The 54,325-nt window shown below is 67.3% G+C and carries 56 protein-coding genes (1 of these 56 running past the window's edge); 27 read left to right on the top strand and 29 right to left on the bottom strand.

Features of this window, described 5'->3' with window-relative positions:
* Positions 1-64: 64 nt before the first annotated feature.
* From grpE to ACSQ9A_RS18750, 13 genes are all read right to left on the bottom strand, one after another.
* Positions 65-634: a nucleotide exchange factor GrpE gene (grpE, locus tag ACSQ9A_RS18810; protein ID WP_093103200.1), complete on the bottom strand. Its 570-nt coding sequence runs from the start codon at positions 632-634 to the stop codon at positions 65-67.
* A gap of 130 nt (positions 635-764) precedes the next feature.
* Positions 765-1,115 carry an FKBP-type peptidyl-prolyl cis-trans isomerase gene (locus ACSQ9A_RS18805; protein WP_093103202.1) on the bottom strand — a complete coding sequence of 117 codons (351 nt, stop codon included), beginning with the start codon at positions 1,113-1,115 and terminating at the stop codon, positions 765-767.
* 40 nt (positions 1,116-1,155) lie between these two features.
* The gene (locus tag ACSQ9A_RS18800) at positions 1,156-1,512 is read right to left on the bottom strand and encodes a winged helix-turn-helix transcriptional regulator (protein ID WP_436304725.1); all 357 of its coding nucleotides are present in this window, start codon (positions 1,510-1,512) and stop codon (positions 1,156-1,158) included.
* Between the two features lie 174 nt (positions 1,513-1,686).
* Positions 1,687-2,538, bottom strand: a complete 852-nt coding sequence (gene asd / locus ACSQ9A_RS18795; RefSeq protein ID WP_436304724.1) for an archaetidylserine decarboxylase — start codon at positions 2,536-2,538, stop codon at positions 1,687-1,689.
* Positions 2,539-2,605: 67 nt separating this feature from the next.
* Positions 2,606-3,598 (bottom strand): Bug family tripartite tricarboxylate transporter substrate binding protein, encoded by a 993-nt coding sequence (locus ACSQ9A_RS18790; protein ID WP_436304723.1) that lies wholly within the window; start codon positions 3,596-3,598, stop codon positions 2,606-2,608.
* A 45-nt stretch (positions 3,599-3,643) separates the two neighbouring features.
* A complete protein-coding gene (locus tag ACSQ9A_RS18785) occupies positions 3,644-4,741 on the bottom strand; it encodes a lactonase family protein (RefSeq protein WP_436304722.1) in 1,098 nt (365 codons plus the stop codon).
* 28 nt (positions 4,742-4,769) lie between these two features.
* The gene (locus ACSQ9A_RS18780; protein ID WP_093103209.1) at positions 4,770-5,534 is read right to left on the bottom strand and encodes an SDR family NAD(P)-dependent oxidoreductase; all 765 of its coding nucleotides are present in this window, start codon (positions 5,532-5,534) and stop codon (positions 4,770-4,772) included.
* A gap of 13 nt (positions 5,535-5,547) precedes the next feature.
* On the bottom strand, positions 5,548-7,122 hold the full coding sequence (gene garD, locus ACSQ9A_RS18775; RefSeq protein WP_093103211.1) for a galactarate dehydratase: 1,575 nt from the start codon (positions 7,120-7,122) through the stop codon (positions 5,548-5,550).
* A complete protein-coding gene (locus ACSQ9A_RS18770; protein ID WP_436291048.1) occupies positions 7,119-8,417 on the bottom strand; it encodes a TRAP transporter large permease in 1,299 nt (432 codons plus the stop codon). The genes garD and ACSQ9A_RS18770 overlap by 4 nt, the downstream gene beginning before the upstream one ends.
* On the bottom strand, positions 8,408-8,947 hold the full coding sequence (locus ACSQ9A_RS18765; protein ID WP_436304721.1) for a TRAP transporter small permease: 540 nt from the start codon (positions 8,945-8,947) through the stop codon (positions 8,408-8,410). The genes ACSQ9A_RS18770 and ACSQ9A_RS18765 overlap by 10 nt, the downstream gene beginning before the upstream one ends.
* Complete coding sequence (locus tag ACSQ9A_RS18760) at positions 8,944-9,912, bottom strand: TRAP transporter substrate-binding protein (protein WP_093103214.1); 969 nt, start codon at positions 9,910-9,912, stop codon at positions 8,944-8,946. Before ACSQ9A_RS18760 ends, ACSQ9A_RS18765 begins: the two co-directional genes overlap by 4 nt.
* 42 nt (positions 9,913-9,954) lie before the next feature.
* Complete coding sequence (locus tag ACSQ9A_RS18755) at positions 9,955-10,845, bottom strand: SMP-30/gluconolactonase/LRE family protein (protein ID WP_436304720.1); 891 nt, start codon at positions 10,843-10,845, stop codon at positions 9,955-9,957.
* A gap of 5 nt (positions 10,846-10,850) precedes the next feature.
* A complete protein-coding gene (locus ACSQ9A_RS18750; RefSeq protein ID WP_093103217.1) occupies positions 10,851-11,678 on the bottom strand; it encodes an NAD-dependent epimerase/dehydratase family protein in 828 nt (275 codons plus the stop codon).
* 66 nt (positions 11,679-11,744) lie between these two features.
* On the opposite strand from ACSQ9A_RS18750, the gene ACSQ9A_RS18745 reads away from it, so the two are divergent.
* From ACSQ9A_RS18745 to ACSQ9A_RS18730, 4 genes are all read left to right on the top strand, one after another.
* Positions 11,745-12,569: a FadR/GntR family transcriptional regulator gene (locus ACSQ9A_RS18745; RefSeq protein ID WP_436304719.1), complete on the top strand. Its 825-nt coding sequence runs from the start codon at positions 11,745-11,747 to the stop codon at positions 12,567-12,569.
* A 129-nt stretch (positions 12,570-12,698) separates the two neighbouring features.
* Positions 12,699-13,673: a Bug family tripartite tricarboxylate transporter substrate binding protein gene (locus ACSQ9A_RS18740; RefSeq protein WP_093103220.1), complete on the top strand. Its 975-nt coding sequence runs from the start codon at positions 12,699-12,701 to the stop codon at positions 13,671-13,673.
* A 127-nt stretch (positions 13,674-13,800) separates the two neighbouring features.
* Positions 13,801-14,712 carry a 5-dehydro-4-deoxyglucarate dehydratase gene (kdgD, locus tag ACSQ9A_RS18735; protein ID WP_093103221.1) on the top strand — a complete coding sequence of 304 codons (912 nt, stop codon included), beginning with the start codon at positions 13,801-13,803 and terminating at the stop codon, positions 14,710-14,712.
* 106 nt (positions 14,713-14,818) lie between these two features.
* Positions 14,819-16,255 carry an aldehyde dehydrogenase family protein gene (locus tag ACSQ9A_RS18730; RefSeq protein ID WP_436304718.1) on the top strand — a complete coding sequence of 479 codons (1,437 nt, stop codon included), beginning with the start codon at positions 14,819-14,821 and terminating at the stop codon, positions 16,253-16,255.
* 83 nt (positions 16,256-16,338) lie between these two features.
* Here the strand turns inward: ACSQ9A_RS18730 and ACSQ9A_RS18725 are convergent, their stop codons facing one another.
* The gene (locus ACSQ9A_RS18725) at positions 16,339-17,877 is read right to left on the bottom strand and encodes an ABC transporter permease/substrate-binding protein (protein WP_093103224.1); all 1,539 of its coding nucleotides are present in this window, start codon (positions 17,875-17,877) and stop codon (positions 16,339-16,341) included.
* A 95-nt stretch (positions 17,878-17,972) separates the two neighbouring features.
* Between ACSQ9A_RS18725 and ACSQ9A_RS18720 the strand changes: the two genes are divergently transcribed.
* A complete protein-coding gene (locus ACSQ9A_RS18720; RefSeq protein WP_436304717.1) occupies positions 17,973-18,761 on the top strand; it encodes an alpha/beta fold hydrolase in 789 nt (262 codons plus the stop codon).
* Between the two features lie 18 nt (positions 18,762-18,779).
* On the top strand, positions 18,780-19,850 hold the full coding sequence (locus ACSQ9A_RS18715; RefSeq protein ID WP_436304716.1) for an ROK family protein: 1,071 nt from the start codon (positions 18,780-18,782) through the stop codon (positions 19,848-19,850).
* Here the strand turns inward: ACSQ9A_RS18715 and ACSQ9A_RS18710 are convergent.
* The 3 genes from ACSQ9A_RS18710 to ACSQ9A_RS18700 are packed head-to-tail and all read right to left on the bottom strand — an operon-like array spanning position 19,847 to position 23,048.
* Entirely contained in the window at positions 19,847-21,226 is a 1,380-nt protein-coding gene (locus ACSQ9A_RS18710; protein ID WP_436304715.1) for a phospholipase D-like domain-containing protein, read from the bottom strand. The genes ACSQ9A_RS18715 and ACSQ9A_RS18710 overlap by 4 nt on opposite strands.
* On the bottom strand, positions 21,223-21,888 hold the full coding sequence (locus ACSQ9A_RS18705; protein ID WP_093103229.1) for a glutathione S-transferase family protein: 666 nt from the start codon (positions 21,886-21,888) through the stop codon (positions 21,223-21,225). The genes ACSQ9A_RS18710 and ACSQ9A_RS18705 overlap by 4 nt, the downstream gene beginning before the upstream one ends.
* Before the next feature lie 38 nt (positions 21,889-21,926).
* On the bottom strand, positions 21,927-23,048 hold the full coding sequence (locus tag ACSQ9A_RS18700) for a 5-methyltetrahydropteroyltriglutamate--homocysteine S-methyltransferase (RefSeq protein WP_436304714.1): 1,122 nt from the start codon (positions 23,046-23,048) through the stop codon (positions 21,927-21,929).
* A gap of 149 nt (positions 23,049-23,197) precedes the next feature.
* Between ACSQ9A_RS18700 and ACSQ9A_RS18695 the strand changes: the two genes are divergently transcribed.
* The 11 genes from ACSQ9A_RS18695 (at position 23,198) to ACSQ9A_RS18645 (ending at position 32,619) form a co-directional block, all read left to right on the top strand.
* The gene (locus tag ACSQ9A_RS18695; protein WP_436304713.1) at positions 23,198-24,295 is read left to right on the top strand and encodes an aromatic ring-hydroxylating dioxygenase subunit alpha; all 1,098 of its coding nucleotides are present in this window, start codon (positions 23,198-23,200) and stop codon (positions 24,293-24,295) included.
* Positions 24,292-25,047 (top strand): GntR family transcriptional regulator, encoded by a 756-nt coding sequence (locus ACSQ9A_RS18690; RefSeq protein WP_093103233.1) that lies wholly within the window; start codon positions 24,292-24,294, stop codon positions 25,045-25,047. Before ACSQ9A_RS18695 ends, ACSQ9A_RS18690 begins: the two co-directional genes overlap by 4 nt.
* The gene (locus ACSQ9A_RS18685) at positions 25,047-26,045 is read left to right on the top strand and encodes a PDR/VanB family oxidoreductase (protein ID WP_436304712.1); all 999 of its coding nucleotides are present in this window, start codon (positions 25,047-25,049) and stop codon (positions 26,043-26,045) included. The genes ACSQ9A_RS18690 and ACSQ9A_RS18685 overlap by 1 nt, the downstream gene beginning before the upstream one ends.
* Before the next feature lie 157 nt (positions 26,046-26,202).
* Positions 26,203-27,375, top strand: a complete 1,173-nt coding sequence (locus ACSQ9A_RS18680) for an ABC transporter substrate-binding protein (protein ID WP_436304711.1) — start codon at positions 26,203-26,205, stop codon at positions 27,373-27,375.
* A 111-nt stretch (positions 27,376-27,486) separates the two neighbouring features.
* Positions 27,487-28,359, top strand: coding sequence for a branched-chain amino acid ABC transporter permease (locus ACSQ9A_RS18675; RefSeq protein ID WP_093109898.1), 873 nt, complete (start codon positions 27,487-27,489; stop codon positions 28,357-28,359).
* Positions 28,359-29,330: a branched-chain amino acid ABC transporter permease gene (locus ACSQ9A_RS18670; protein WP_093109897.1), complete on the top strand. Its 972-nt coding sequence runs from the start codon at positions 28,359-28,361 to the stop codon at positions 29,328-29,330. Before ACSQ9A_RS18675 ends, ACSQ9A_RS18670 begins: the two co-directional genes overlap by 1 nt.
* Complete coding sequence (locus ACSQ9A_RS18665; RefSeq protein ID WP_436304710.1) at positions 29,327-30,085, top strand: ABC transporter ATP-binding protein; 759 nt, start codon at positions 29,327-29,329, stop codon at positions 30,083-30,085. The genes ACSQ9A_RS18670 and ACSQ9A_RS18665 overlap by 4 nt, the downstream gene beginning before the upstream one ends.
* Positions 30,078-30,782 carry an ABC transporter ATP-binding protein gene (locus ACSQ9A_RS18660; protein ID WP_436291061.1) on the top strand — a complete coding sequence of 235 codons (705 nt, stop codon included), beginning with the start codon at positions 30,078-30,080 and terminating at the stop codon, positions 30,780-30,782. The genes ACSQ9A_RS18665 and ACSQ9A_RS18660 overlap by 8 nt, the downstream gene beginning before the upstream one ends.
* A gap of 29 nt (positions 30,783-30,811) precedes the next feature.
* Positions 30,812-31,657, top strand: coding sequence for a helix-turn-helix domain-containing protein (locus tag ACSQ9A_RS18655; RefSeq protein WP_436291062.1), 846 nt, complete (start codon positions 30,812-30,814; stop codon positions 31,655-31,657).
* 26 nt (positions 31,658-31,683) lie between these two features.
* Positions 31,684-32,082 (top strand): nuclear transport factor 2 family protein, encoded by a 399-nt coding sequence (locus ACSQ9A_RS18650; protein ID WP_436304709.1) that lies wholly within the window; start codon positions 31,684-31,686, stop codon positions 32,080-32,082.
* Positions 32,083-32,220: 138 nt separating this feature from the next.
* A complete protein-coding gene (locus tag ACSQ9A_RS18645) occupies positions 32,221-32,619 on the top strand; it encodes an SRPBCC family protein (protein ID WP_093109892.1) in 399 nt (132 codons plus the stop codon).
* Positions 32,620-32,728: 109 nt separating this feature from the next.
* Here ACSQ9A_RS18645 and ACSQ9A_RS18640 read toward each other — a convergent pair whose 3' ends face one another.
* From ACSQ9A_RS18640 to ACSQ9A_RS18630, 3 genes are read right to left on the bottom strand one after another with little or no spacing between them, the layout of a single operon-like run.
* Entirely contained in the window at positions 32,729-33,346 is a 618-nt protein-coding gene (locus ACSQ9A_RS18640; protein ID WP_436304708.1) for an NAD(P)-dependent oxidoreductase, read from the bottom strand.
* A 42-nt stretch (positions 33,347-33,388) separates the two neighbouring features.
* Complete coding sequence (locus ACSQ9A_RS18635; protein WP_436304707.1) at positions 33,389-34,045, bottom strand: DsbA family protein; 657 nt, start codon at positions 34,043-34,045, stop codon at positions 33,389-33,391.
* A 55-nt stretch (positions 34,046-34,100) separates the two neighbouring features.
* On the bottom strand, positions 34,101-34,991 hold the full coding sequence (locus ACSQ9A_RS18630) for an MBL fold metallo-hydrolase (protein ID WP_436304706.1): 891 nt from the start codon (positions 34,989-34,991) through the stop codon (positions 34,101-34,103).
* Positions 34,992-35,091: 100 nt separating this feature from the next.
* On the opposite strand from ACSQ9A_RS18630, the gene ACSQ9A_RS18625 reads away from it, so the two are divergent.
* A complete protein-coding gene (locus ACSQ9A_RS18625; RefSeq protein WP_436304705.1) occupies positions 35,092-36,021 on the top strand; it encodes a LysR family transcriptional regulator in 930 nt (309 codons plus the stop codon).
* Here ACSQ9A_RS18625 and ACSQ9A_RS18620 read toward each other — a convergent pair.
* Positions 36,005-36,928 (bottom strand): LysR family transcriptional regulator, encoded by a 924-nt coding sequence (locus ACSQ9A_RS18620; RefSeq protein ID WP_436304704.1) that lies wholly within the window; start codon positions 36,926-36,928, stop codon positions 36,005-36,007. The genes ACSQ9A_RS18625 and ACSQ9A_RS18620 overlap by 17 nt on opposite strands.
* 118 nt (positions 36,929-37,046) lie before the next feature.
* On the opposite strand from ACSQ9A_RS18620, the gene ACSQ9A_RS18615 reads away from it, so the two are divergent.
* The 3 genes from ACSQ9A_RS18615 to ACSQ9A_RS18605 are packed head-to-tail and all read left to right on the top strand — an operon-like array spanning position 37,047 to position 40,173.
* Complete coding sequence (locus tag ACSQ9A_RS18615; protein ID WP_093109886.1) at positions 37,047-37,997, top strand: hydroxymethylglutaryl-CoA lyase; 951 nt, start codon at positions 37,047-37,049, stop codon at positions 37,995-37,997.
* Between the two features lie 13 nt (positions 37,998-38,010).
* Positions 38,011-39,165 (top strand): CaiB/BaiF CoA transferase family protein, encoded by a 1,155-nt coding sequence (locus tag ACSQ9A_RS18610; protein WP_093109885.1) that lies wholly within the window; start codon positions 38,011-38,013, stop codon positions 39,163-39,165.
* Between the two features lie 30 nt (positions 39,166-39,195).
* Positions 39,196-40,173, top strand: coding sequence for a tripartite tricarboxylate transporter substrate binding protein (locus tag ACSQ9A_RS18605; protein WP_436304703.1), 978 nt, complete (start codon positions 39,196-39,198; stop codon positions 40,171-40,173).
* Positions 40,174-40,178: 5 nt separating this feature from the next.
* Here ACSQ9A_RS18605 and ACSQ9A_RS18600 read toward each other — a convergent pair whose 3' ends face one another.
* The 3 genes from ACSQ9A_RS18600 to rpoD form a co-directional block, all read right to left on the bottom strand.
* Entirely contained in the window at positions 40,179-41,309 is a 1,131-nt protein-coding gene (locus ACSQ9A_RS18600) for an HPP family protein (RefSeq protein WP_436304702.1), read from the bottom strand.
* Between the two features lie 5 nt (positions 41,310-41,314).
* Positions 41,315-42,553, bottom strand: a complete 1,239-nt coding sequence (locus ACSQ9A_RS18595; RefSeq protein WP_436304701.1) for a multidrug effflux MFS transporter — start codon at positions 42,551-42,553, stop codon at positions 41,315-41,317.
* Positions 42,554-42,653: 100 nt separating this feature from the next.
* Positions 42,654-44,888, bottom strand: a complete 2,235-nt coding sequence (gene rpoD, locus ACSQ9A_RS18590; protein WP_436306323.1) for an RNA polymerase sigma factor RpoD — start codon at positions 44,886-44,888, stop codon at positions 42,654-42,656.
* Between rpoD and ACSQ9A_RS18585 the strand changes: the two genes are divergently transcribed.
* Entirely contained in the window at positions 44,803-45,129 is a 327-nt protein-coding gene (locus ACSQ9A_RS18585; RefSeq protein WP_436306384.1) for a hypothetical protein, read from the top strand. The genes rpoD and ACSQ9A_RS18585 overlap by 86 nt on opposite strands.
* 114 nt (positions 45,130-45,243) lie before the next feature.
* On the opposite strand, the gene dnaG is transcribed toward ACSQ9A_RS18585, so the two are convergent.
* Positions 45,244-47,133: a DNA primase gene (dnaG, locus tag ACSQ9A_RS18580; protein WP_436304700.1), complete on the bottom strand. Its 1,890-nt coding sequence runs from the start codon at positions 47,131-47,133 to the stop codon at positions 45,244-45,246.
* 90 nt (positions 47,134-47,223) lie between these two features.
* Between dnaG and ACSQ9A_RS18575 the strand changes: the two genes are divergently transcribed.
* Positions 47,224-48,177 (top strand): YihY/virulence factor BrkB family protein, encoded by a 954-nt coding sequence (locus ACSQ9A_RS18575; protein WP_093109880.1) that lies wholly within the window; start codon positions 47,224-47,226, stop codon positions 48,175-48,177.
* On the opposite strand, the gene ACSQ9A_RS18570 is transcribed toward ACSQ9A_RS18575, so the two are convergent.
* On the bottom strand, positions 48,125-48,883 hold the full coding sequence (locus ACSQ9A_RS18570; RefSeq protein WP_436304699.1) for a 3-hydroxyacyl-CoA dehydrogenase: 759 nt from the start codon (positions 48,881-48,883) through the stop codon (positions 48,125-48,127). The genes ACSQ9A_RS18575 and ACSQ9A_RS18570 overlap by 53 nt on opposite strands.
* Positions 48,884-48,988: 105 nt before the next feature.
* Positions 48,989-49,546 carry a phasin family protein gene (locus ACSQ9A_RS18565; protein WP_436304698.1) on the bottom strand — a complete coding sequence of 186 codons (558 nt, stop codon included), beginning with the start codon at positions 49,544-49,546 and terminating at the stop codon, positions 48,989-48,991.
* 185 nt (positions 49,547-49,731) lie between these two features.
* Here ACSQ9A_RS18565 and ACSQ9A_RS18560 point away from each other — a divergent pair, with 185 nt between their 5' ends.
* Positions 49,732-50,673, top strand: coding sequence for a histone deacetylase family protein (locus ACSQ9A_RS18560; protein WP_436304697.1), 942 nt, complete (start codon positions 49,732-49,734; stop codon positions 50,671-50,673).
* The gene (locus ACSQ9A_RS18555) at positions 50,670-51,107 is read left to right on the top strand and encodes an acyl-CoA thioesterase (protein WP_436291077.1); all 438 of its coding nucleotides are present in this window, start codon (positions 50,670-50,672) and stop codon (positions 51,105-51,107) included. Before ACSQ9A_RS18560 ends, ACSQ9A_RS18555 begins: the two co-directional genes overlap by 4 nt.
* Before the next feature lie 60 nt (positions 51,108-51,167).
* On the opposite strand, the gene ACSQ9A_RS18550 is transcribed toward ACSQ9A_RS18555, so the two are convergent.
* Together ACSQ9A_RS18550 and ACSQ9A_RS18545 are read right to left on the bottom strand one after the other, a co-directional pair.
* On the bottom strand, positions 51,168-51,584 hold the full coding sequence (locus ACSQ9A_RS18550) for a hypothetical protein (RefSeq protein ID WP_436304696.1): 417 nt from the start codon (positions 51,582-51,584) through the stop codon (positions 51,168-51,170).
* A 28-nt stretch (positions 51,585-51,612) separates the two neighbouring features.
* Positions 51,613-51,846: a CsbD family protein gene (locus ACSQ9A_RS18545; protein WP_436304695.1), complete on the bottom strand. Its 234-nt coding sequence runs from the start codon at positions 51,844-51,846 to the stop codon at positions 51,613-51,615.
* Positions 51,847-52,032: 186 nt separating this feature from the next.
* Between ACSQ9A_RS18545 and pncB the strand changes: the two genes are divergently transcribed.
* Together pncB and ACSQ9A_RS18535 are read left to right on the top strand one after the other, a co-directional pair.
* The gene (gene pncB / locus ACSQ9A_RS18540) at positions 52,033-53,262 is read left to right on the top strand and encodes a nicotinate phosphoribosyltransferase (protein ID WP_436304694.1); all 1,230 of its coding nucleotides are present in this window, start codon (positions 52,033-52,035) and stop codon (positions 53,260-53,262) included.
* A protein-coding gene (locus tag ACSQ9A_RS18535) for a sodium:proton antiporter (RefSeq protein ID WP_436304693.1) crosses the window boundary here: on the top strand, positions 53,259-54,325 show its 5' portion. It continues 346 nt past the right edge of the window; 1,067 of the gene's 1,413 nt are visible here — the first part of the coding sequence; its start codon is at positions 53,259-53,261; the stop codon falls past the right edge of the window. The genes pncB and ACSQ9A_RS18535 overlap by 4 nt, the downstream gene beginning before the upstream one ends.

The following is a 54,325-nucleotide window of genomic DNA, read 5'->3' as shown; positions in this document are numbered from 1 at the left end:
ACTTGTGGATAACCCGGCTCGATTCAAGGGACGGAGCGGGGATTTCCTGTGGGTTTCGTGTGATTCAGTTAGGGGCGCTGACGGTCACCAGCGCAGGTCGCAGCACGCGGTCGGCGATGGTGTAGCCCTTCTGCAGAACGCCCACGATGGTGTTGGGCTCCTGCCCCTCGACCGGCACGACCGAGATCGCCTGATGCTGGTGCGGATCGAACTTGCTGGCCTGGGCCGGCGCGATCTCGATCACCTTGTTGCGTTCCAGCGCGCTCTTGAGCTGGCGCAGCGTGGCTTCGGCGCCTTCGCGGACCTGCTCGGGCGTGGCGTCCTTGTGGTTCAGGCCGGCTTCGAGGCTGTCCAGCACCGGCAGCAGGCTTTCGGCGAAGGACTCGATGGCGAACTTGCGGCCCTTGCTCACCTCCTCGTCGGCGCGGCGGCGCGCGTTCTGCACGTCGGCCTGCGCGCGCAGGTACTGGTCGGCCAGTTCGGCGTTCTTGGCCCGAAGCTCGGCGATCTCGGCCGTGGCGGCTGCCAGCGCGTCGGCCTCGTTGGCGGCTTGCGCGGCTTCCAGCTCTTCGGGGCTGGGCTCGCCCTGCAGGAAGTTCTCTGGATTCGATTGGGGGTTTTGCGGGTCTGACATGCTCAAAAAGCCGGCGTCCACGCCGGAAAACAAAACAATAGCGGGCCAGATGGGGCTGGGTGCGGGGTTTTCAAGGCAAAAAAATGCGCCCATCCAGGCGCATTTCGCTCGGGGCGGCGGTGCCGCCCGTTCAGTGGGCGTCGAGCAGCTCGACGTCGAACTTCAAGGTTGCATTCGGGGGAATCACGCCGCCGGCGCCGCGTGCGCCGTAGCCGAGGGCGGGCGGGATGATCAGGGTGCGCTGGCCGCCGATCTTCATGCCGGCGACGCCTTCGTCCCAGCCCTTGATGACCTGGCCGGCGCCCAGCGAGAAGGCGAAGGGGTCGTTGCGGTCGCGGCTGGAATCGAACTTGGCGCCCTGCACGCCGTCGTTGTAGAGCCAGCCGGTGTAGTGCACATGCACGTGCTGGCCGGCCTTGGCTTCGGCGCCGTCGCCGACGGTGGTGTCTTCGTACTGCAGGCCGGAGGGAGTGATGGGCATGAGATGCTCCTTTGGGGGATGAAGGAAAAAGGCCCGCAGTTTAACGAGGCGCCGGATTCGGCCCGAGTGCGGGTGCAGGCACGGCAGGCGCCGCCTTCTTGACCTGGTTCACCTGCCACTTCACGGCAAAGGCCTGGAGGTCGGACAGGCGCTTGAGCAAGTCCTGCCCGCTCAACGTGAGGCTGTAGCCCTCGCTGCCGTGGTTCACGATGCCGGCTTCGCGCAGCTCCTTGATGCGGGTGTTGAGGGTGTTGGGCGTGATGTTGCCGACGCTGTCCTGCAGCAGGCGGAAGGTCTGGGCATGGCCGTCACGCAGTGCCCAGAGCACGCGCAGTGCATAGCGGGCTTCCAGCAGCGCAAGCAATTGGTTGACGGCCGCGTTTTCCTTGCTACTCATCGAACAACATCTCCTCGGGGCGGCGGCTGCTGCACGGCGCTGTGGCGCCGCGCGTTTTTTATGTTGGGTGCTGGACCACTCGGATCGGGCCGGCGACTATATCCCAGAAGGCAGCTTGCTACAAGTTTTATAGCTATGCAATGAAGCCGGCTGCGGGTCGCAGCGGCAGCGCCTTCAGGAGGTCGAATGGTTGGCCATGAATTCGCCGAGCCGGATCGCGCCTGCCGGCGCCCATGCCGGGTTGAAGACGAGCGGCGGCGGCGGGAACAGCATCACGACCGTGGATCCGAGCAGGAAGCGGCCCATCTCTTCGCCCTTCTTGAGCACGATCTGGCGGTCGGCGTAGTCCCATTCGCGCACCTCGCCGCCGCGCGGCGGGTTGACCACGCCATGCCACACGGTCGCCATGCTGCCGACGATGGTGGCGCCGACCAGCACCAGCACGAAGGGGCCGCGCGCCGACTCGAAGACGCACACCACGCGCTCGTTGCGCGCGAAGAGGCCGGGCACGCCGCGCGCCGTGGCCGGGTTGACCGAGAACAGCTCGCCCGGCACATAGACCATGCGCAGCAGGCGCCCGTCGCAGGGCATGTGGATGCGGTGATAGTCCTTCGGGCTCAGATAGAGCGTGGCGAAACTGCCGTGCTCGAACTGCGCCGCCAGCACCGCATCGCCGCCGACCAGCGCGGTGATGGTGTAGCTGTGGCCCTTGGCCTGGAAGATCTGGTCGCCCTCGATGGGGCCGAACTGGCTGATCGCGCCGTCGACCGGCGACACCAGGTCGGCTTGCGCGATCGGGCGCGCGCCGGGCTTCAGGGCCCGGGTGAAGAACTCGTTGAAGCTCGGGTAGCTCGCGATGTCGCTGTCCAGCGCCTCGCCCATGTCGACGCCGTACTTGGCGACGAAGCGGCGGATGATCCAGGTCGTGACCGCACCGCGCTCCTTGCCCGCGACCCAGCCGGCAAACGAAGTCAGCGCCTGTTTGGGAAAGAGGTACTGCGGCAGGGCGAAGAGGCGGTCGGACAAGAAGGCGCTTCCAAAAAGGGGAAGGCGATTCTATCGAGCGCCCCGCCTGTCGCCAGCGGGACGGCGGCTACTCCGCCTTGATCGCCGCCGCCTTGATCACTTGCGCCCATTTTTCGACCTCGGCCTTCTGGAAGGCGGCGATCTGCGCGGTCGTCATGTCGGCCGGTTCCATGCCGAAGCCCTTGAGCTTGTCCTGCATCTCGGGCTGGGCGAGGATCTTGCGGATCTCGGTGTGCAGGCGATCGACCACCGGCGCCGGAGTCCCGGCCGGCACGAAGATGGCCTGCCAGGACAGCACCTCGAAGTCCTTCAGGCCCGGCAGGCCCGACTCCGCCACCGTCGGCACGTCCGGCATCGAGGCCAGCCGCTTGGCCGAGCTGACCGCGATCGCGCGCAGCTTGCCGCTCTGGATGTGCGGGCCGGCCACCACGGTGGTGTCGAACATCATGTCGACCTGGCCGCCGATCACGTCCTGGATCGCAGGGCCGCTGCCCTTGTAGGGCACGTGCGTGAACTTGACGCCCGACTTGTACGACAGCAGCTCCAGCGTCAGATGCTGCGAGGTGCCGGTGCCGGCCGAAGCGGACGAGAGCCCGCCCGACTTGGTCTTGCTGGCCTCCAGCACATCCTTCAGCGTCTTGTAGGGGCTCGCCTGGTTGACCACCAGCACCACCGGGTTGGTGCCGATCAGCGTGACCGGCGCAAAGGACTTCTGCGGGTCATAGCCGATCTTGGGGTAGAGGCTCACGTTGATCGCGTGCGAGCTGATGGTGCCGCCCAGCATCGTGTAGCCGTCGGGCGCGGCGCGCGACGCGATCTCCGAACCCACGCTGCCGCCGGCACCGCCCTTGTTGTCGATCACGATGCTGGTGCCCAGCGCGGGCCCGAGCTTCTGGCCGATCAGGCGGCCGAGCACGTCGGTGGTGCCGCCGGCCGGGAAGGGCACGAGGTAGGTGATGGCCTTGCCGCTCGGCCATTGGCCTTGAGCGAAAGCGGGCAGGGCGGGCAGGCCCGCGGCGAGCGAGGCGATGGCGGTCTGGATGAGGGTGCGGCGTTGCATGACAGTGTCTCCTTGGCGTTCAGGTGCAAAAAACTCAGCGCGAGCTCACGGCAGCTCGACGATCTCGACCCAGTTCGGGTTCTTGCCCAGCGGCAGTCGCTGGGGCGTGCCGAGGGCACCGCTCGCAGCGTCGATCGGGTGCACCGAGGCGCTGTGGGACTCCTGGCCGACGGCGATCAGGAAACGGCTGCTCGGATCGATGGCGAAGCCGCGCGGCGTCTTCTCGGTCGGTGTCTGGCCCAGCGCTTGCAGCCGGCCGGTCGAGGCGTCGACCTTGAAGCCCGACAGCGTGCTGGACGTGCGCTCCGATGCGTAGAGATAGCGGCCGTCGGGCGTGAGATGAAGATCGGCGGCCCAGGGCTTGCCGGTGAAGCCCGCGGGCAGCACGGTGGCGCTCTGCTGGAGTTGCAGCGTGCCGCGGGCGGCGTCCCAGGCATACACATGCAGGCCGGCGTCGAGCTCGTTCAGCAGGTACACGTTGCGCTGCGCCTTGTCCCAGACGAAGTGGCGCGGTCCCGACTTCGCCGCGCCGGTCGTCAGCGGCGGGTCGTTGGGCGACAAGACCCCGGTCTGGGCGTCGAAGCGCCAGCTCGAGACGTTGTCGCCGCCCAGGCTGGTCGCCAGCACGAAGCGATTGCCGGCATCGGCGTGAATCGCGTGTGCGTTGGGTGTCGTGGGAAGCAACTGCTGGATCGGGCCGACGTTGCCCGCCTTGTCGATGCTGTTGACCGTGATCTTGTGCCCTGGGTAGGAAGCCGCGAACAGCCAGCGCCCCGTGGCGTCGGTGTCGATGTTGGCCATGCTGTCGGCCAGCGGCGCCTCGCCCAGCTTCTTCAGCTTGCCGCTGGTGCCATCGATCGCGAAACTCGCGACGCGAAAGGGCTGCGAGCGAAGTGCGGCGTACAGGAAGCGCTTGTCGGGGCTCACGGCCATTGGCATCACCATGCCGCCGACGTTCACCGACTCCACAGGCTTCAGCGTGCCCTGGCCGCGGTCGAGCTCGAGCACGGAGATCTCCTGGCTGTCCGCATTGGACACGTAGACCCAGGTGGCGGCCGAAACGTTGCCGCCGATCGCGGCGAGTCCGGGCACGAGCAGCAGCGCGAGGCGGCGCAGCGCGCGAGAAGTGATGGCTGGATGCATGTTTTTCTTCCTTAGGGGTTCAGCCGGTTCAAGGCATGTACTGGCCGCCGTTGACTTCGAGAATCTGGCCCGTCACGTAGCTCGAAAGCTGCTCCGAGGCGAGGTAGAGAAAGGCGCCCACGCAGTCGTCGGGCTCGCCGATGCGGGCCATCGGGATCGTGGCCTTGAAGGACTCGAGCATCTGGGGCGTCGAGAACTGGTCGTGGAAGGGCGTCTGGATCACGCCCGGCGCCACCGCGTTGACGCGGATGCGGTCGAGTGCAAGCTCCTTGGCCAGGCCGCGGGTCGCCGTGCTGACGAAGCCCTTGGCGCCGGCATACAGGTAGGCGCCGGGCCCGCCGCCGTGGCGCGCCGCGACCGACGAGACATTGATGATGCTGCCGCCGCGGCCCTGTGCGCGCATCAGCGGCACCACTTCGCGGCAGAAGGCGAGCACCGAGCGCGCGTTGATGTGCAGCACCTCGTCGAAGAGCGCGTCGTCGAAGTCGGCGATCGGCACGCGCTTGACCAGGCTGCCGGCGTTGTTGACAAGGACGTCGATGCCGCCAAGTCGTGCGACGGTTTCGCGCACCACGCGCCGGATCGCTTCGGTGTCGCGCACGTCGCCCTGCAACGCGAAGGCTTCGCCGCCGGCGGCGGTGATCGCGTCCACCACCTCCTTCGCGGGGCCGGCCGAGCGGTTGTAGTGGACGGCCACGCGCATGCCGCGCGCCGCGTAGGCCCGTGCGACGGCGGCACCGATGCCGGTGCTGGCGCCCGTGACGAGGGCGGTCTTGCCTTTCAGATCTTCCATGCGATTCTCCTTTTCAGGTGACGGGCGCCGGGTTGAACAGCACCAGCGCGTTGTGCAGCTTCCAGTGCTCGGCCCAGGTCTTCTTGCGGCCACTTGCCACGTCGAGCATCAGCCGGAACAGCTCCCAGCCCACGTCTTCGATCGTGGCTTCGCCGTCGGCGATGCGGCCGGCGTTGACGTCCATCAGGTCGTGCCAGCGGCGCGCGAGATCGCTGCGCGTGGCGACCTTGATCACCGGCACCTCGGCCAGCCCGTAGGGCGTGCCGCGGCCGGTGGTGAACACGTGCAGGTTGATGCCGGCCGCGAGCTGCAGCGTGCCGCAAATGAAGTCGCTGGCCGGCGTGGCGGCATAGAGCAGGCCCTTCTGCCGCGCCTTCTCGCCCGGCGCGACGACGCCCGAGATCGGCGAGCTGCCCGACTTCACGATCGAGCCCATCGCCTTCTCGACGATGTTGGAGAGCCCGCCCTTCTTGTTGCCGGGCGTGGTGTTGGCGCTGCGGTCGACGCGGCCCTTGTCGAGGTAGGCGTCGTACCAGGCCATCTCGCGGATCATCGCCTCGGCCACCTCGGGCGTGGTCGCGCGCGAGGTGAGCTGGTCGATGCCGTCGCGCACCTCGGTCACCTCCGAGAACATCACGGTCGCGCCGGCGCGCACCAGCAGGTCGGTGCAGAAGCCGACCGCCGGGTTGGCCGTGACGCCCGAGAAGGCATCGCTGCCGCCGCACTGCACGCCGACCACCAGCTCGCTGGCGGGCACGGTTTCGCGCCGGCGGGCGTTGAGGCGCTCGAGATGCTCCTCGGCCTGGCGCAGGATCGAATCGACCATCGACATGAAGCCGATGTGCGCCTCGTCCTGCAGGCACACCACGTCCAGCCCGGTCTCCGCGCTGGCGCCGACGTCGGCCACGTTGCGTTCGTCGATCAAGGGAATCGTGCCGGGCGGCATCAGGCGCTCGGGCTGCAGCTTCTCGCAGCCCAGGCTCACCACCATCACCTCGCCGCCGAAGTTGGGGTTGAGGCTGATGTTGCGCAGCGTGCGGATCGGAATGATCGCGTCGGGCGCATCGATCGCAACGCCGCAGCCATAGCCGTGCTCCAGCGCCACCACGTCGTCGACGTTCGGAAACTTCGGCAGCAGCTCGGCCTTGATGCGCTGCACGGCGAACTCGGTCACGCCGGCCACGCACTGCACGGTCTGGGTGATGGCCAGGATGTTTCGGGATCCGACCGAGCCGTCGGGATTGCGGTAGCCCTCGAAGGTGTAGCCCTCGAGCGGCGCCTGCGGCGGCGGCTTGACGGTGGCGATCGGCAGGCCTTCGAGCTCCCGTGCGGCGGGCATCTTCAAGAGCCGCTCGTGCACCCAGCTGCCGGCGGCGATGGGCTTCAGCGCATAGCCGATCACGACGTCGTAGCGCCGCACCTCGCCGCCTTCGGGAATGTCGACCAGCGCCACCTTGTGCGCCTGCGGCACCTTCTCGACCAGCGCCAGGCCCGAGGGGAACACGGTGCCGGCAGGCAGCCCGCCGTCGTTGGCCACGATCGCGACGTTGTCGCGCTCGTGCATGGTGATGTAGAGGGGTTCGCTCATTTGGGTGCGGAGAAGAGCTCGGGCAGCCACAGGGAGAAGGCCGGCACGTAGGTCACGAGCATCAGGCACACCAGCAGCGCCCCGTAGAAGGGCCAGATCGATCGCATCACCTGCCCGACCGACACCCCCCCGATGGCGCAGCCGATGAACTGCGTGGTGCCGACCGGCGGCGTGTTCAGGCCGAGCGCGCAGTTGATCAGCATGACGATGCCGAACTGTACCGGGCTCATGCCGAACTGCATCGCGATCGGCAGGAAGATCGGCGTGCAGATCAGGATCGTGGCGGCCATGTCGAGGAAGGTGCCCAGCACGAACAGCAGCACGTTGATCATCAGGAAGATGACCCACGGGCTGCTCGAGACCGAGGTCATCAGTTCGCCGGTTTTCTGCGGCACCTCGTACAGCGCCATGAAGTAGCCGAAGGCCGAGGAGATGCCGATCAGCAGCAGCACCACGCCGGTGGTCTTGCAGGCCTTGGCGCAGGCCTTCAGAAAATCCTGCCAGCTGAGCGACCGGTACACCAGCACCGTGACGCCCAGCGCCCACAGCACGGCGGTGGCTGCCGACTCGGTGGCGGTGAACACCCCCGACAGGATGCCGACGAGGATGATCGCGACGATCAGCAGCCCGGGCAGCGCGCCGATGAAGGCCGCCAGCACCTCGCCCCAGCCGGGGAAAGCGCCGCGGATCGGGTAGCCGCGCTTGATCGCCACGTAATACGCCGCCCCCAGATTGCACAGCGTCAGGATCAGCGCCGGAATCATCCCCGCCAGGATCAGGCTCAGCACGCTGACCGAGGCGATGCCGGTGGTGGCCAGTGTGAAGATGATGAGGTTGTGCGAGGTCGGCATCAGCGCGCCGACCAGCGCCGCGTGCGTGGTGACGTTGACCGCATAGTCCGCGTCGTAGCCCTCGCGCTTCATCAGCGGGATCATCACCGAGCCCATGGCCGACACGTCGGCCACCGGCGAGCCCGCCACGCCGCCGAACAGCGTGCAGCCGATCACGTTGCTCATGCCGAGCCCGCCGCGCACATGGCCGATCAGGCTGTTGGCAAAGCGCACGATGCGTTGCGCGATGCCGCCGTAGAGCATCAGCTCGCCGGCGAACACGAAGAAGGGGATGGCCAGGAACGAGAAGATCTGCATCCCGCCGACCATCTTCTGGAACACCACCGCCACCGGCAGACCGGCGTAGAGCACGGTGGCGACCGAGGCGAGGCCGATCGAGAACGCGACCGGCACGCCGAGGACCAGCAGCGCGAGAAAACTAAGAGAGAGAACAATCAATTCCACGCCGGCACCACTTCCTCGTCACGCAGCAGTGCCACGATGTGTTCAACCGAAAACAGAACGATCAACATGCCCGCGATCACGAGCGCCAGGTAGTCCATGCCCACCGGAATGCCCAGCATGGGCTTGATGTCGCTCCACTTGAGCCGGGTCCAGAGCCAGCCGCTGGAAACCATGATGGCGCCGAACAGCGCCACCAGCGCGTGGATCAGGATCTCGATCTTGAGGCGCAGCGACTCCGGCAACAGGGCGACCAGCGAATCCAGGCCGATGTGGCCGGCATCGCGCACGCCGACCGCCACGCCCAGCGCGGTGACGTACAGCACCAGCTGCAGCGCGAGGCCCTCGGCCCAGACCGGCGTGTCGTTGAAGAGGTAGCGCCCGACCACCTGGTACTGCACGCACACGATGATGGCGATCAGCAGCACCACCGCCAGCATCAGGCTGGCCTTGGACAGCAGCGCGCACACGCGCGAGTACGCATGGCGCGAGGGCGGGCGCGAGGTTTCGGATTCGGCCGGCCCGTCGATCACTTGTTGTCCTGGATCGCCTTGACCAGGCGCTGCAGGTCCGGCGTGGAGATGAACTTGGCGTACACCGGTGCCATGGCGGCGCGGAACGAGGCCTTGTCGACGTCGGACACGATGGTGGCGCCGCCCTTGGTGACCACCTCGAGCGACTTGGCCTCCTGCTCGTCCCACTTCTTGCGCTGGAACGCGACCGATTCCTTGGCCGCGGCGCGGAACATGTCCTGCTCGGCCTTGGGCAGCTTGTCATAGACGGCTTTGGACATCACCAGCATCTCGGGCGCCATCGAATGCTCGGTGCGCGAATAGAACTTGACGGCCTCGTAGTGCTTGAAGCCGTCATAGGACGGGATGTTGTTCTCCGCGGCGTCGATCAGCCCGGTCTTGAGGCCGGTGTAGACCTCGCCGATCGGCACCGGCGTGGCATTGGCGCCCATGGCGTTGATCAGCGACACCCACAGGTCGGATTGCTGCACGCGGATCTTCATGCCCTTGGTGTCGGCCAGCGACTTCACCGGCTTCTTGGCGTAGATCGAGCGCGCGCCGCTGTCGTAGAAGGCCAGGCCGACCAGGCCCTCGGGCTCGCAGCTCTTCAGGATCTCCTCGCCGGCCGGGCCGTCGAGCGACTTGCGCATGTGGGCGATCGAGTCGAACAGGAAGGGCATTGTCGGCACCAGCGTCTTGGCGCACAGCGAGTTCAGCGGGCTGATGTTGACGCGGGTCATCTCCAGCGCGCCGATCTTCACCTGGTCGATGGTTTCCTTTTCGGTCCCCAGCGCGCCCTTGTTGAAGACCTTGATCTTGTATTTGCCGTTGCTGCGCTTGTCGAGCAGCTCGCTCATGTACTTGACCGCGGCCACGGTCGGGTAGTCGTCGCTGTTGTGCACATCGGCCGAACGGAATTCGACGGCGTGCGCGGCCACGCCCAAGGCGGCGGCCGCCAGGGCGATCAGGGTGCGGGTGTATGTCATTTGTCTTCCTCTTTGGTGGTGGTTTATGGAAATTGAACGTTGTCAGGTGCCGAACGCGGGCTCCGCGATGCCTTGGGTGCCGGGGCGCAGCGCGAACAGGCCGCCGGCGAGCGGCTGCTCGGAGAGATCGCCGCCCGGGCGGATCGAGGTCACGAACAGCGTGTCGAGCTTCGGGCCGCCGAAGGCGCACATCGCGGGCTTCTTCACCGGCACTTCGAGCGAGCGGTCGAGCCTGCCTGCGGGCGTGAAGCGGTGCACCAGGCCGGCGTCGTTGCCGCAGATCCAGTAGCAGCCGTCGGCGTCGACCGCGGCGCCGTCGGGCCGGCCGGGCAGCGGCTTCATATCGATGAAGACGCGGCGGTTCGTGGGCGTGCCGCTGGCCGTGTCGTAGTCGAAGGCCCAGATGGTCTGCACGCTCGGGTGCGAATCGGAGAGGTACATCGTGCGGCCGTCGGGGCTGAAGGCCAGGCCGTTGGGCACGATCAGGTCGTCGAGTTGCACGGTGGGTGCTTCGGCGCCTTTGTCATAGCGATAGAGGTGCCCGACGCGCGAGCCGGCTGCCATGTCCATCAGCATGGTGCCGGCCCAGAAGCGGCCCTGGCGGTCGCAGCGGCCGTCGTTGAAGCGCATGCCGGGCAGGGCGTGCTCCACCTGGGCGAGCCGCGTCGCGGCGAGCGTGCCGTCGTCCTGCGCTGCAATCGAGAACAGGCCGCTTTCCATGCCCGCGATCCAGGCGCCCGGCACATCGGCGCGCGGCGCGACGCAGGCCAGCATCTCCTCACCGATCCACTTCACATGGCCGGCCGCCGACCAGCGGTGCAGCGCCCGACCCGGGATGTCGACCCAATAGAGCGCTTCGTCAGCCGCCGACCACACAGGGCTCTCGCCCGTGCCGCAGCGAGCATCGACCACGAGCTCGGCTTTGCTGGACATGGCCTTCAATCGCCGAAGGGGCCCTGGGCGGTAAAGGCGCCGCCCTGGTAGATGGCGTTCGGGTCGGTCGGTGCCACGGGCGGCTGCGCCTCGATCTTGGCGCGGAAGACTTCCGAGCTGTCCTGCGGCTGGAAGCCCAGGTGCGCGGCCGCGCTGTTGTCCCACCAGACATCGCGGTTGGCCGACACGCCGTAGACCAAGGTATGGCCCACGGAGGGCGTGAAGAGTGACCTCTCGACCAGCGTCGTCAGGTCGCGGTAGCTGAGCCAGGTGCTCATCATGCGGCGGTTGGCCGGCTCGGGGAAGGAGGAGCCGATGCGGATGCTCACGGTCTCGATGCCCCAACGGTCGAAGTAGAACTGCGCCACGTCTTCGCCGAAGGATTTGGACAGGCCGTAGTAGCCGTCGGGCCGGCGCGCGGCGTGGGCGTCGATCGTTTCGCTCTGCTTGTAGAAGCCGATCACATGGTTCGAACTCGCGAACACCACGCGCTTCACGCCATGTCGGCGCGCGCCTTCATAGAGATGGAAGATGCCCTTGATGTTGGCTTCGAGGATTTCCTCGAAAGGGCGTTCGACCGAGACGCCGCCCAGGTGCACGATCGCGTCGCAGCCGGCGATCAGCGCATCGACCGCGGCCTTGTCGGCCAGATCGCAGGGCACGACTTCCTCGTGCTTGCCCTCGGCCGGCGCGAGCGCCGCGATGTCGGAGACGCGCAGCACATCCGCATAAGGACGCAGCCGTTCGCGCAGCACCTTGCCCAGGCCGCCGGCGGCGCCCGTCAGAAGCAGCCGGGCCACGCGGGGCGGATTGGCTTTGGAAATCTCGCTCATCTCTTGTTTGTCTCTGCTGGTAAGTTATCGGTTGTCGTACAACGAGATGACGATTATCATCACCGCATGACGAACCTGTCAACGGGGTCAATCGCTAGCGCCGAAGCCGCCACCTTCACCGGCAGCCCGCGCCGCCGCGGGCGCGGTTTGGCCCATGGCCTGGTCGACGATCTGGGCGAGAAGATCCGCAGCCAGCAGCTCAAGCCGGGCGACAAACTGCCGACCGAGTCGGCCATCATGCAGGCCTACGGCGTGAGCCGCACGGTGGTGCGCGAGGCGCTCTCGAAGCTGCAGGCGGGCGGGCTGGTGGAGACGCACCACGGCATCGGCACCTTCGTGCTGCAGCCCAAGGCCGCGGGCATGTTCCGGCTCGATGCCTCGGACATCGCGACCTCGGTCGACGTGCTCGCGGTGCTCGAGCTGCGCATCAGCCTGGAGACCGAATCCGCCGGCCTGGCCGCGACGCGCCGCACCGACGAGCAGCTGGCCGCGATGCGCGAGGCGCTCGACGATTTCGAGCGCAACGTGGCGGTGGCGGGGGACACGGTGGCGCCCGACTTCCGTTTCCATCTGCAGATCGCGCAGGCCACCGGCAACCCGTACTTCGCGGACATCATGAGCCACCTGGGCACCACGATCATTCCACGCACGCGCATCACCGCCATCCGCAACCACGACCGGCGCGGCGAATACCTGAGCCGCGTGAACCGCGAGCATGAAGAGATCTACGCCGCCATCGCGCGGCGCGACCCGGAGTCGGCGCGCGCGGCCATGCGCATCCACCTGACCAACAGCCGCGAGCGGCTGCGGATCGCGCAGGAAGCGGCCAAGAGCGCCGCTGCCGAAGCCGCGCCGCCTGGCAATCCGGCCGATAGCACGCCGCCGGCCTGAGCGGCCGGCGCGCAGGACTGGACAGGGCGCCCAACTAGTTGTACGATGACTGATGACCAAGCCCGAAGCCGCATGCATGTGCGTGCCTGCGCGGCAGTCGCCCATTCCCATCCTCAGGAGACACAAGACATGACCATGAATCGACGCGATCTCGTGCTCGGCGCACTCGGCACCGGGCTGCTGGCCGCAAGCGGCGCACAGGCTGCCGACGCCTGGCCCGCCAAACCCATCCGCATCGTGGTGCCGTATCCGCCCGGCGGGTCGTCCGACATCATCGCGCGCTCGATCAGCCAGCCGCTGTCGGAAGCGCTCAAGCAATCGGTCATCGTGGAGAACCGCGCCGGTGCCAACGGCAACCTCGGCGCCGACCTGGTGTCCAAGGCGTCGCCCGACGGCTACACGCTGCTCTTGTGCGACGTCGGCGCGCTCGCGATCAGCCCGTCGGTCTACACCAAGCTGCCGTTCGACCCGTCGAAGGACCTGCGCGGCGTGACCATGCTGGCCTATTCGCCGCACCTGCTGGTTGTGCATCCGTCGGTGCCGGTGAGCAACCTCAAGGAACTGGTCGCGCTGTCGAAGAAGTCCGACCTGAACTTCGCCGTCACCGCCACCGGCAGCGCGCCGCACCTCGCCGGCGTGGCGCTCGAACGCGCCAGCGGCGCGCGCTGGCAGTATGTGCCCTACAAGGGCGGCGTGCAGGCCATCCAGGACACGGTGGGCGGCCAGACCCAGGTGCTGATGAACGGCATGCTCGCGACGCTGCCGCATGTGCAGAGCGGCAAGCTCAAGATCCTCGGCGTCTCCAAGTCCACGCGCATGCCGCTGATCGGCGATGTGCCGACCATTGCCGAGCAGGGCGTGCCCGGCTTCGACTCCGGTACCTGGCAAGGCATGCTGGCGCCGCGCGGCACGCCCGAGGCGGTGATCCAGCGCCTCAACAAGGAACTGGTGTCGATCATCCGTTCGCCCGACATCCGCTCGCGCCTGGCCGGGCAGGGTGCCGAGGTTGTGACCATGGCGCCGACCGAGCAGGAGCAGTTCTTCAACAAGGAACGCGCGCGCTGGGCCAAGGTCGTCGATGCGGCCCAGATCAAGCTGGACTAGAGCAACTATCCCGGCCGTTCGGGCTGAGCTTGTCGAAGCCTGTCCTGAGCAAGGACGAGGGGCCCTTCGACAAGCTCAGGGCGAACGGAGCTGAGGACTCATCTTTTTCTTTCTTCACTTCAATCGCATGAATCCGCAAGAACTCAAATCCATCATGGGCTCCGGCCTGCTGTCCTTCCCGTTGACCGACTTCGACGCCGAAGGCAACTTCCACAAGAAGGGGTACATCGAGCGCCTCGAATGGCTGGCGCCCTACGGCGCGAGCGCGCTGTTCGCGGCCGGCGGCACCGGCGAGTTCTTCTCGCTGACCGCCGACGAATATCCCCAGATCATCCGCACCGCGGTCGACACCTGCCGCGGCAAGGTGCCGATCATCGCGGGCGCCGGCGGCCCCACGCGCTTCGCGATCCAGTGCGCGCAGGCGGCCGAGAAGGCCGGCGCCCACGGCATCCTGCTCTTGCCGCACTACCTGACCGAAGCCGGCCAGGAAGGGCTGGCCGCGCACGTGGAAGCCGTGTGCAAGAGCGTGAAGTTCGGCGTCATCGTCTACAACCGCGGCCAGAGCAAGCTCTACCCGGCCACGCTCGAGAAGCTGGCCGCGCGCTGCCCCAATCTCGTGGGCTTCAAGGACGGCATCGGCGACATCGAGCTCATGAGCTCGATCCACCTGCGCATGGGCGACCGCTTCGCCTACCTCGGTGGCCTGCCGACGGCCGAGGTCTATGCGGCGGCCTACAAGGCGCTGGGCACACCGGTGTATTCCTCGGCGGTGTTCAATTTCATCCCGAAGACCGCGATGGACTTCTACAAGGCGGTGGCCGACGACGACATGGCCACGCAGCACCGCCTGCTCAAGGAGTTCTTCATGCCCTACCTGGAGATCCGCAACAAGGGCCACGGCTACGCGGTGAGCATCGTGAAGGCCGGCGCCAGGATCGTGGGACACGACGCCGGCCCGGTGCGCACGCCGCTCACCGAGCTCAAGCTCGAGGAGTACGACGCGCTGGCGGCGCTGATCGACAAGCTCGGCCCGCAATAGGCCGTTTCCGAGTGCGCTCGTTGCAGGGAGCGTAGAGTTCCCCACTGCGCGGGGCCGCTCTTGCGGCCCTTCATTTTTTTTTCCGACCGACCTCCAAGGAACTGCCATGCAGAACTTCGACAACCTGATCAACGGCGAATGGCGCGCCGGCGCCAGCTACAGCCCGAATACCAATCCGAGCAACCTGGGCGACGTGCTCGGGCAATATGCCCAGGGCGATGCCGCCCAGGTGGATGCGGCCGTCGCGGCAGCCACCGCGGCCTTCCCGGCCTGGTCCACCGGCAGCATCCAGGCGCGCAGCGATGCGCTCGACAAGATCGGCAACGAGATCCTGGCGCGCAAGGAAGAACTCGGCACCCTCCTCGCGCGCGAGGAGGGCAAGACCAAGCCCGAAGGCATCGGCGAAGCCACGCGCGCCGGCCACATCTTCAAGTTCTTCGCCGGCGAATGCCTGCGCCTCTCGGGCGAAGTCATTCCGTCGGTGCGCCCCGGCATCGGCGTCGAGATCACGCGCGAGCCCGTGGGCGTGGTCGGCCTCATCACGCCGTGGAACTTCCCGATTGCGATCCCTGCCTGGAAGATCGCGCCGGCGCTGGCTTTCGGCAATTGCGTGGTGCTCAAGCCCGCCGACCTGGTGCCCGGCTGCGCCTGGGCGCTGGCCGAGATCATCAGCCGCTCGGGCATTCCGCCCGGCGTGTTCAACCTCGTGATGGGTCGCGGCAGCGTGATCGGCAACGCCCTGGTCGACCATCCCGGCATCCATGCCATCAGCTTCACCGGCTCGGTGGGCGTCGGCCGCAACATCGCGGTGCAGTGCGCGACGAAGCACAAGAAGGTGCAGCTCGAGATGGGTGGCAAGAACCCGCAGGTGGTGCTGGACGATGCCGACCTCAATCAGGCCGTCGAGCTCAGCGTGCAGAGTGCCTTCTATTCGACCGGCCAGCGCTGCACCGCGTCCAGCCGGCTGATCGTGACCGAGGGCATCTATCCGAAGTTCATCGAGGCGATGAAGGCGCGAATGGCGAAGATCAAGGTCGGCGACGCGCTGGCGCAGGGCACCGATATCGGCCCGGTCTCCAGCGAGAGCCAGCTGCAGCAGGACCTGAACTACATCGAGATCGGCCAGGGCGAGGGCGCCACGCTGGCCGCGGGCGGCGAGCGGCTGAAGCTGGACACCGAGGGCTACTACATGTCGCCGGCGCTCTTCAGCGAATCGGTGGCGTCGATGCGCATCAACAAGGAAGAGATCTTCGGGCCGGTGGCGAGCGTGATCCGGGTGAAGAACTACGAGGAGGCGCTGGCCACCGCCAACGACACCGAGTTCGGCCTGTCGGCGGGCATCGCGACCACGAGCCTGAAGTACGCGACGCACTTCAAGCGCCACAGCCAGGCGGGCATGGTAATGGTGAACCTGCCGACCGCGGGGGTGGACTATCACGTGCCCTTCGGCGGGCGCAAGGGGTCGAGCTATGGGCCGCGGGAGCAGGGGCGCTATGCGCAGGAGTTCTTTACCGTGGTGAAGACGGCCTACACGCTGGCTTGAGCGTCTTGTCTTGCTCCCTCTCCCTCCGGGAGAGGGTTGGGGTTAGAGGCGCCGGAGCCGGGAGTTCGCCCCGGCTCCAGGCCTCAAGATGAAGCGCGTCGTTGCCCCCTTCGCAGCCAGTATTCGATCAGCTCGAACACCCCCTCGCTCAACAGCGCCAGCACCGCCGCCGGCACCGCGCCCGCAACCAGCAACTCGCGGTCGTTGAGCGCAAGGCCGGTCACGATGCGTTCTCCAAAGCCTCCGGCTCCGATGAAGGCCGCGATGGTCGCCGTCCCGATCGCGATCGTCGTTGCCGTCCGTACACCGGCCAAGAGCGTCGGCAGCGACAGTGGCAACAGCACCAGCCGCAGGCTCTGCCTGCCGGTCATCCCGAGCGCCGTGCCAGCCTGTCGCAGGCCCACAGGCACCTCGGCCAGCCCGGTCACCGTGTTGCGCATGATCGGCAGCAGCGAATAAAGCGTGAGCGCGATCAGCGCCGGCAGGGTGCCGATCGCGCCGATCAGCGAGATCAGCACCGCCAGCATCGCGAGCGATGGCACGGTCTGCAGCAAGCCCGTGAGGCCGAGCACCACGGCGCGCAAGCGCAGGTGCGGAAACACGAGGATGCCCAAGGGCACCGCGATCAGGATCGCGAGCCCGACCGAGACCGCCACCAGCAGCAGATGCTGCCGTGCCAGCCGGCCGAGGTCGGGGCCGAAGAGCTTGGCGGCAAAGCCCCGCGCGGCGCTCTCGGCGCCCGCCGGCCCGCTGTGCTTGCCCTGCGCCAGGAAGTCGCGCGCGATCACGTCGAAAGCCACGCCCTGCAGTTCGGCGCGCGCGTTCATCGCGATCATCGCGCGCTCGTCGATGCGGCCTTCGAGCTTCTGCAGCGCGGCCCAGGCCTGCGGAAAGCGCGTGGGCACGTCCAGGCGATACAGCAGCACCGCGTCGTAGCGCGGGAAATAGCGGCGGTCGTCTTCCAGCACGCGCAGGCCGAGGTGGTCGATCTTGGCGTCGGTGGTGTAGATGTCGATCACGTCGATCTGTTTGGCTGCGATCGCGTCGTAGGCCAGGCCGTGGTCCAGGCCGGTCGGCTTCTGGCCGAAGCCGTAGCGCGCGGCCAGGCCCTGCCAGCCATCGGCACGGCCGATGAATTCGTTCGAGAGCCCGAGCCGCAGTTCAGGGTGGCGTGCCAGGTCGCTCAGGCTGCGCACGCCGAGCCGGTCCGCATCGGCCGCGCGCATCGCGAGCGCATAGCCGTCGTTGAAGCCCAGCGGGATGGCGGCGCCGAGCCCGAGCGGCGCGAGCGCGGCGTTCATGGCCTCGCGCGTCATCGGCTGCGGGTTCTTGAGGATCTCCAGACCGATGGTGCCGGTGTATTCGGTGTAGAGATCGATGCCGCCCGAGCGCAGGGCTTCGTAGACGATGGCCGTGTTGCCCAGGCCCTGCCGCACCACGGGCGGGCTCGCCGTATGAGGCGATGCGGTCTGCGCCAGCACTTCCGCCAGGATGTACGACTCGGTGAAGCGCTTGGAGCCGACGCGCAGGCTTCCCTCCTGCGCGTGCGAGGACGAGGCCGCGCAGAGCAGCAGGCCCAGGCAGGACAAGGCGGTCAGCCACGCACGGCGCGAGGGATGCATCGAGCGCAGTGTATCGGCGTGACAGGCCGGTTTCCTACAGCAGCTGGTGTGCGGGGCTGATGCTGCGCCGCACCAGATGAACGCAAGCTGAATCGGTGCTGATCAATTACGTCCGACGCGGTCAAGGAAAGCCCCTGCTGCTCGTTCATGGGCTTGGCAGCAGCTGGCGCTCGTGGCAAACCATCATGGAGCCGCTGGCTGCCAAGCGCGCGGTGGTCGCGATCGACCTGCCCGGTTTCGGCAAGAGCCCGCCGCTGGCAGGAGAAGTCTCCTTGCAGACCCTGGCCAATGCCATCACGGAGTTTCTGCGCGAGCACGACCTGATCGGCACCGACGCCGTCGGCAGTTCGATGGGCGCGCGCCTGGTGCTCGAACTGGCGCGCCGCGGCGGTGTGCTGGGTTGCGTCATCTCGCTCAACCCCGGCGGATTCTGGGCGGGCTGGGAGCGCCAGGTCTTCCACGCTTCGATCTGGCTCTCGGTGCGGCTGGTGCGTGCGCTGCAGTTCGCGATGCCCACGATCACCGCGCACGAATGGTCGCGCAGGCTTCTTCTCACGCAGTTTTCGGCGCAGTCGGCCATGCTGGCGCCGTCGCTTGTGCTCGAGGAAATGCGCAGCTGTGCTGCTGCGCGGTCCTTCAACCTGGTGTTGCGCGATCTCGTGCGCGGTGCGCCGCCGCAAGGCGCGACCATCGGCAGCATGCGCAAGCCGCTTGTGATCGGCTGGGGCCGCATGGACCGCGTCTGTTTTCCGCAGCAAGCCGCGCGGGCGCAGCGGCTTTTTCCCGACGCGCGCCTGCACTGGTTCGAGCGCTGCGGCCACTTTCCGCATTGGGACGCGCCGGAGGAAACCGCGCGCCTGATCCTCGAGACCACGGCCGACTGAATTTTTGTGAAAGACGCAATGGCATCCCACAAGAGAAAAAAAAAGGCTTCGCTTCCCCCACCCGAGATCCATGGCGCGCGAGAACTGCCTACGGTGCTGGTCGAGGGCTACAGCCTCCAGTTGCGCGACAAGGACGGCTTCATCGGCGACCAGGCCAGCCAGACGGCGTTCAGGGAACTGCTGGAGCGCTGGCGACGGCGCCGCCGGAAGAGGGGCAGGGACCCGTTGGGCGCCAAGCATTCGAAGGACCTGCCCAAGAGCACGCTGGACGCCACGCTCAAAGCCGGCCAGACCTCCGAGGCCGCCGACATGGTTCATGGCGCCATCGAGGAATTCGCCGAGGAGCTGGCCTGGGTCATCGAACGCTTCCTGCGCCAGCCGTCATGGCAGGGCGTGGAGCGCATCGTGATCGGCGGCGGCTTCCCGGAGAGCGACGTCGGCGAGCGCGCGGTGCTGCAGGCGGCGGCCATCCTCCAGGGCATGGGCATCGACGTGCAATTGGGCCGCATCGGCCACGAAACCGACGACGGCGGATTGCTCGGCTGGTTGCACCTGGCACCGCCGCCGCTGCTGAAAGGCCGTGACGCGATCCTCGCGATCGACATCGGCGGCACCAACGTGCGCTGCGGCATCGTCAAGATGCGCCGCAAGCGCGCCAAGGACCTGTCGAAGGCGAAGGTGCTGCGGCGCGAAAAGTGGCGCCATGCGGACGACGCCCCGGCGCGCAAGGTGCTGGTCGAGCGCCTGGTGGACATGCTCCACGATCAGATCCGCTACGCCACGAAGAAGGGCATCCGCCTGGCGCCCTTCATCGGCATCGGCTGCCCGGGCCTGATCCGCAAGGATGGCTCGATCGCGCGCGGCGCGCAGAACCTGCCGGGCGACTGGGAGAGCGAACACTTCCATCTGCCGACCGAGCTGGGCAAAAAAATTCCGACGATCGGCGGCGAGCCCGCCCTGGTTCTGATGCACAACGATGCCGTGGTGCAGGGCCTGAGCGAATTGCCTTTCATGCGCGACGTGAAGCGCTGGGCGATGCTGACCATCGGCACCGGACTTGGCAACGCCAGCTACACCAACAAGACCTAGAGCTGGAACGCGATGGTCAGCAGCAGTCCTTCGGCCACGTCGCGCACGATGCCCGGACGGCGCGCGCGGTAGGTCTCGCCGGCCGAGGCGATGGCCTCGATCCATTGCGCGAGCCAGTCGATTTCGTTGCGGTCGTAGAACACAACCGCCGCCTCGTGGTTCAGGAGCAGGCTGCGCATGTCGAGGTTGATCGAGCCGCACAGCGCGAGCTCTTCGTCGACCACCACCGCCTTGGCATGCGCCATGAAGGGCAGCATGCGGAAGATCACGCCGGCGCGCGCCAGGTCGCGCATGGCGCGGGCACGCACGAAATCGGCGAGCCGGTGGTTGGACTGCGCGGGAATCGCGATCGTGACCTGCACGCCGCGCCGCGCGGCCAGGCGCAGCGCATCGCGCAGGCCGTCGCCGGGCACGAAGTAGGGCGTGATCGCGAGCACGCGGTGCTCGGCGCGGAAGCAGGCGTCGATCAGGAGCGCGTGCGCCGTGTCTTCGGTCTGGTCGGGGCCGCTCGGCAGGAATTGCGCCAGGCCGCCAGCCGGCGGCGCCACCGCGGCCGCGATGGCGCGCGGCTTGCGCCCGCGCACCGAGGCCCAGTCATGGTCGAACTGGCGCGCCGCCGCGGTGGCCACGCTGCCCTTCAAATCGAAGGACAGGTCGCGCCAGCCCACCGGGTAGTCGTGGTTGCCGAGGAAGTATTCGCCCGCCATGTTGCGGCCGCCCGACCAGAGCCAGCCGTCGTCGGCGATCGTGAGCTTGCGGTGGTTGCGCAGGTTGCGCGGACCCGCGCGGCGCAGGCTGAAGATCGGGCGGAACACGGCCACCTCGGCGCCGGCATCGCGCAGCGTGTCGAAGTGGCTTCGCGGCAGCGACAAGGCGCCGAAGCCGTCGAGCAGCACCCGCACCTTGATGCCTTCGCGCGCGCGCCGCGAGAGCCGGTTGATCGCCTCGTGCCCGAGCGCGTCGTCGCCGATGATGAAGGTGCAGACGTCGATGCGCGTGCGCGCGCCCTCGATCACTTCCCACAGCGCATCGCGCGCGGCGCCGCCGTCGGCATGGAAGCGCACCGCGCAAGGTCCGGGCGCCGCGAGGCCGAAGCTTTCGACCAGGTCGGCAGCCCAGTGCCCGGCAGGTACCGAGCGCCGCGGCCGCGGCGAGCCCGCGGGCCGCAGCTTGCGCTGGCCGAACAGCAGGTAGATCGGCAGGATGAAGTAGGGCAGCAGCACGAGACCCATCACCCATGAAATGGCGGTGCTGGGCGCGCGCTGCTCGCGCCTTGCGCGCGTCGTCAGCACGTAGACGAGCAGCGCGAAGGTGACGACCAGCAAATGCTGCGACGGCGAGGGCAGCCAGTCGAGCAGGTCGTCGATGCGGTTCACGCGAGGTGCGACTGGAGGGCCAGGGGCACCGGGCGTCCTTGCGAGGCCAGGAACCTCATCATCGGGCCGACCACTTCGCGCACCGCGGGCCGCGCACCCACGCGTTCGCGCCAGACCAGAAGGCGTGGCGTGTCGCCGGTCATGCCTGCGCCCTTGCGGTCAGCGAACACCTGCGCCATGTAGAAGGCGATGTCGGCAAACGAATAGGAGCCGGCGAGGTGGTCGCCGTGCGCCAGCCGATGTTCCATCTGCACATAGAAACGGGCGCAGGCGGCGCAGGCTGCCACCGCGGCCTCGCTTTGCATGTCGTGCTGCAGGCCCATGAGCTTGATCACGTGCGGGAAGAACACCTCGTCTGACATGTGCTCGAGCTGGCGCGCCCGTGCCCGCTCGACCACGCCGCGCGGCCACAGCGGCGGATCCGGCACCCGGTCTTCGAGGTACTCGAAGATCTGCGTCGAGTCGAAGATCTCGACCTCGCCGTCGATCAATACCGGCACCTGCCGCTTGGGGTTGATGCGCAGCACCTCGGGGTGCCTGGGCTCGTAGTTGTCGTCGCGGTCGAAGGGCACCATCACGGCTTCGATCGCGATGCCTTTTTCGAGCGCCGCGATCTGCGCCTTGGCGCCGAACATGCTGAGGGGGCCGGTGAAGAGCTTCATGGAGCGCGATCATGCCCCGACTTCACCTCGCGTGCACCTCAGAGGGAGCCCCACACCTCCTGTGCGGTTTCCACGACCAGCCGCAGCTTCGCGCGCTGCGCCTCGACGGCGATGTTGTTGCCGTGCACCGTGCTCGAGAATCCGCATTGCGGCGAGAGCGCGAGCTGCTCCAGCGGCACGTATTTGGCGGCTGCCTCGATGCGCGCCTTGAGCTCGTCCTTGTCTTCCATCTCGCCGAACTTGGTGGTCACCAGGCCCAGCACCACGGTCTTGCCCTTGGGCAGGAAGCGCAGCGGCCGGAAGTCGCCCGAGCGGGCGTCGTCATACTCGAGGAAGTAGGCGTCGAGGTCCATCTCCTTGAGCAGCGCCTCGGCCACCGGCTCGTAGTTGCCGGCCGCCGCATGCGTGCTCTTGAAGTTGCCGCGGCACAGGTGCATCGCGAGGATCATGCCCTCGGGCTTCTGCGCCACCACCTTGTTGATGAAGGCGGCGTAGCGGTGCGGCAGCTCGTTGGGGTCGTCGCCGCGCTGGCGGGCGGCTTCGCGCATCTTCTCGTCGCACAGGTAGGCGAGGTTGGTGTCGTCCATCTGCACGTAGGTGCACCCGGCCGCGGCCAGCGAGCGCAGTTCGTCGCCGTAGGCCCTGGCCACGTCGTCGTAGAACTCCGGGTCGAGTTCGGGGTAGGCCACCTTGCTGATGCCGGCGCGGCCGCCGCGGAAGTGCAGCATGGTGGGCGAGGGGATCGTGACCTTGGGCGTGTTGCCGGCCGACACCTGGCTCTTGAGGTACTCGAAGTCCGCGAGCTGGATGCACTTCGCGTGCGTCACTTTGTCGATGACGCGCATCACCGGCGGTGCCAGCTCCTCGGTGCCGTCGGGCTTCTTGATGGTGACCGGGATGTCGGTCTTCACGCCGCCGAGCTGCTCGAGGAAGTCGATGTGGAAGTAGGTGCGGCGGAACTCGCCGTCGGTGATGCTCTTGAGGCCGATGTCCTCCTGGAACTTCACGATCTCGGTGATGGCCTTGTCTTCGACCCTGCGAAGCTGTTCGGGCGTGATCTCGCCCCTGGCTTTTTGCTCGCGGGCTTCGAGCAGGTATTTGGGGCGCAGGAAGCTGCCGACGTGGTCGTAGCGGGCAGGCAGGCGGGCGTGCTGGGACATGGAGTGCTCCGTCGAAATCAGAAAAAGTACGGTCGATCGTAATCTCATGCCGATGGACCGCGTTGGATACAGTGGGGTCGGTATTTACCCTCGTTTTAGCCCCGAAAAGTGTTGGAAATACCGGTTAAAATGTATACATTGAGTATCCCATGAGCACCTCTTCAAGCCCTTTTCCACTCAACGCCTGGTACGCGGCCGCCTACGACGTCGAGCTCAAGCACGCGCTGCTGGCACGCACCGTCTGCAACCAGAAACTGGTGCTGTATCGGCGCACCGACGGCCAGGTCGCCGCGCTGGAAGACGCCTGCTGGCACCGGCTGATGCCGCTGTCGATGGGCCGCCTCGATGGCGACGAGCTGGTCTGCGGCTACCACGGCCTGGTCTACAACAGCCAGGGTCGCTGCACCCACATGCCGAGCCAGGAGACGCTGAACCCGTCGGCCTGCGTGCGCGCCTACCCGGCGGTCGAGAAGCACCGCTTCGTCTGGGTCTGGCCCGGCGATCCGGCCAAGGCCGACCCGGCGCTGGTGCCCGACATGCACTGGAACGACGACCCGGCCTGGGCCGGCGACGGCAAGATGATCCGCGTGGCCTGCGACTACCGGCTGGTGGTCGACAACCTGATGGACCTCACGCACGAGACCTTCGTGCACGGCTCCTCGATCGGCAACCGCGCGGTGGCGGAGGCGCCCTTCGTCGCGACCCACGGCGACCGCTCGGCCACCGTCACGCGCTGGATGGAGAACATCGATGCGCCGCCCTTCTGGGCCGCGCAGATCCGGCATGCCCACGGCTACCAGGGCAAGGTCGACCGCTGGCAGATCATCCGCTTCGAGGGACCCTGCACCGTCAACATCGATGTCGGCGTGGCCGAGGCGGGCAGCGGCGCGGCGGGCGACCGCAGCCAGGGCGTCAACGGCTACGTGCTCAACACCATCACGCCCGAGACCGACAAGAGCTGCCTCTATTTCTGGGCTTTCGCGCGCAACTACTGCATCGGCGAGCAGCGCCTCACGCACGAGCTGCGCGAAGGCGTGGCCGGCATCTTCCGCGAGGACGAGCTGGTGCTCGAAGCCCAGCAGCGCGCCATCGACGAGCGGCCCGACTACAGCTTCTACAACCTCAACATCGACGCCGGCGCGATGTGGGCGCGACGGCTCATCGACCAGATGATCGCGAAGGAAAGGCCGCGAACAGCTGCCATTCCGATCCGGCCCGCGGCCGAAGCGGCGGGGGGGCGCACGTGAGCATCGTCGCAACCGAGCCTTCGGAAGTCGGCAGCTCGCAAGCCGTCAAGGCCCAGTTGCGGCTGCGCGAGATGGTGCTGGCCGGCGAGCTGCCCGGCGGCGCGCGCATCGCCGAGGTGGCGATCTCCGAGCTGCTGGGGGTGTCGCGCACGCCGGTGCGCAGCGCGCTCATGCGGCTCGAGCAGGAAGGCCTGCTCGAAGCCCTGCCCAACGGCGGCTACGCGGTGCGCACTTTTTCCGAGCGCGACGTGTCCGACGCCATCGAGCTGCGCGGCACGCTCGAAGGCCTGTCGGCGCGGCTCGCGGCCGAGCGCGGCGCGGCGCCGGTGGTGCTGCGCGAGGCGCGTGCCTGCCTGAAGCGCATCGACGAACTGCTGAAGGAGCCCGCGCTCGACGATGCGGCCTTCTCGCGCTATGTGACTTTCAACGAGCAGTTCCACCGGCTTCTGTCCGAGATGGCGGGCAGTCCGCTGATCGCGCAGCAGCTGGAACGCGTGATCAACCTGCCTTTCGCTTCGCCCTCGGGTTTCGTGGTGGTGCAGGCGAACTCGCCGGCCGCGCGCGACATGCTGCTGATCGCGCAGGACCAGCACGGCCAGGTGCTCGATGCGATCGAGAACCGCGAAGGCTCGCGCGCCGAGGCGCTGATGCGCGAGCACAGCCGCCTCGCGCAGCGCAACCTGCGCGAGGCGCTGCACGGCGCGCAGAACCACCCCTTGCCCGGCGTGCAATTGATTCGCCGCAGAGCCTGATGAAAAGCGATACCCACTGGATGCCCGCGCGCATCACTGCCCTGCGCGACCTGACGCCGACCGTGCGCGAGTTCGAGATCACGCCCGAGTCGGGCATTGCCGCGACGCACGAGCCCGGCGCGCATCTGCAGGTGCAGGTGCTGGTCGGCGCACCGGGCTCGGGGCGCATGCAGACGCGCTCCTACTCGGTCGTCGGCGAGCCCGACGAACGTTCCTGGCGCATCGCGGTCAAGCGCCTGGACGATGGCCGCGGCGGTTCGCTCGCGATGTGGCGCTTGGCGATCGGCGACCGATTGCTCGTCGCCGAGCCGCAGAGCCACTTCGGCCTCGACACCACGGCGCCGGGCTACCTGCTGGTGGCAGGCGGCATCGGCATCACGCCGCTGGTCTTCATGGCGCGGCGCCTGGGCGCGCTGGCCGAGCGCAACGGCGTGCGTGTGCGCATGCTCTACGGGGCGCGCAGCGCCGAGGAACTGGCCTACCTGCCCACGCTGCAGGAGGCGCTGGGCGCCAACGTGCAGGCCCACACCGGCAGCGCGCCGATCGACTTCGCCGCCGAGATCGCGGCCCTGCCGGCCGGCGGCCAGCTCTACACCTGCGGGCCGGTGCCGATGCTCGAAGCCGTCAAGCGCGCCTGGGCCGCCGCCGGCCGCGTGCCGGCCGACTTGCGCTTCGAGACCTTCGGCAGCAGCGGCCGGCTGGCGGCGCAGGCCTTCGAGGTGCGCATTCCGCGCCACGACCTGGCGATCACCGTGCCGGCCGACGGCACCCTGCTCGAGGCGCTCGAAGCCGCCGGCGTGCAGACCCTCTGGGATTGCCGGCGCGGCGAATGCGGGCTGTGCGCGATGGACGTGCTTGCGGTCGAGGGCGAGATCGACCACCGCGACGTGTTCCTGAGCGAGCACGAGAAAGAGCAGGGCCAGCGCATCTGCGCCTGCGTATCGCGCGCGGTCGGAACGATCACCATCGATTCGGCATGGCGTCCCGAAAGTCCATGAAGCGCCGAAAGGCTTTGCGCGATCATCGCGCGCCCCGTTGGCTAATCGCGCAGAAACATGCAGCCCCAGCGCAGCGCTAGGTGTTTGCCTCGGCGCGATCGCAGTTTCGTTTGTTCACAATAGCCAGCATTCCGCTTTCAGCAAAAAGGAGACTTCCATGCAACGTCGCCACCTCGTCCAGGCCGCGAGCCTTGCGGCCATTGCGCTGGCCATGCCGCTGGCCCAGGCCCAGGGCAACACTTTCAAGATCGGCCTGGTGCTGCCGATGACGGGCCAGCAGGCCACCACCGGCCGCCAGATCGAGGCCGCGGCCCGGCTCTACATGGCGCAAAACGGCGACACTGTGGCGGGCAAGAAGATCGAGCTCATCGTCAAGGACGACACCAGCCTTCCCGACGTGACCAAGCGCCTCGCGCAGGAACTGGTGGTGAACGACAAGGTCAACGTGCTGGCCGGCTTCGGCATCACGCCCTCGGCCATGGCCACCGCGCCCATCGCCACCCAGTCGAAGACGCCGATGGTGGTGATGGCGGCGGCCACCTCGAGCATCACCGAGGCCTCGCCCTACATCGTGCGCACCAGCTTCACGCTGCCGCAGGTCTCGGTCGCGATGGGCGACTGGGCACCGAAGAACGGTATCAAGTCGGTCGTCACGCTGGTCACCGACTACGGCCCGGGCAACGACGCCGAGAAGTACTTCAAGGAGCGCTTCCAGCTCAACGGCGGCAAGGTGATCGATTCGCTGCGCGTGCCGCTGCGCAACCCCGACTTCGCGCCTTTCCTGCAGAAGGTGCGCGATGCCAAGCCCGATGCGTTGTTCGTCTTCGTGCCCTCGGGTGCCGGCGCGGCGGTGATGAAGCAGTTCATCGAGCGCGGCATGGACAAGGCCGGCATCAAGATGATCGCCACCGGCGACGTGACCGACGACGACCAGCTCAACGACATGGGCGAGGGCGCGCTGGGCGTGGTCACCACGCACCATTATTCGGCCGCGCACCCCTCGGCGCTCAACAAGAAGTACGTCGAGGCCTTCCAGAAGGCCAACAAGAACATGCGTCCCAACTTCATGGCCATGGGCGGCTATGACGGCATGCGCGTGATCTACGAGGCGCTCAAGACCACCAAGGGCCAGGGCGGCGGCGATGCGCTGCTCGCCGCGATGAAGGGCCAGATCTTCGAGAGCCCGCGCGGCCAGGTGCTGATCGACGCGCAGACGCGCGACATCGTGCAGGACGTGTATCTGCGCAAGGTCGAGAAGAAGGACGGACAGCTCTACAACGTGGAGTTCGACGTGATCAAGGCGGTGAAGGATCCAGGGAAGGCGAAGTGATGAATCGCCGTTCGGTCCACCACCGTTCGGCCGATCCCCGTTCGGCCTGAGCTTGTCGAAGGCTTCGACAGGCTCAGCCCGAACGGTTGCTACCCAGCTTGACCGCTTGATATGTTGACCATCCTCTTCGACGGCATCGCCTACGGCATGCTGCTGTTCGTGCTCGCGGTCGGCCTGGCCGTGACGCTGGGCCTGATGAACTTCATCAACCTCGCGCACGGCGCCTTCGCGATGGCCGGCGGCTATCTCACGGTGTTCGCGATGCAGAAGCTGGGCCTGCCCTTCCTGGCATGCCTGCCGCTTGCCTTCATCGTCGTCGGCCTGGCGGGCGCGCTGCTCGAACGCACGCTCTACCGGCCGATGTACGGCAAGCCGCACCTGGACCAGGTGCTGTTTTCGATCGGCCTGGCCTTCATGGCGGTGGCGGCCATCGACTACTTCGTCGGCTCCTCGCAGCAGAACATCCACCTGCCCGAATGGCTGCGCGGCCGCACCGAGATCGGGGCCGATCCGTGGCTGCTGGGCATGGGGCACTACCGGCTCTTCATCATCGCCGTGTGCGCGGTGCTCACCGTGGTGCTGCAGCTCATCCTGTCGAAGACGCGCTTCGGCAGCCGGCTGCGCGCGGCGGTGGACGATCCGCGCGTGGCGGCCGGGCTCGGCATCAACGTCAACGTGGTGTTCCTCTTGACCTTCGCGGTCGGCTCGGGGCTCGCGGGCCTGGGCGGCGCGCTCGGCGCCGAGATTCTCGGCATGGACCCGACCTTCCCGCTCAAGTACATGATCTATTTCCTGATCGTGGTCTCGGTCGGCGGCACCTCGTCGATCACCGGCCCCTTGCTGGCCGCGCTGCTGCTTGGCATTGCCGACGTGGCGGGCAAGTATTTCATTCCGAAGATGGGCGCCTTCACGGTCTATCTGCTGATGATCCTGATCCTGATGTGGCGGCCGCAGGGCCTGTTCACGCGCAGGGGAGGGAAGTGATGGATTTCCAGAAGTCGCTTGTGCAGAAGGCGCGCTGGCGGCCGTGGGAGTTCGCGGTCTGGGCCGTGGCCTTCGTGCTGCCGGGTATTTTTCCGTCGCACGCGCTGCTGATCAACGAGATCGCGATCGTCGCGTTGTTCGCGATGTCGCTCGACCTGATCCTGGGCTACACCGGCATCGTCTCGCTGGGGCATGCGGCCTTCTTCGGTTTCGGCGCCTACACGGCCGCGCTGTTCGCCAAGCTCGTGATGCCCGATCCGACGGTGGGCCTGGTCGTTGCGGTGCTGCTCTGCGCCGCGCTGGGCGCGCTGGCGAGCATCACGATCTTGCGCGGCAGCGATCTCACGCGGCTCATGGTCACGCTCGGCACCGCGCTGCTGCTGCTCGAGCTTGCGAACAAGCTCGACTGGCTGACCGGCGGCGCCGACGGCCTGCAGGGCGTGGTGATGGGGCCGGTGCTGGGACTGTTCGAGTTCGATCTCTACGGCCGCACGGCGGCCTGGTACTCGCTGGCCGTGATGGGGGTCTTGTTCCTGCTGATGCGGCGGATCGTGCATTCGCCCTTCGGTGCCACGCTGAAGGCCATTCGCGACAACCGCCTGCGCGCGATGGCGATCGGCGTTCCGGTCATCTCGCGCATCGCGGTGATCTATACCGTGGCCGCCGCGGTCGCCGGCGCCGCGGGTGCGCTGCTCGCGCAGACCACCGGCTTCGCCTCGCTCGACGTGCTGGCCTTCGACCGCTCGGCCGACGTGCTGCTGATGCTGGTGATCGGCGGCGTCGGCTGGCTCTATGGCGGCGTGACGGGTGCGATCGTGTTCAAGCTGCTGCAGAACTGGCTCTCGGCGGTGACGCCGCAGTACTGGATGTTCTGGATCGGGCTGATCCTGGTGCTGCTGGTGCTGGTAGGACGCGACCGCTTGTTGAAGCCCTGGACCTGGTTCGGCGCGCGCCGGAGTGCCAAGCCATGAACGACATCGTTCTCTCGGCCACCGGCCTCGTGATGCGCTTCGGCGGCATCACGGCCACCGACAACGTGACGCTGAACCTGAAGCGCGGCGCGCGCCACGCGCTGATTGGCCCCAACGGCGCCGGCAAGACCACGCTGATCAACCTCTTGACGGGCGTGCTCACGCCCACGGCCGGCCGCATCGTGCTCGAGGGCGAGGACATCACGCGCCTGGCGCCGCACCGTCGCGTGGCGCGCGGCATGGTGCGCACCTTCCAGATCAACCAGCTCTTCGACTCGATGACGCCGCTGGAAACGCTGGCGCTCGTGATCTCGCAGCAGGCCGGGCTGGCCGCGCAGTGGTGGCGGCCGCTGGGCTCTTCGTCCAGGGTGTCGGAGCGGGCTGCGCAGCTGCTGGAGCAGTTTCATCTGGGTGACGTTGCGCAGCAGCAGACGCGGCAGCTGGCCTACGGCAAGCGCCGCCTGCTCGAGATCGCGATCGCGCTGGCCTGCGAACCGCGCGTGCTGCTACTCGACGAGCCGGTGGCCGGCGTGCCGGCCGGCGAGCGCGAGGAGCTGCTGCAGACCGTGGCGGCCTTGCCGGCCGACGTGTCGGTGCTGCTGATCGAGCACGACATGGACCTGGTGTTCAGTTTTGCCGACCGCATGACGGTGCTGGTCAACGGAGCCTTGCTCACCGAGGGTGACCCCGACACGATCGCGAACGATCCGAAGGTCAAGGAGGTCTATCTGGGTCAGGGGGCTGTCCATGTCTGAGCTGCTGCGCATCGAGAAGCTCAGTGCCGGCTACGGCGAAGCCGTGGTCCTGCACGACATCGCGCTCACCCTCGGCGAAGGCCAGACCCTGGCGCTCCTGGGCCGCAACGGCACCGGCAAGACCACGCTGATCAATACGCTGGCCGGTGCGACGCGCCAGCATGGCGGCAGCATCGCGCTCGGCGGCGTGGCGCTGCACAAGCTCTCGCCACACCAGCGCGCGGCGGCCGGCATCGGCTGGGTGCCGCAGGAGCGCAATATCTTCAAGTCGCTCACGGTGCACGAGAACCTGAGCGCAGTCGAGCGACCCGGCAAGTGGAATCCGCAACGCGTCTACGAGATGTTCCCGCGCCTGGCCGAGCGCAAGAGCAATCTCGGCACGCAGCTGTCGGGCGGCGAACAGCAGATGCTGGCGGTGGGGCGCGCGCTGGTGGTCAACCCGCGGCTGTTGCTGCTCGATGAGCCCCTGGAAGGCCTGGCGCCGATCATCGTCGAAGAGCTGCTGCGCGCGATCCGCCGCATCACGCAGGACGAAGGGCTGGCGGCGATCATCGTCGAGCAGCATCCGCAGGCCATCCTCGCGATCTCCGACGAGGCGGTGGTGCTCGACCACGGCACGGTGGTGCATGCCGATCGCGCGGCCACGCTGCGAACGCAGCCCGAGGTGCTGGAGCGGCTGCTGGGCGTCGCGCGCTGAACAATGATCGGGCCTACACTGGCTCGATCATGGTCACGACGAAGGCGCTTCACCAAGGTTCGATCTCGGTCATCGACTACCGCTGCGACGCGGGTCCATCCGACCTGGTGTTTGCCGAACTGCATTGCAACAACTCGGTCTCGTATGTGCGCAAGGGCAGCTTCGGCTACCGCTGCGGCGGCCGCTTGTTCGACATGGTCGCCGGCTCGGTGCTGGTCGGCCGCTCGGGCGACGAGTACGTCTGCACCCACGAGCACCACCAGCGCGGCGACGAGTGCCTGTCCTTTCATCTGTCGCCGGAATTGATGGACGAGATCGGTTCACGCCGCGGCATCTGGCGCACCGTCGGCTTGCCGCCGCTGCCTGAACTGATGGTGCTGGGAGAGCTGGCGCAGGCGGCGATCGAGGGCGGCAACGACCTCGGGCTCGACGAGGTCGCGCTGCTGTTCACCGCGCGCTTCGTCGCACTCGCCGGTGAACGCGAGCCCGGCGCGATTCAAGTGACTGCCCTCGACCGGCGCCGGGCGGTCGAGGCGGCGCTCTGGCTGGAGGCCCGCTCGCACGAAGCGATCGATCTCGACCAGGCAGCGCAGCAGGTCGGCCTCAGTTCCTTCCATTTCCTGCGCCTGTTCTCGCGCGTGCTCGGCGTCACGCCGCACCAGTACCTGGTGCGCACGCGCCTTCGGCATGCCGCGCAACTTCTGGCAACGGGCGCGCGGCCGGTCACGGAGGTGGCGCTCGACGTCGGCTTCAGCGATCTCTCGAACTTCGTGCGCAGCTTTCATCGCGCGGCCGGCGTGTCGCCGCGGCGCTTCAGGCAGGCGGCGCGCGGCGACCGCAAGATTTTCCAAGAACGCCTGGCCCTGCACGCCTAGGATCGGTTCATCCGTCTGGAGGATTCATGAGCTCGTCATCCGAAAGCGCGGTGCGCGAGGTTGTCAGGCGCTACGCAGACGCCTGGGCGGCCAACGATCTGAAGACCATATTCGACTGCTACCACGACGAGGTGGTCTTCCACTATTTCGGCGGCGGGCCGCTGGCTGGCGTTCACCAGGGCAAGGCGGCCTGCCTGGCCTTGCTCAAGCAGGTGAAGGAGAAGACGAACCGGCGGCTTGTGTCCATCCGCGACGTGCTCGCGGGCGAGCACTTCGGGGTGATCGTCGCGGTCGAGCAGTTCGAGCGCGACGGCGCGACGCATGTGCTGGAGCGGCTGCTGCGATACAGCGTGCGCGACGGTCGGCTCGCCGAGTGCTGGATCTACGACGAAGACCAGCGCCTGGTCGATCAACTGCTGAGGTGAGGCTCACCCCCAGGCTTGCCCACTTCGTGTGGCCGCCAACCCCCCTCACCGGGGGCAACACCAGCGGCCCGGCGGAGCCGGTTCCGCGGTGTTTCTGGAATGAGACATCCTTCGCATGCAACTGAAAGGAGAACGTCCATGGCATCCATTCGACGCGAAATACAGGTCGCGGCGAGCGCCGAGCAGATCTGGGAAGTCGTGCGCGACATCGGCGAAATTCACCACCGCCTGGTGCCGGGCTTCGTGACCGACTGCCGGCTCGAGAGCAAGGGCGAGGCCCGCATCGTCACCTTCGGCAACGGCCTGGTGGTGCGGGAGGCGATCGTCGATCTCGACGATGCCGCGCGCCGGCTGGCGTGGTCGGCGACCGGCGGCCAGCTCACGCACTACAACGCATCGATGCAGGTGTTCGCCGAGGGCGACCAGCGCAGCCGGATGGTCTGGATCGCCGATCTGCTGCCGCACGAGGCGGCAGGCGCGATCGGCGCGATGATCGACGAGGGCATGCGCGTCATGAAGATGACGCTGGAGGCTTAGCGGCGCGCTCCCATCGGGAGCCGCCGCGGAACCGGCTTCGCCGGGCCGCAGGCGGCGCCCCCTGGAAGGGGGTTGGCGGCTACGCGAAGCGAGCAAGCCTGGGGGTTAGTCAATACCCCACGGTGAACCGCTGACGCGGATGCTCCGGATTTTCGATCTCGTCGGCCATCGCGATCGCGTAGTCCTCCATCGAGATCCAGCTCTTGCCGTTGGCGTCGGCCAGCAACTGGTTGCCGCCGAGGCGGTAGCTGCCGGTGCGCTCGCCGGGCTCGAAGAACGCGGAGGGCGAGATGAAGGTCCAGTCCAGCTCCTTTTCGGCGCGCAGTGCCTCGAGAAACGCACGGCCCGCCAGCGCTTCCGTCTTGTAGATGGCGGGAAATTCGGGCGTGTCCACCAGCGCCTTGCCGGGCGCTACTTCGAGGCTGCCGGCGCCGCCGACCACCAGCAGGCGCGGCACGCCGGCCTTCTTCGCGGCAGCGATGGCGCTTGCTGCATCGATGCCGCCCGCAAAGTGGGTTGAGCTGATCACGGCGTCGTGGCCGCGCAGCAGCGGCACTAGCGCGTCGAGCTGCGTGGCGTCGGCCTGCTGGAGGCTGAGGCCCGCTTTGGCTTCGGCCTTCGCGGTGTTGCGCGCGATGCCGGTGACGGTGTGGTCGCGTTGCAGCAGTTCGGTAGCGATGCGCGAGCCGGCGCGGCCCGTGATGCCGAGGATGGCGATGTTGCTCATGAAATGACTCCTGGTTGAACGAAAACGGAAAAAGTCGAGGGCTCAGGCTGCTTGCTGCGTCATCTGCGCCAGCTGCTCTCGCCAGGCCTCGGGCCGGCCCAGCCACGCGCTGGCGTCGATGCGTTCGAGGCGGCCGTCGCCGCGCGCCAGCGCGAAGGTCGGAAAGCCGCCGCCGGCGACGCGTGCCAGCAGCGCACGGCTGTCGGCGATGTGTTGCCGGGTGCCTTCGCCCGCCTGTTGTGCGAACAGGGCCGCAAACGCGTCGCCGTCGAGCTCGATGTCGATCGCGAGTTCATGCAGCACCGCCGTGTCGGCGATGCGGCGCCCCTCGACGTAGTGGGCACGCTGCAGGCGCTGGAGCAGATCGAGCCCGCGGCCGCCGAGCGCTTCGGCCGCGAGGATGGCTGTGGTCGGCGGTTCGGAATCCATCACCGCCGTGGTGTCGCGCAGCAGCCCTTCGAAGTAGGCCTCGCCGAAGGGCTGGCCCGTGAGTTGCGCGATGCGCCGGTCGTGCGGCATCACGTAGTCGCGCCACTGGGGCGTGATCGGCCGGCGGTTGGCGCCGGTCATCATGCCGCCGCCGTGCAGCGCGATCGCGAGGCCCGGCACCGTGCGTGCCGCCTGGACCAGCGGCGCGGCCGCGTAGCACCAGCCGCACAGCGGGTCGAACAGGTAGTGCAGGATGGGGCTGTCGCTCATTGAACAACCTCCGCGCTGCGCGCTACGGTATTCGCCTTGGGAACGGCCCGGCGGCTCATTGCGCCGGCCACTTCATCTCGCCCTTGATGACCTTGGCGCTCAGCTCGAGCGACGACTGCTGACCCAGGCCGGGGTAGTGCTTCTTCATGGCGGCGATGAGCTCTGCCGAATCCTTGGCCTTCGCGGCTTCGCGCTCGAAGGTCTCCAGGTAGCCGGCGGTGAACTTCACGGCCTGCAGCCCCTTCGGCGCATCGCCCAGGTAGTGGCCCGGCACCACGGTCACGGGCTTGAGCGCTGCAATGCTGTCGAGCGTCTTGCGCCAAGCCTCGCGCGAGGCCGGCGTCTGCGTGTCGGCCACCCACACATGGGTGTTGTGGAACACGGGCACGCCGCCGGCCACGGTCTTCTGCGAAGGAATCCAGACGTAGCTGCGCGCCGGGCTCGGGCCCTGGAGGCCCTTCACTTCGAGCTTGCGGCCTTCGAGCAGGATGGTGTCGCTTTCCAGCGGCTCGGGCAGCACCAGCGCCTTGGGCGCGTTGTCCTTGAGGATCGGCGTCCAGTACGCGAGCTTGCCGTCCATCGAGGCCTTGATCGCCGCCACCGTTTGCGGCGTGGCCACGATCTTCGCGTCGGGAAAGGCGGCCTTGATCACGTCCAGGCCGAAGTAGAAGTCGGGGTCGCTGTGGCTGATGTAGACGGTGCTGAGCTTCTTGCCGCCGGCCTTGATCTTCTGCACCAGGGCTTCGGCGTCGTTGCGCTGGAACTGCGCGTCGATCAGCACGGCCTCGTTGCGGCCGCTCACGATTTCCGAGGACACCGGGAAGATGGCCTTGTCGCCCGGGTTGTAGACCTCGAGCTGCAATGCAGCTTCGGCGGCCGAGGCCGGCAGGGTGTGAACGGCTGCGAGCGAGGCCATGCCTGCGGCGAGGAGGGTTCTGCGAATCATGTGGCGCCTGATGGGTGGGAATGGACGGAATCTTATGTTTCCTAATCCGATCAAAAAACCGCATACGATGCAAATGTTTGTTGCTTGAATCGATCAAATCATGGACCGCATCACCGCCGCCAAAGTGTTCGTGAACGTCGCCGAGCGCGCCAGCATGACGGCCACGGCCGAGGCGCTCGACATGTCGCGCGCCATGGTCACGCGCTACCTCGCGCACATGGAAACATGGGCTGGCGCGCGCCTTCTGCATCGCACGACGCGGCGGATCAGCCTCACTTCCGCAGGCGAGCAGACCCTGTCGCGTTGCCGGCAGATGCTCGAGGTCGCCGAGCAGATGCAGGTTGCCGTGGATGCGCAGGCCGATGTGCCGCAAGGCCTGCTGCGCCTGACCTGCGCCCAGTCGATCGCGCAGGACGTGCTGGCCGCGGCCGTGGCGGACTTCCTGCGCCGCCATCCGCAAACCGCCATCGACCTGCACATCAGCGACCGCACCGTCAACCTGGTGGAAGAGCGCATCGACCTCGCGATCCGCATCACGAACGACCTCGATCCCAACCTGATCGCGCGGCCGCTGGGAAGCTGCGGCTCGGTGGTGTGCGCGACGCCGGCCTACCTTGCCGAGCACGGCACGCCGCGCGCGCCGCAGGAGCTTGCCCTTCACAACTGCCTGACCTATTCGTACTTCGGCAAGAGCCTGTGGCAGTTCGAGCACAAGGGCCGGCAGATCGCGGTGCCGGTGGGCGGCAATCTCAGCGCCAACGAATCGTCGGTGCTGCTGACGGCGGTGCTCGAAGGCGCGGGCATCGCGATGCAGCCGGAGTACTCGGCCGCGCCGCTGATCGCAAGCGGCCGGCTGGTCGCGCTCCTGCCCGACTGGCGGCCCCAGACGATGGGGGTCTACGGCGTCTACAGCTCACGCCGCCAGATGCCGGCCGCGCTGCGCGCGATGCTCGACTTTCTGGCGGCGCGCTTTGCCGACGCGCGCTACTGGCCGCCGGCCGCGGGCGCGATGCTCAGGAAGAAGCGTTGAGCGCAGACGCCGCGGCGCGGTCGCGCAGATGCGCAACCAGCAGCTTGGCGGCGGGCGACAGGTTGGCCTCGCTGCGAAAGCAGATCGCGAAGCGGCGCTCGGCCCAGGCGTCGGAGAGCGGCACCACGCGCAGGCCGAAGCTGGCCGCGAGCGGATCGATCACCTCGCGCGGCACCACGGCGATGCCGAGGTTCGCGCGCACGCAGCGCAGCGCCGCGTCGAAGGTCGACACCGCCGCGCGGTAGCTGAGCGGCCGGCCGATGATCGCGGCCGCCCGCGCCAGCATGGTGTGGACCGCGGTGGAGGCGGGCAGGCCCACGTGATCGAACGCCAGCGTCTCTTCGAAGCTGCAGCGCCGCCGGCGCGCGATGGCGTGCGAAGGATGCGCAACGATGGCCAGCCGGTCGCGCCGGTAGGGCCAGGCCTGCAGCCCTTCGAGATCCGCCGCATCCCAGCACACGCCCACCGGCGCCGAGCCTTCGCGCAACGCGCGCACCAAGTCGCGGCTCAAGGCTTCTTCGATGTCGACGCGGATGTCGTGGTGCGCCGGCGTCTGGAGGAAGTCCGCGATGTCGTCGGGCAGGAACTCGGCGATCGAGGACATGCTGGCCAGCAGGCGCACCTGTCCCTTCACGCCGCGGCCATGGTCGGCCATGTCGCGCGCCACCCGGTCGGCGCTCGCGAGCATGGCACGCGCGTGTTCCAGCAGGATCTCGCCGGCGGCGGTCGGCGTCACGCCGCGGCGGCGGCGCTCGAAGAGCGTCTCGCCCACGACGTCCTCGAGCTGCGCCAGGCGCTTGCTGATCGCCGAGGCCACGATGTGCTGCTGCTCGCCGGCGCGGGCGATGTTGCGGGTTTCGCAGACCGCGACGAAGAGGCGCAGGCTGGTGAGGTCCAGGTCGCGCATGAAGTTCCAGTTCGGAATGTTGGGCGTTCCAGATTACCGCTTTTGCAAGCAATACGGAATGTCTAAAGTCCACGCATCACATCGGCGCCCGTGCCGATGCGCCTGGAGACAAGAACTCATGCCAATGCCCAACCCGCGGCTGCCGCGCGCCGCCGTCATTCGCGAAGTCGGCCTGCGCGACGGCCTGCAGAGCATCGCGACCATCCTGCCCACCGAGCACAAGCGCGAATGGATCCGCGCGGCGCATGCCGCCGGCCAGCGCGAGATCGAGGTCGGCTCCTTCGTGCCGGCGAGGCTCCTGCCGCAACTGGCCGACACGGCCGAACTGCTCGCGTTCGCGAAGACGCTGCCGGGCCTCTTCGTCTCGGTGCTGGTGCCCAACCTGCGCGGCGCCGAGGGCGCCATTGCCGGCCAGGCCGACCTGATGATCGTGCCGCTGTCGGCCAGCCATGCCCACAGCCTTGCCAACCTGCGCAAGACGCCCGACGAAGTGGTGGCGGAAGTCGCCCGCATCCGCGCGGCGCGCGACGCGGCCGGCTCGAAGACGCTGATCGAAGGCGGCGTAGGCACGGCCTTCGGCTGCACGATCCAGGGCCTGGTCGAGAAGCGCGAGGTGCTGCGCCTCATGCAGGCCCTGCTCGATGCCGGGGCCGACCGCGTGAGCCTGGCCGACACGGTCGGCTATGCCGATCCGGCCATGGTGCGCGAGCTGTTCGAGGAGGCCTTGAAGATCGCGGGCGATCGCTTCTGGTGCGGCCACTTCCACGACACGCGCGGCCTGGGCCTGGCCAACGTCTATGCGGCGCTCGAAGTCGGCGTCGCGCGCTTCGATGCCTGCCTGGCCGGCATCGGCGGCTGCCCGCATGCGCCGGGCGCCAGCGGCAATGTTTCGACCGAGGACCTGGCCTACATGCTGGGCAGCATGGGCATCGCCACCGGGGTCGACATCGACGAGCTGCTCGCGCTGCGCCAGCGCGTGGCCGAGTGGCTCGGCGGCGAGACGCTGCACGGCACGCTCTGGCGCGCCGGCCTGCCCAAGACCTTTGCCACCGAAACCGCGCTCGCCTGACCGAAAGCCCCTCATGAACGCTGAAGACAACAAGCTCCCGCTCGCCGGCGTCCGCGTCGTCGAGTTCACGCACATGGTGATGGGCCCGACCTGCGGCATGATCCTGGCCGACCTCGGCGCCGAGGTGATCAAGATCGAGCCACCCGGCGGCGACAAGACGCGCAAGCTGCCGGGTCTGGGCATCGGCTTCTTCCGCTCCTTCAATCGCAACAAGAAGAGCGTGGTGCTCGACATCACGACGGAAGAAGGCCGGGCGACCGCAACCGAGCTGATCGGCCAATGCGACGTGGTGCTGGAGAACTTCCGCCCGGGGCTGATGAGCAAGCTCGGCCTGGACTACCAGACGCTCTCGGCGAAATGCCCGCGCCTGATCTACGTCACGCACAAGGGCTTCCTGCCCGGGCCTTACGAGAACCGCCTGGCGCTCGACGAGGTGGTGCAGATGATGGGCGGACTCTCCTACATGACCGGCCCCGAAGGCCGGCCGCTGCGCGCCGGCACCTCGGTCAACGACATCATGGGCGGGATGTTCGGCGCGATCGGCGTGCTGGCCGCGCTGCGCGAGCGCGAGCGCACCGGCAGGGGGCAGGAGGTGCAGAGCGCCCTGTTCGAGAACTGCGTGTTCCTCTCCTCGCAGCACATGCAGCAGTTCGCGATGACCGGCGAGCCGCCGCCGCCGATGCCCTCGCGCGTGTCGGCCTGGAGCGTCTATGACGTCTTCACGCTGGCCGAAGGCGAACAGCTCTTCATCGGCGCGGTGAGCGACAAGCAGTTCCTGACCTTGTGCCGCGTGATCGATGCGCCTGAACTGGCGCAAGATCCGGCACTGGCCAACAACGCGTTGCGCGTCGCGGTGCGGCCGGCGCTCCTGAAGCGGCTGGGCGAGATCCTCGCGCGGCATCGCGTCGAGGAACTGGCGCCCAAGCTCGAGGAAGCCGGCATTCCCTACGCGCCGATCGTGCGGCCCGACCAGCTGATGGACGATCCGCACCTCAAGGCCAGCGGCGGCCTGGTGCCGATGGAGTGCGACGATGGCGGCATGACCGAGGTGGTGTTGCTGCCGCTCCTGATGGGCGGCCGGCGCCCCGGCGTGCGGCAAGCGCTGGCGCGCGTGGGCGAGCACACTGAGGAGGTGCTGTCGCAACTGGCGGCACGCGAAGCTGCCTGACATAAGTTTTCGAGACCAAGGAGACAAAAGATGAACCCCACCCCTTCGCGCCGCACGGTGCTCGGCCTTGGCGCTTCCGCGCTGGCGGCCGCGGCGCTTCCCGCATTCGCCCAAGGCGCCGACAAGCCGGTGCGCATCATCCTGCCGATCAGCGCCGGCTCGGGCGTGGACACCATTGCGCGCGCCGCCGCACCGGCGCTCGGCAAGGCCTTCGGCCAGCCGGTGGTGATCGAGAACCTGCCGGGCGCCGGCGGCATCACCGGCGCCTCGGTCGTCGTCAAGGCCGCGCCCGATGGCCAGACGCTCGGCATGGTGTCGAACAACCACGTGATCAACCCGAGCGTCTACAAGAAGATGCCCTTCGACGCCATCAACGACATCACGCCCATCAGCGTGGTCGGCGCGACGCCGCTGGTGCTGCTGGTGAACCCGAAGGTGCCGGCGAAGAACGTGAGGGAACTGGTCGCGCTGCTCAAGGCCAAGCCCGACGGCTACAACTACGCGTCCTCGGGCAACGGCACCATCATTCACCTGGCCGGCGAGATGTTCATGGACGAGGCCGGCGTCAAGGCGCGTCACATCCCCTACAAGGGCACCGGCCCGATGGTGACCGACATGATCGCGGGCCAGGTCGAGATCGGCGTGGTCGCGCTGCCGGCGGTGCAGCAGCACATCAAGAGCGGCGCCTTGCGCGCGATCGGCCTGTGCGGGCCCGCGCGCTCGCCGGCCGCGCCCGACATCCCGACGATTGCCGAGCAGGGGCTGCCCAACTACAGCGTCGAAGGCTGGTTCGCGCTGATCGGACCGGCCAAGCTGCCGGCGGCGGAAGTGAAGCGCGCGCACGATGCGGTGGTGGCCGCATTCTCCAGCGCCGAGGTGCAGGAGGCGATGGCCAAGCAGGGCAACATCATCAAGCCGAGCACGCCGGAAGAGGCCGCGAAGTACTTCCGCAGCGAGGCCGCCAGGTACGCTGCGCTCGTGAAGAAGGCCAACGTGACGCTGGAGTAGCCGGCTCAGCTTTCCGGGCCGACGGCGCGGTACAGCGCGCGCACGAAATCGGACTGCGTGATCATGCCGGTGAGCCGCCTTTCACCATCAATGATCGGGATATGGTGGTGGCCGCCCTCGGAGAAGAGCGGCACCAGTTCGACCATCGGCCGCTCCTCGCTCGCCACGCGCACCTGCCGCGTCATGATCTGGCCGACCACCTCGGGCTTGCTCGACATCACGGTTCGCGTCGCGCGGACGAAATCGCGCAGCCGTCCGCCCAGCCCCTCGTGATGCTCCAGGTCGATGTGGCGGAAGAAGTCGGCCTGCGTCATGATGCCGACCACGCGGCGCGTGCGGTCGATCACCGGCAGCGCCTTGATGCGCCGCTGCTGCATCAAGGACCATGCCTCCTGCAGCGGCGTGCCGAACTCGGCGATCACCGGGTCGCGCGACATGATGTCGGCGCAGCGCACGGTGCCGAGGCGGCGCTTGTACGACTCGAGCTCGGTCTGCCGGATCAGCGATTCGAGGTCGTCGCGGCTGATGTCGAGCACCTGGTTGTAGCGCGCGAGCACCGCATCGATGTCGGCCGAGCTGAAGCGCGCATCGGCCTTGGGTTCGCGCGGCGCGAGCTGCACATGCGGGTAGCGCCGGCCGGTCAGGCTGTTGTAGAGCACGCCGGCGAGCACCAGCAGCACGGAGTTGGCCAGCACCGGATAGAGCGAGAAAGGGAAATGCGTCGTGTGGCTCAGCACGGCGAACAGCGCCACCGCGCCGCCGGGCGGGTGCAGGCAGCGCATCGCGAACATCAGCGCGATGGCCAGCGAGGGCGCGAGTGCGCTGGCCCACACCGGGTCCGGCATCCAGCGTGCGCAGGCCACGCCGACGAGCGCCGAGAACGTGTTGCCGGCGATCACGGACCAGGGTTGGGCCAGCGGACTGGCCGGCAGCGCGAACACCAGCACTGCGCTGGCGCCCAGCGGGGCGACCAGCCAGCGGCTGTCAATGGAAGAGCCTGTCATCTGGGAGAGCAGCGCCGTGAGCAGAAGCCCCAGCCCCGCGCCGGCGACGGCGCGCAGCCTTTCGCGTGCGTTGACGTTGGTGCGCGCCGGCAGCCAGGCGCGCGCGAAAGTCCGCAGATCGTCCCAGCGCATCGTCGTCAGGCCACCTCGCCGGCGACCCTGCGCCCGATCTCGGGCCAGCGCCCGTGCAGCCAGACCCAGGCAACCAGGCCCACGCTCATCATGAGGAGCGAGGTCAACGCCAGCGCCAGCGTCGAATGCATCACCAGCGGCGCAATCACGCCGGCCACGATGCCATTGGCGGTCGAGCCGATCACCGCCTGCAGCGAGGAGGCCATGCCGCGGCGCTCGGGATGCAGGTCGAGCACCAGCAGCGTCACCACCGGCACCATCAGCGCCCAGCCGAAGGCGAACACCGCGATGGGCCACAGCGCCCAGGCCGGGTGCGGCGCGAACAAGGCATTGGCCACCACGTTGAGCAGCGAGGTCGCCAGCATGATCACGAAGCCGTCGCGGATCTGCCGCTTGGGCGCGACCTTGCCTGCCATGCGGCCGCTGGCCCAGGCGCCGGCCATGATGCCGCCGATGGTCAGCAGGAAGAACCAGAAGAACTGGGTGGGCGCGAGCGCCAGGTGGTCGCCGAGAAAGGCGGGCGCGGCCAGCACGTAGAGGAACATGCCGTTGAAAGGCACGCCGCTCGCGAGCGCCAGCAGCAGGAAGCGCGGATCGGAGCACAGGTCCCAGTAGCCGCGCATCAGGTGCCGCACCTCGAAGGGTTGGCGCTGGCTCTGGTGCAGCGTTTCGGGCAGCAGCTTCCAATTGGCGGCGAACAGCACCACGCCCACCGCCACCAGGAACCAGAACACGCTGTGCCAGCCCAGGTGCACGAACAGGAAGCCGCCCACGATCGGCGCGATCGCGGGCGCGATGCCGAAATAGATCGTGACCTGGCTCATCACCCGCTGCGCTTCGGCCGGCGGGAACATGTCGCGGATCACGGCGCGCGAGACCACGATGCCGGCGCCGGTCGACAGGCCCTGCAGCGCGCGGAAGAACACCAGCTGGCCGATGGTCTGCGCGAGCGCGCAGCCCAGCGAGGCGATGGTGAACACGGCCAGGCCCCACAGCACCACGGGCCGGCGGCCGAAGCTGTCCGACAGCGCGCCGTGGAACAGGTTCATGAAGGCGAAGCCGAACAGGTAGGCCGACAGCGTCTGCTGCATCTGGGCCGGCGTCGCGCCGATGCTGCTGGCGATGCCCGAGAAGGCCGGGATATAGGTGTCGATCGAGAACGGACCGAGCATGCCCAGCACCGCCAGCAGCACGGCGAGCGCCCAGCGCGGGGCGTGCCAGAGTTTGTCTGCGTCGGGGTTCATGCGAGAGGTCTCCGTTCTTGCTTGTTGTGCGCGGGAATAGAAAACGCCCGCCGCCGGTGAAGGCAAAGCGGGCGTTCGGGCTCGAAGATCCGCTGAAGGATCAGAGCGTATCAATAAAGCTGCGCAGCTTGTCGGAACGGCTCGGATGCTTCAGCTTGCGCAGCGCCTTGGCTTCGATCTGGCGGATGCGCTCGCGCGTCACGTCGAACTGCTTGCCGACTTCTTCCAGCGTGTGGTCGGTCGACATCTCGATGCCGAAGCGCATGCGCAGCACCTTGGCTTCGCGCGGCGTCAGGCTGTCGAGGATGTCCTTGACCACGTCGCGCAGGCCGGCCTGCATCGCGGCCTCGATGGGCGCCGTGTTGCTGCTGTCCTCGATGAAGTCGCCCAGGTGCGAATCGTCGTCGTCGCCGATGGGGGTTTCCATCGAGATCGGCTCCTTGGCGATCTTCATGATCTTGCGGATCTTGTCTTCCGGGATCTCCATCTTCGCGGCCAGGATGCCGGCGTCGGGCTCGAAGCCGAACTCCTGCAGGTGCTGGCGGCTGATGCGGTTCATCTTGTTGATGGTCTCGATCATGTGCACCGGGATGCGGATGGTGCGCGCCTGGTCGGCGATCGAGCGCGTGATCGCCTGGCGGATCCACCAGGTCGCGTAGGTCGAGAACTTGTAGCCGCGGCGGTATTCGAACTTGTCGACCGCCTTCATCAGGCCGATGTTGCCTTCCTGGATCAGGTCGAGGAACTGCAGGCCGCGGTTGGTGTACTTCTTGGCGATCGAGATCACGAGGCGCAGGTTGGCCTCGATCATTTCCTTCTTGGCATCGCGCGAGGACGATTCGCCTTCGTTCATGCGCTTGTTGATGTCCTTGAGCTCGGCCAGTGGCACCACCACGCGCGACTGGATGTCGGCCAGCTTCTGCTGCAGCTCCTGCACCGGCGGGATGTTGCGTGCCAGCACCGTGCTCCAGGGCTTGCCGGCGGCCGCCTGCTTCTCGACCCACTTGAGGTTGAGCAGGTTGGAGGCCACGCGGTTGCCGTTCTTGTCGTAGCCGCTGAAGTCGCGGATGAACTCTTCCTGCGGGAAGCCGCACTTGTCCACGATGATGCGGCGCAGCTCGCGCTCCTTCTTGCGGACGTCGTCGACCTGCGTGCGCACCAGGTCGCACAGCTTCTCGATCGTGCGGGCCGTGAAGCGGATGGTCATCAGCTCTTCGGACAGCGAATGCTGCGCCTTCTGGTAGGCCGGCGTGCCGTAGCCTTCCTTGTCGTAGATCTTGTGGACCTTCTCGAACAGCGCGGCGATGCGATCGAAGCGCTCCAGCGCGTCGCGCTTGAGTTCCTCGAGCTTCTTGGTCAGCGCCTTGGAGCCGCCCTTGCCGTCGTCGTCGTCTTCCTCGTCGAACTCGTCGAAGTCTTCTTCGGCCACGTAGTCGTCGGCCTCGTTCGGGTTCGAGAAGCCGTCGACGATGGTCGAGATGACGACCTTGCCGTCACGGATCTCCTGGCCCAGGCGCAGGATCTCGGCGATGGTCGCGGGCGAAGCCGAAATGGCTTCCATCATGGCCATCAGGCCGCCCTCGATGCGCTTGGCGATCTCGATTTCGCCTTCGCGCGTCAGCAGCTCGACCGTGCCCATCTCGCGCATGTACATGCGCACGGGGTCGGTGGTGCGGCCGAATTCGCTGTCGACGGTCGAGAGGGCCGCTTCGGCTTCTTCCTCGGCTTCCTCGACCGTGGTCGCCGTCGGCGCGGTGTTGTTCAGCAGCAGGGTTTCGGCGTCCGGCGTCTGCTCGTAGACGGCCACGCCCATGTCGTTGAGCATGGTGACCACGACTTCCATGGTCTCGGCGTCGACCAGCTTGTCGGGCAGGTGGTCGGAGATTTCGCCGTGCGTCAGGTAGCCGCGCGTCTTGCCCAGCGTGATCAGGGTTTTCAGGCGCGAGCGGCGCTTGGCCAGGTCTTCCTCGGAGAGCACGGTCTCGTCGAGGCCGAACTCCTTCATCAAGGCGCGTTCCTTCGCCTTGCTGATCTTCATGCGCAGCGGCTTGACCTTTTCTTCGGTCGTCGCCGCCGGTTCGTCGCCGATCAACTCGTCTTCGATGTCGGACAGGTCGACGTCGCTCGCCGGCGCCTCGTTGCCGGCCTTGGGCTTGCGGCCGCGCTTGGCGCCGCCTGCAGCGGCGGGCGCGCCGGCGGCCTTGGGAGGACGACCGACCTTCTTGGCGGCGGGTTTCGGGGCTTCGGCGATGGGGGTCGATTTCGTGGGCACGGTTTTCACTTTCGTTGCGGCTGTCGCCTTGGACGCGGCGGCACCTGACTTAGTTGCCGCCAGGGCGGCCGCTTTCAACGGTTTTTCTGCAATGGGCTTCTTGGCGGCGGACACGGCAGGCTTCTTTGAACTGGGCATACAACCTCGGTACAACAAGAATGAACAAGCGGAATCACAGGCGCCAACAAGCCGGCGCGGGCGGGAGCACAAACAATGGGGCGAAGAGGAGGCAAATCCTCAAGCACGCTTCAAAAAGGCAAGATGTCGGGCGAACATTTGGTGTGCAGTCCTTGCGGTGTATTGACCCTTTTTCCCGTGGGGAAGTGCGTTGCGCTGGAGGGTCGGCCCGGAGGTGCTGCTGTCGCTCTTGCCGTTTCGCGTATAGCGAAGCCTTAAATTATAGCGCGTTGCGCATTTTTCAAGCAAGGTTCGATCCGGCCTGGAGCCGTGCGCGCAGTTCCAGGCGGCGCGCCTCCAACGCCTTGTACCGCTGCAGGGCACGCGGATCGCTCCCTACGGCGCCAATGGCCTCGCTTTGCTGAGCCTTGAGCAGGTCGTCCAGCATGAAGTCGAGCACGTTGCGCAGTTCCCGGGCGGCATCGGCCGCCTGTTCGCCCTCCGCCTCGCCGACGGGCCCGCCGTCGGGGCTGGTCATGACGCGCTCGGCCAAGGCCTCGAAGGCCGTGCCCCGCATGCCTTCGCGCAGCGCGGCCCAGGGCTGCACGCCGTGCTCGTGCAACTGGCTGTCGAGCCAGGCGAAGAGCTGCCCGTGCTCGCCCGGCAGGTCGCACAGCAGGCCGTGCAGCTCATGGGAAAGCCCCTCCCATTCGGCCATGTTCGACAGCAGCAGCCGCGCGGCCACATCCGCCCGGCCGGGCGGCAGCGTGCGGCCGCGGGAGGGCCGCCGGGGGGCGGAAGCGCGGCGGCCCTCCCGCGGCCGGCCATAGCCCTCGCTTTCGCCCCGCTCGCGAGGCGAGGAGGCCGGGGCGCGTGCGGCAGCCGCCGGCGTCCACAGTTCAGACAGCTCCTGGGTGCTCAACTGGACCATCTCGGCGATCTCCCCGAGCAGCTGGCGCTTGAGCGCGCCTTCCGGCAACGCGCTCCAGAGCGGCCGCGCATTGCTGGCCATGTGGGCGCGCCCCTCGGCCGTCCCGAGGTCGCAGCCTTCGCGCGCGGCTTCGAGCATGAAGCGGCTCAGCGGCGTGGCTTCGTTCACGAAGCGCGCGAAGGCATCGGCGCCGAACTCGCGGATGAAGCTGTCGGGGTCGTGCTCGGCCGGCAGAAACAAGAACTTGACGCTGCGCACGTCGCTGGCATAGGGCAGGGCGCCGTCGAGCGCCTTGCGGGCGGCGCGCCGCCCGGCCGCGTCGCCGTCGAAGCTGAACACGACCGATTCGGTGAAGCGGAACAGCTTTTGAACGTGTTCCGGCGTGCAGGCGGTGCCCAGCGTCGCGACCGCGTTCGGAAAGCCCAGCTGCGCCAGCGCCACCACGTCCATGTAGCCCTCGGTCACGAGCGCGTAGCCGCGTTCACGGAAGGCCGCGCGGGCTTCGTAGAGGCCGTAGAGCTCGCGGCCCTTGCTGAACACCGGGGTCTCGGGCGAGTTGAGGTATTTGGGCTTCTCGTCGCCGAGCACTCGCCCGCCGAAGCCGATGCACTCGCCCTTGACGTTGCGGATCGGGAACATCACGCGGTCGCGGAAGCGGTCGTAGCGCTTGCCGTCGCCGTTGTCGTCCGGTTCGCCGGCGATCACCAGCCCGCTCTCGGCGAGCAGCGGATCGTCGTAGTCGGGGAACACGCCGGCCAGCGTGCGCCAGCCCGCGGGGGCGTAGCCGATGCCGAACTGCCGGGCGATCTCGCCCGAGACGCCGCGACCCTTGAGGTAGTCGATGGCCGCGGGCGACTGGCGCAGCTGCTTCTTGTAGGCGTCGCCGGCCTTCTCGAGCACCTCGGACAGGGTGGCCTGCTTCTGGCGCTGGCCGGCAGCGCGGGCGCGCTCCTCGGGCGAGGCGTCGTCCTCGGGCACCTGCAGGCCGTACTGGCCGGCCAGGTCGTGCACCGCCTCGACGAAGCCCATGCCGGCGTGCTCCATCAGGAAGCCGATGGCGTTGCCGTGCACTCCGCAGCCGAAGCAGTGATAGAACTGCTTGGTGGGGCTGACCGAGAACGAAGGCGACTTCTCGCCATGGAACGGGCACAGGCCCATGAAGTTGGCGCCGGCCTTCTTCAACTGGACATAGCGGCCGACGATTTCCACCACGTCGGCGCGCGCGATCAGTTCCTGGATGAAAGAGGCGGGGATGGTCATGTAGGCGGAGAGCGGCAAATCATACGCAAGACCTCATGCCACCGCGGGCCGGCGGCATACTGGTCGCTTCGAATCCCGCGCCGCATCCGCATGATTCGCCACACCGTCCGCCACGCAGTGCCCTTGCTGCGCCATCCCCTCCGGTTCGCCTGGGAGGCGCTCAAGGCCTTCCGGGCCAACCAGGGCCTGCTGCTGGCCGGCGCGGTCGCCTACTACGCGCTGCTGTCGATCGTGCCGCTCCTGATCGTGAGCGTGATCGCGCTGTCGCATTTCATCGACCAGGGAGAACTGCTGAGCGCGGTTGGACGCTATCTGGAGTGGCTGTTGCCGGGCCAGTCGCGGGCCATCGTCGCCGAGCTGTCGAACTTCCTGGCCCATCGGGACGTTCTGGGGCCGGTGCTGCTGGTGACGATGATCTTCTTCAGTTCGCTCGCCTTCACCGTGCTGGAAAGTGCCATGGCGGTGATCTTCCACCACCGCAAGGCCGACCATTCCCGCCACTTCCTGATCTCTGCGGTGATGCCCTACATCTACATCCTGTGCCTGTGCGTCGGGCTGCTGCTGGTGACGCTGGTGTCCGGCGCGCTGCAGGTGATCGGGCAGGAAAGCGTCGAGCTTTTCGGCCGCAGCTGGTCGCTGTCGGGCGTGTCGGGGGTGCTGCTGTACCTGCTCGGGCTGGGCGGCGAGATCTTCATGCTGACCTCCCTCTACCTGGTGATGCCGGTGGGGCGGCTGCGGCTGCGGCACGCGCTGCTGGGCGGCGTGACTGCGGCGCTGCTGTGGGAGATCACGCGCCGCGTGCTGGTGCTCTACTTCGCCACGCTGTCGCAGGTGAACGTGGTCTACGGCTCGCTGACCACCGCGATCGTGGTGCTGCTGAGCCTGGAGATCGCCGCCACGCTGGTGCTGTTCGGTGCCCAGGTGATCGCGCAGTACGAGCGGCTGGAGCGCACCGGCAACGCGACTCCGCTGCCGGCCGAGATCTCGAAGGTCAGCGCGGCGCCAGCCGAATCGCCCCGTCGAGCCGGATCACCTCGCCGTTGAGCATGTCGTTCTCGATGATGTGCTTGGCGAGCTTCGCGTAGTCCTCGGGCGTGCCGAGGCGCGAAGGGAAGGGCACGCTGGCGGCCAGCGCATCCTGCACCTCCTTCGGCATCCCGAACAGCATCGGCGTGCCGAAGATGCCGGGTGCGATCGTCATGTTGCGGATGCCGTTGCGCGCCAGGTCGCGGGCGATCGGCAGCGTCATTCCGACCACGCCGCCCTTGGAGGCGCTGTAGGCGGCCTGGCCGATCTGGCCGTCGTAGGCCGCGACCGAGGCGGTCGAGATCAGCACGCCGCGCTCGCCGGTGGCCTCGGGCTCGTTCTTGCTCATGGCGTCGGCCGCCAGCCGGATCATGTTGAAGCTGCCGATCAGGTTGACCGTGACGGTCTTGCTGAATACGGCGAGCGCGTGCGGACCGCTCTTGCCGACGGTTTTTTCGGCCGGCGCGATGCCTGCGCAGTTGACCAGCCCCATCAGCTTGCCCAGCTTCTGGGCGGCAGCCACCACGGCCTGGCCGTCGGCCTCCTGGCTCACGTCGCACTTGACGAAAGTGCCGCCGATTTCCTTGGCGACCGCTTCGCCCTTGTCGGCCTGCATGTCGGCGATGACCACCTTGGCGCCGTTCGCCGCCAGCATGCGTGCGGTGCCTTCGCCGAGGCCCGAAGCGCCGCCGGTGACGATGAAAACCTTGCCGTCGATCTGCATGGGATGTCTCCTGAAAAAACGTTGCCGGCGATCATAGAGCGCAAAAAAAAAGCCCCGTCCGAGAACAGGGCCCTGAATTGGATCCCGAAGGACCCAAGGAGACAATCAGCGCTTGCGGGAAGCGGTTTGAGCGGTGCTCTTGGCAGCATTCACGGCCGTGGTCGAAACGGCCTGGAAGTTGGCTTCGGCGACGTCGGACGCTTGCTTGACGGCCTTCTGGACCGATTCGAAAGCGTTGTTGGCAGCAGCCACGGCGCTCTTCATCACGGCGACGGCGGTTTCCGAACCGGCGGGGGCGTTCTTGGCAGCACTGTCGACCAGGCCGACGAAGGCTTGCTGGGCTTCAGCAGTCTTCGCTTCGAAAGCCTTGGTGAACTCGGCGCCGGTGCCTTGGGCGATGTCATACAGGTGACGGCTGTAGGCAGCGGTCTTCTCGGCGAGGGGCTGGAACAGGCCGGCTTGCAGGGCGAGCAGCTCTTGCGCGTCCTTGACGCTGAGAATCGCTTGCGTGGTGCCGGCGGCTTCGACCAGCGCAGCCTTGGAGGCGGTCACGTTCAGTTCGACCAGCTTCTCGACGCCTTCGAAGGCCTTGGTGGTCAGCCCGAACAGGGTTTCGAGGTTGGCTTTGTGGGAAGCGATGAGTTGGTCAGCGGTCAGTGCCATGTGGATGCTCCAGTTGATGAATGAAAGAGGTCGGTCGCGGATGAGCTGCCCCTCTTTATTTTGTTGCGGTGCAGCATGGCCTGAAGTATAGGCAGCCAAGCGTTTCGATCAAGTGAAAATTTGTTGCCATGCAGCAATTTAGAACGCGCTTTCTAAAAGGCAGAGGCGCCGCCGACAATGTTCCGATGCGTGCGTTTTACTCAGGCCATTTCGTGCTGCCGCTTCCCAGCGGCCACCGGTTTCCGATGGGGAAGTACGCGCTGCTGCGCGAGCGGCTCCAGCAGCATTTGCCCGCAGTGCAGATGTTCGAGGCACCGCGCGCCAGCGACGGCGAACTGGCGCTGGCCCACACGCCGCAATGGATTGCCGCCATCAGCGACGGCAGTGTCGATCCGCAGGCCATGCGCGAAATCGGTTTTCCATGGAGCGAGGCGATGGCAGAGCGCTCGCGCCGATCGGCCGGCGCCACCATCGCCGCCTGCCGGGCGGCCCTGGCGGAAGGCATCTCGGCCAACATGGCCGGCGGTACCCACCATGCGAGCGCGGACAGGGGCGGGGGTTTCTGCGTCTTCAACGATGCGGCGGTCTCCGCGCGGCTCATGCAGGCGGAGCACGGCAGGCGGGGGCGCCTGCCTTTCCAGGTGGCGGTGATCGACCTCGACGTGCACCAGGGCAACGGCACCGCGCGCATCTTCCGAGAGGATCCGAGCGTGTTCACGCTGTCGATGCATGGGCAGAAGAATTTCCCGTTCCGCAAGGAGGCGAGCGATCTCGACGTCGAACTGCCCGACGGTTGTGGCGATGCCGAGTACCTGGCAGCGCTCGAGCACGCGCTCGACGAACTCGACCGGCGCTTCTCGCCCGGCCTCGTGATCTACCTCGCGGGCGCCGATCCCTTCGAGCGCGACCGGCTGGGACGCCTCAAGCTGAGCTTCGATGGCCTGGAGGCGCGCGACCGGCGCGTGTTCGACTTTGCCTGGCAGCGCCGGATTCCGCTCGCGTTCGCGATGGCTGGCGGCTATGCGAGCGACATTGCGGAGACCGTTCAGGTGCAGCTCGGCACCTTCCGCGTGGCCTTCGACTACTGGCGGCGGTGGCAGAATGCCGCGCCGAGATCGCACCCATGAGCGCCAGACCCACGCCCCACCACCGCAGCAGCTACCGCGCTTTTCGCAGCATCCCGACGCGCTGGGCCGACAACGACATGTACGGCCATGTCAACAACGTCGTCTACTACGGCTGGTTCGACACCGCCGTCAATGCGCTCCTGATCGAGCGCGGCGCGCTCGACATCCATGGTGGCGACACCATCGGTTTCGTGGTCGAAACCCAGTGCAACTACTTTGCGCCGCTCGCGTTCCCCCAGACGGTGGAGGCGGGCGTCAGGGTGGCGCATGCGGGCGGCTCCAGCGTGCGCTACGAAATCGCGTTGTTCGCCGAGGGGGCCGAGACCGCGGCAGCGCAGGGCCACTTCATCCACGTGTACGTCGACCGGGCGACGCAACGTCCGGTCAAGCTGCCGGCGGCGCTGCTGGCTGTGGTCGACGAACTGCGCGTCTGAGTCGCCCAAAGAAAAGCGGCGTCCGCAGACGCCGCTCGGCCCGGCAACCGGCTTGAAAGCTTATTGCATCTTGGCGGGCTTCGCCATCGCGCGAATGTCGGCCTTGCCCTTGGCTTCCTCGGCCTTGGCTTCCTTCTCGCAAGCGTTCTTGGCGTCGCCCTTCTGGTCGTCGCACTTTTCCTTCGCGACTTCGTAGCGGGCCTTCACCTTCTCTTCAGCTACCTTGCGGGAATTGCTCTCGCTGGGCTTGAACTGCTGTTCGAGTTCCGCCTTGGCAACGTTCTGCTTGCCCTTGGCTTCCTTCCCGCAGACGTCCTTGGCGTTGTCCTTCATGGCATCGCACTTGGTCTTGTCGACCTTGTAGTCGGCTTCGATCTTTTCCTTGGCGACCTTGTACTCGTCCTGGCTCATCGCACCGGCTTGCGTTGCAACAAGGCAGGAGGATGCGATCGCGAGCATGAGCAGATGTTTTTTCATGGGATGTACTCCTTTGGCGTTATCGAACTCAATACTTCTCGAACCACAGCGCAGCGGGCTTGCGGCCATCGCGCGTCTCCCATTCGCTAACTTGCTTCTCGGCCTCTTCCCTGCTGATGCCGTGCCGCTCCTGAATGCGCCCCAGCAGCTGGTCGCGCTTGCCGGCGATGACGTCGAAGTCATCGTCGGTGAGCTTGCCCCACTGCTCCTTCACCTTGCCTTTGAGCTGTTTCCAGTTGCCTTCGACGGTGTCCTTGTTCATCGACGTATCTCCTTCAGATAAGCGGGTTTTGTCGCCTGCCCGAATGCTTGTGGCCGGCGTGAAATGACTCTGGCGTGGGGGGGTGGATCGAACGGTAGGACGCTCGGGGAAGGGGCCGTAGGCACATGCCGACGCGGCCCGTGATAATCGACCGCACGCCGAACCCGGACACCAGCGCGCCGCACCATGATCATTCAAAGCCTGCTCGACACCGACCTCTACAAGTTCACGATGATGCAGGTCGTGCTGCATCACTTTCCGGGCGCCCGCGTCGAGTACCGCTTCAAGTGCCGCAACCCCGGCGTCGACCTGGCGCAGTTCGCGGCACAGATCCGCGAAGAGGTCCGCGATCTCTGCTCGCTCCAGTTCAGGGATCCCGAACTGAGCTACCTGCGCTCCATGCGCTTCATCAAGAGCGACTTCGTCGACTTTCTCGGCCTGTTCCGCCTGAACGAGAAGTACATCAAGATCATCCCGCAGGCCTCGGGCGAGCTCGACATCCGCATCGAGGGGCCGTGGCTGCACACCATTCTGTTCGAGATCCCGGTGCTGGCGATCGTCAACGAGGTCTACTTCCGCAACACGCAACCGAAGCCGGACATTGCCGAAGGGCGCCGGCGCCTCGAAACCAAGATCGCGCAGTTGCAGGGTGAAGGGCTGGAGGACCTCAAGATCGCCGACTACGGCACGCGCCGGCGTTTCTCCAAGGACTGGCACGAGGAGGTGCTGCGCACCTTGAGCGCCAGGCTCGGCGCCGTGAGTTCGCCGCCCCAGCGGGCCGCCAAGCTGCCGCAGTTCGCCGGCACCAGCAACGTGCTGTACGCCATGAAGCTCGGCCTGATCCCGCTGGGCACCATGGCGCACGAGTACCTCCAGGCCTGCCAGGCGCTCGGGACCCGGCTGCGCGACAGCCAGGTCTTCGGTTTCGAGTCGTGGGCGCGCGAATACCGCGGCGACCTCGGCATCGCGCTGTCGGACGTCTACGGCATGAGCGCGTTCCTGCGCGACTTCGACCTGTACTTCTGCAAGCTGTTCGACGGCGCGCGCCATGACAGCGGCGACCCCTTCCAGTGGGGCGAGCGCATGCTGGCCCACTACATTGCGAATCGCGTCGATCCGCGCACCAAAACCCTGATCTTCAGCGACAGCCTCACCGTGCCGCGAACCATCGAGCTCTACCAGCAGTTCCGGGGCCGCTGCCAGCTGGCCTTCGGCATCGGCACCAACCTCACCAACGACCTGGGCTACGAGCCGCTGCAGATCGTGATCAAGATGGTCCGCTGCAACGACCAGCCGGTGGCCAAGCTGTCCGACACGCCTTCCAAGAACATGTGCGACGACGAGAGGTACCTGGCCTATCTGCGGCAGGTGTTCGAGATTGCCCAGCCTGCCGAGCGGCCTGGCTCGGCGCGATGAGAGGCGTTCTGCGCCGGCCGATGGCCATCGCGCTGCTGGCGCTGGCCCCCGCAACGAGCTTCGCTGCCGATTTCGACGGCAGCGTGCTGTCGCCCCTGTGGGGCCTGCCTTTCGCCGGCATCCTGCTGTCGATCGCGCTGATGCCGCTGCTGGCGCCGTCGTTCTGGCACCACCACTACGGCAAGGTTTCTGCCGGCTGGGCGCTGGCCTTCCTGCTGCCTTTTGCCGTGATCTACGGCGTCGCGCTGGCGGGGGCGCAGTTCGTCCATGCGCTGCTGGCCGAGTACATCCCGTTCGTCATCCTGCTCACTGCGCTGTTCGCCGTGGCCGGCGGCATCCATGTGCGCGGCAACCTGCACGGTGCGCCGGGGCTGAACACGGCGATCCTCGCCATCGGCGCGGTGCTTGCGAGCCTCATGGGCACGACCGGCGCCTCCATGCTGCTGATCCGCCCCCTGATCCGCGCCAACGACAACCGCCTGCACAGGGCTCATGTGATCGTGTTCTTCATCTTCATCGTGTCGAACGTCGGCGGCTCGCTGACGCCGCTGGGCGATCCGCCGCTGTTCCTGGGTTTTCTCAAGGGCGTGGACTTCTTCTGGACCGCACAGAACATCCTTGCCGACACGCTGTTCATCGTCGGCATCCTGCTCGCGTTGTTCTATGCGATCGACACCTGGTACTACCGCAAGGAAGGCGTGTTGACGATCGACCCCACGCCCGACACGCGCAAGATCGGCTTCGACGGCGCGGTCAACTTCTGGCTGTTGGCGGGCGTGATCTTCTTCGTGCTGCTCAGCGGCTTCTGGAAGTCGCCCGTCAGCTTCGACGTCCACGGCACCGAGGTCGGCCTGCCGGGCCTCGTGCGCGATGCGGGCCTGATCGCGATCACGCTGCTCTCGCTGAAGATCACGGCGCCCCAGGTGCACGCCGCCAACCAGTTCGCCTGGGAGCCGATGGCCGAGGTAGCCAAGCTGTTCGCCGGCATCTTCCTGACCATCATCCCGGTGATCGCGATGCTCAAGGCGGGCGTGAATGGACCCTTCGGCGCAGTCGTCTCCGC

This window comes from Variovorax sp. LjRoot290, from assembly GCF_964253985.1.
GTDB lineage: Bacteria > Pseudomonadota > Gammaproteobacteria > Burkholderiales > Burkholderiaceae_C > Variovorax.
This window is presented reverse-complemented; position numbering and strand designations above follow the sequence as displayed.

Bases quoted from the DNA above. Each gene is read 5' to 3' on its own strand.
- ACSQ9A_RS18670 (WP_093109897.1), top strand. From the start codon at position 28,359: ATGGATTTCCAGAAGTCGCTTGTGCAGAAGGCGCGCTGGCGGCCGTGG.
- ACSQ9A_RS18550 (WP_436304696.1), bottom strand. From the start codon at position 51,584: ATGAAAAAACATCTGCTCATGCTCGCGATCGCATCCTCCTGCCTTGTT.
- ACSQ9A_RS18545 (WP_436304695.1), bottom strand. From the start codon at position 51,846: ATGAACAAGGACACCGTCGAAGGCAACTGGAAACAGCTCAAAGGCAAG.
- ACSQ9A_RS18600 (WP_436304702.1), bottom strand. From the start codon at position 41,309: ATGCGCTGGGACGATCTGCGGACTTTCGCGCGCGCCTGGCTGCCGGCG.
- ACSQ9A_RS18635 (WP_436304707.1), bottom strand. From the start codon at position 34,045: ATGAGCGACAGCCCCATCCTGCACTACCTGTTCGACCCGCTGTGCGGC.
- ACSQ9A_RS18665 (WP_436304710.1), top strand. From the start codon at position 29,327: ATGAACGACATCGTTCTCTCGGCCACCGGCCTCGTGATGCGCTTCGGC.
- ACSQ9A_RS18660 (WP_436291061.1), top strand. From the start codon at position 30,078: ATGTCTGAGCTGCTGCGCATCGAGAAGCTCAGTGCCGGCTACGGCGAA.
- ACSQ9A_RS18805 (WP_093103202.1), bottom strand. From the start codon at position 1,115: ATGCCCATCACTCCCTCCGGCCTGCAGTACGAAGACACCACCGTCGGC.
- ACSQ9A_RS18575 (WP_093109880.1), top strand. From the start codon at position 47,224: ATGATTCGCCACACCGTCCGCCACGCAGTGCCCTTGCTGCGCCATCCC.
- ACSQ9A_RS18675 (WP_093109898.1), top strand. From the start codon at position 27,487: ATGTTGACCATCCTCTTCGACGGCATCGCCTACGGCATGCTGCTGTTC.
- ACSQ9A_RS18610 (WP_093109885.1), top strand. From the start codon at position 38,011: ATGAACGCTGAAGACAACAAGCTCCCGCTCGCCGGCGTCCGCGTCGTC.
- ACSQ9A_RS18700 (WP_436304714.1), bottom strand. From the start codon at position 23,048: ATGTCCCAGCACGCCCGCCTGCCTGCCCGCTACGACCACGTCGGCAGC.
- ACSQ9A_RS18730 (WP_436304718.1), top strand. From the start codon at position 14,819: ATGCAGAACTTCGACAACCTGATCAACGGCGAATGGCGCGCCGGCGCC.
- ACSQ9A_RS18685 (WP_436304712.1), top strand. From the start codon at position 25,047: ATGAAAAGCGATACCCACTGGATGCCCGCGCGCATCACTGCCCTGCGC.
- ACSQ9A_RS18760 (WP_093103214.1), bottom strand. From the start codon at position 9,912: ATGACATACACCCGCACCCTGATCGCCCTGGCGGCCGCCGCCTTGGGC.
- ACSQ9A_RS18585 (WP_436306384.1), top strand. From the start codon at position 44,803: ATGGGGGTCGATTTCGTGGGCACGGTTTTCACTTTCGTTGCGGCTGTC.
- ACSQ9A_RS18640 (WP_436304708.1), bottom strand. From the start codon at position 33,346: ATGAGCAACATCGCCATCCTCGGCATCACGGGCCGCGCCGGCTCGCGC.
- ACSQ9A_RS18605 (WP_436304703.1), top strand. From the start codon at position 39,196: ATGAACCCCACCCCTTCGCGCCGCACGGTGCTCGGCCTTGGCGCTTCC.
- garD (WP_093103211.1), bottom strand. From the start codon at position 7,122: ATGAGCGAACCCCTCTACATCACCATGCACGAGCGCGACAACGTCGCG.
- ACSQ9A_RS18800 (WP_436304725.1), bottom strand. From the start codon at position 1,512: ATGAGTAGCAAGGAAAACGCGGCCGTCAACCAATTGCTTGCGCTGCTG.
- ACSQ9A_RS18620 (WP_436304704.1), bottom strand. From the start codon at position 36,928: ATGCGCGACCTGGACCTCACCAGCCTGCGCCTCTTCGTCGCGGTCTGC.
- ACSQ9A_RS18655 (WP_436291062.1), top strand. From the start codon at position 30,812: ATGGTCACGACGAAGGCGCTTCACCAAGGTTCGATCTCGGTCATCGAC.
- ACSQ9A_RS18560 (WP_436304697.1), top strand. From the start codon at position 49,732: ATGCGTGCGTTTTACTCAGGCCATTTCGTGCTGCCGCTTCCCAGCGGC.
- ACSQ9A_RS18785 (WP_436304722.1), bottom strand. From the start codon at position 4,741: ATGCATCCAGCCATCACTTCTCGCGCGCTGCGCCGCCTCGCGCTGCTG.
- ACSQ9A_RS18740 (WP_093103220.1), top strand. From the start codon at position 12,699: ATGACCATGAATCGACGCGATCTCGTGCTCGGCGCACTCGGCACCGGG.
- ACSQ9A_RS18570 (WP_436304699.1), bottom strand. From the start codon at position 48,883: ATGCAGATCGACGGCAAGGTTTTCATCGTCACCGGCGGCGCTTCGGGC.
- ACSQ9A_RS18565 (WP_436304698.1), bottom strand. From the start codon at position 49,546: ATGGCACTGACCGCTGACCAACTCATCGCTTCCCACAAAGCCAACCTC.
- ACSQ9A_RS18780 (WP_093103209.1), bottom strand. From the start codon at position 5,534: ATGGAAGATCTGAAAGGCAAGACCGCCCTCGTCACGGGCGCCAGCACC.
- ACSQ9A_RS18790 (WP_436304723.1), bottom strand. From the start codon at position 3,598: ATGCAACGCCGCACCCTCATCCAGACCGCCATCGCCTCGCTCGCCGCG.
- ACSQ9A_RS18645 (WP_093109892.1), top strand. From the start codon at position 32,221: ATGGCATCCATTCGACGCGAAATACAGGTCGCGGCGAGCGCCGAGCAG.
- ACSQ9A_RS18750 (WP_093103217.1), bottom strand. From the start codon at position 11,678: ATGAGCGAGATTTCCAAAGCCAATCCGCCCCGCGTGGCCCGGCTGCTT.
- ACSQ9A_RS18595 (WP_436304701.1), bottom strand. From the start codon at position 42,553: ATGAACCCCGACGCAGACAAACTCTGGCACGCCCCGCGCTGGGCGCTC.
- ACSQ9A_RS18755 (WP_436304720.1), bottom strand. From the start codon at position 10,845: ATGTCCAGCAAAGCCGAGCTCGTGGTCGATGCTCGCTGCGGCACGGGC.
- ACSQ9A_RS18695 (WP_436304713.1), top strand. From the start codon at position 23,198: ATGAGCACCTCTTCAAGCCCTTTTCCACTCAACGCCTGGTACGCGGCC.
- grpE (WP_093103200.1), bottom strand. From the start codon at position 634: ATGTCAGACCCGCAAAACCCCCAATCGAATCCAGAGAACTTCCTGCAG.
- ACSQ9A_RS18680 (WP_436304711.1), top strand. From the start codon at position 26,203: ATGCAACGTCGCCACCTCGTCCAGGCCGCGAGCCTTGCGGCCATTGCG.
- dnaG (WP_436304700.1), bottom strand. From the start codon at position 47,133: ATGACCATCCCCGCCTCTTTCATCCAGGAACTGATCGCGCGCGCCGAC.
- ACSQ9A_RS18715 (WP_436304716.1), top strand. From the start codon at position 18,780: ATGGCATCCCACAAGAGAAAAAAAAAGGCTTCGCTTCCCCCACCCGAG.
- kdgD (WP_093103221.1), top strand. From the start codon at position 13,801: ATGAATCCGCAAGAACTCAAATCCATCATGGGCTCCGGCCTGCTGTCC.
- ACSQ9A_RS18555 (WP_436291077.1), top strand. From the start codon at position 50,670: ATGAGCGCCAGACCCACGCCCCACCACCGCAGCAGCTACCGCGCTTTT.
- ACSQ9A_RS18615 (WP_093109886.1), top strand. From the start codon at position 37,047: ATGCCAATGCCCAACCCGCGGCTGCCGCGCGCCGCCGTCATTCGCGAA.
- ACSQ9A_RS18725 (WP_093103224.1), bottom strand. From the start codon at position 17,877: ATGCATCCCTCGCGCCGTGCGTGGCTGACCGCCTTGTCCTGCCTGGGC.
- ACSQ9A_RS18745 (WP_436304719.1), top strand. From the start codon at position 11,745: ATGACGAACCTGTCAACGGGGTCAATCGCTAGCGCCGAAGCCGCCACC.
- ACSQ9A_RS18630 (WP_436304706.1), bottom strand. From the start codon at position 34,991: ATGATTCGCAGAACCCTCCTCGCCGCAGGCATGGCCTCGCTCGCAGCC.
- pncB (WP_436304694.1), top strand. From the start codon at position 52,033: ATGATCATTCAAAGCCTGCTCGACACCGACCTCTACAAGTTCACGATG.
- ACSQ9A_RS18650 (WP_436304709.1), top strand. From the start codon at position 31,684: ATGAGCTCGTCATCCGAAAGCGCGGTGCGCGAGGTTGTCAGGCGCTAC.
- ACSQ9A_RS18705 (WP_093103229.1), bottom strand. From the start codon at position 21,888: ATGAAGCTCTTCACCGGCCCCCTCAGCATGTTCGGCGCCAAGGCGCAG.
- ACSQ9A_RS18625 (WP_436304705.1), top strand. From the start codon at position 35,092: ATGGACCGCATCACCGCCGCCAAAGTGTTCGTGAACGTCGCCGAGCGC.